Below are 54,579 nucleotides of genomic sequence, written 5' to 3' on the forward strand. Positions count from 1 at the left end.
CGCTGGCCGGCAGCTATGACACGATCCTCTCGGCTGCGACGTCGGTCGGCAAGAATGTGCTGCCGCGCGTCGCTGCCCTGCTCGATGTCGCCCAGCTCTCCGAGATCATCGAGGTGATCTCTGCCGATACCTTCAAGCGGCCGATCTATGCCGGCAATGCCATCCAGACGGTGCAGGCAACCGATGCCAAGAAGGTCATCACCGTACGCACCGCCTCCTTCGCCTCTGCAGCCGAAGGCGGCTCCGCGCCGATCGAGACGGTTGCAGCGGTTTCCGATCCCGCTCTGTCGCGCTTCGTCGCCGATGCGCTGTCGGCCTCCGATCGTCCGGAACTGACCTCTGCGAAGATCATCATCTCCGGCGGCCGGGCGCTCGGTTCGGCGGAAAAATTCCGGGAGGTCATCCTGCCGCTTGCCGACAAGCTCGGGGCTGCCGTCGGGGCAAGCCGTGCGGCCGTCGATGCCGGTTATGCGCCGAACGACTGGCAGGTCGGCCAGACCGGCAAGGTGGTGGCGCCGCAGCTCTATATCGCCTGCGGTATATCGGGCGCCATCCAGCATCTGGCCGGGATGAAGGATAGTAAGGTGATCGTCGCCATCAACAAGGACGAGGAGGCGCCGATCTTCCAGGTCGCCGACTACGGACTGGTCGCCGATCTCTTCGACGTCCTGCCGGAATTGCAAAAGGCGCTCTGAGCGCGTCAAATGCTTTTCTTTCGCACGTGCGAATGACTGGAAAATTATCTTTTATCGGTCTACTACTGCTGCCGGGCGATCCTTCGTCCGGCAGTATTGCTAGAAAAATGCGGCAGCGCGGGGGCGGATGCCGTGCGGGGGTTTGGAGATGAATGCGGTGTTGAAGAATATTGGTATCATCGGTGCCGGCCAGATGGGCTGTGGCATCGCGCATGTTTCGGCCGCCGCAGGTTACAGGGTTCACATCTACGACCTCTCCCAGGACCGCATCGAATCCGGCCTCGCCACCATTAACGGCAACCTCGCCCGCCTGGTGACCAACGGCAAGATGACCGAAGAGGAACGCAAGTCGACCTTGTCGTTGATATCCGGCTCGTCCGACGTCAATGATCTCGCCCCGTCCGATCTCGTCATCGAAGCCGCCACCGAGGATGAAACCGTCAAGCGCAAGATCTATGCGCAGGTCTGTCCGGTCCTGAAGCCGGAAGCGCTGCTTGCCACCAACACCTCTTCCCTTTCCATCACCCGGCTTGCCGCCGCCACCGACCGGCCCGAACGCTTCATGGGCATACATTTCATGAACCCGGTGCCGGTGATGAAGCTGGTCGAACTGGTGCGCGGCATCGCAACCGATGAAAAGACCTTCTCCGCCGCCAAGGAATTCGTCGGCACGCTGGAAAAGACCATCACCGTTGCCGAGGATTTTCCGGCCTTCATCGTCAACCGCATCCTGCTGCCGATGATCAACGAGGCGATCTACACGCTCTATGAAGGCGTCGGTACGGTCGACGCCATCGATACGGCGATGAAGCTCGGCGCCAACCATCCGATGGGGCCGCTGCAGCTTGCCGATTTCATCGGTCTCGACACCTGCCTGTCGATCATGCAGGTGCTGCATGACGGTCTGGCGGACTCGAAATATCGTCCCTGCCCGTTGCTGGTGAAATATGTCGAGGCCGGCTGGCTCGGACGCAAATCCGGCCGCGGCTTCTATGACTATCGCGGCGAAGTGCCGGTCCCGACGCGTTAAGCGGCCATCACCAGAAAGGGCGAATAGACCGAGCGCCCGCTAAATGCTTTCCTTGCCGGGAACGGGAGGAAACGCCATGTCGACCGAAACACCCATGTTCCTGCTGCAATGCTGCGTACTTATCGGAATCGCCGGCGTCTTTCTCATGAGAGGAGATGGGGACTCCTGATCAACGTCGTTACGACCCGATCGCACCCTTGATTAGCGCCTTCGCGTCTTCGCTATCCCACGCGGCCGGGCCGTTCATGGCGGAGATCAGGCAGCCCTTGTCGTTGAGCAGCAGCGTCACCGGAAGGCCGAAGGCAAGCCCTTCCTTCTTCAGGCTGTTGAAGACGCCGATCGTATTGTCGCGGTAGAGCTGCAGCGCATCGACGCCGGTTTCAGTCAGGAAGGTCTTCGGCTTCTCATCGTCGCCGGTGTCGATATTGACCGGCACGACTTGGAATTTGTCGCTGCCCATCTCCTTTTCGAGTGCGTTCAGCGCCGGCATTTCCTCGCGGCAGGGCACGCACCAGGTGGCCCAGAGATTGAGAAGCACGGTCTTGCCGGCGAAATGATCGAGCGTCAGCGGCTTGCCATCCGGCCCGTTGAAGGAAACCGCCGTCAGCTTGCGCGGCTCGGTGGCGGCAACCATGGCGGCCACCTGCCCCTTCATCAGCGGTGTGAGGCTGGCTGCGCGTTCCCTGGCAGACTTGCATTCCGCAGAAGCGGTTTCACCACCGCCATTGCCAATCCCCGTCTCCTTCACGTATACCGCTGCCGCACCGGCAACGACACCCGCAACGGCGGCCATCGCGATCCATTTCAGGGATGGCAGCCCGAGGGGTTTTCTTGTCGTCATTTCATTCTCCTGGACATGCATCCTCAAGGCGGACACCTCATGGCCGACGACACCACGGACACCAAATCCTCCAACCAGATGTGGGGCGGTCGCTTCGCCTCCGGCCCGGACGCGATCATGGAGGAGATAAATGCCTCGATCGGTTTCGACAAGAAGCTATTCGCGCAGGATATCCGCGGTTCGATCGCCCACGCGACGATGCTCGCCCATCAGGGGATTATTTCATCAGACGATAAGGACAAGATCGTTCACGGGCTAAACACGATCCTGTCAGAAATCGAAAGCGGCAATTTCGAATTCTCGCGCCAGCTCGAAGACATCCATATGAATGTCGAGGCACGCCTGGCGACGCTGATCGGACCGGCGGCCGGCCGGCTGCACACCGCCCGCTCGCGCAACGATCAGGTGGCGCTCGACTTCCGTCTCTGGGTGAAGGAAGAGCTTGAGAAGACCGAGAAGATGTTGACCGGCCTGATCGCCGCCTTCCTCGACCGCGCCGAAGAGCATGCCGAAAGCGTCATGCCCGGCTTCACCCACTTGCAGACCGCCCAGCCCGTTACCTTCGGCCATCACTGCATGGCCTATGTCGAAATGTTCGGCCGCGATCGCTCCCGCGTGCGCCACGCCATCGAGCATCTGGACGAAAGCCCGATCGGTGCTGCCGCCCTTGCCGGCACCGGCTATCCGATCGACCGCCACATGACGGCCCGGGCGCTCGGTTTCCGCGAGCCGACCCGCAACTCCATCGATACGGTCTCCGACCGCGATTTCGCCATCGAATTCCTGTCGATCGCAGCGATAACAGGCATGCACCTGTCGCGTCTGGCGGAGGAGATCGTCATCTGGTCGACCCCGCAATTCGGTTTTGTCCGTCTCTCCGACGCGTTTTCGACCGGCTCGTCGATCATGCCGCAGAAAAAGAACCCCGATGCAGCCGAACTGGTGCGCGCCAAGACCGGCCGCATCAACGGCTCGCTGGTGGCGCTGCTGACGATCATGAAGGGCCTGCCGCTCGCCTATTCCAAGGACATGCAGGAAGACAAGGAACAGGTCTTCGACGCAGCCGAGAGCCTGGAACTGGCAATCGCGGCCATGACCGGCATGGTGCGCGACCTGACCGTCAACACTGCGCGCATGAAGGCAGCGGCCGGCTCCGGCTATTCGACGGCGACCGATCTTGCCGACTGGCTGGTGCGAGAAGCGGGCCTGCCCTTCCGCGACGCCCATCATGTCACCGGCCGCGCCGTGGCGCTTGCCGAAAGCAAGGGCTGCGATCTTGCCGAACTGCCGCTCGCCGATCTGCAGGCGATCCATTCCGCGATCACCGACAAGGTCTATGACGTGCTGACCGTCGAGGCCTCGGTCGCCAGCCGCAAGAGCTTCGGCGGCACTGCGCCGTCTGAAGTGCGCAGGCAGATCGCCTTCTGGCGCGCCCGCAACTGAAGAGCAAAGGGCGGGCCGAAAAGCCGCCACGCCCCTCCTTCAGGCGCGGAAAGACCTCCAACAATCAGGGTGCACAAGGCGGATAAACTTCGCTATGAAGATGTCCATCATTCGAGATGAATGACGCCAGCACATGCCGCAGAAGAGGATATCCATGCAGAAGAGCTTGCCGCACCTCGTCCGCCTGACGGTGGTTCTCGCCGTCATCGGCCTTGCCGTTGCCGGATGCGGGCGCAAGGGCGACCTCGATCCGCCGAGCGCTGCGGCAACCAAGGAAGGCGACGTTTCCAAGCCGACGAAAAAGCCGGGAACCGTTGATAAGCCCTTCCTTCTCGACCCCCTTCTTTAAGGCATAAGCTCGTGAACCATTTCGAATACCGTGACGGCGTCCTTCATGCCGAGAATGTCTCCGTTCCCGAGATCGCCAAGGCGGTCGGCACGCCGTTTTACATCTATTCCACCGCGACGCTCGAGCGCCATTACCGCGTCTTTTCGGAAGCCTTCGCCGACATGGACTCCATGGTCTGTTATGCGATGAAGGCGAATTCGAACCAGGCGGTGCTGAAGACGCTGGGCCGTCTCGGCGCCGGCATCGACGTCGTCTCCGAGGGCGAGCTGCGCCGCGCGCTTGCCGCCGACATTCCGGCAAACCGCATCATGTTCTCAGGGGTCGGCAAGACTCCGTCCGAGATGGATTTCGCGCTTGAGGCCGGCATCTACTGCTTCAACGTCGAATCCGAGCCTGAGCTCGAAATCCTCAACCAGCGCGCCGTCAGCGCAGGCAAGAAAGCGCCGGTTTCCTTCCGCATCAACCCGGATGTCGATGCGAAGACGCATTCCAAGATCTCGACCGGCAAGAAGGAAAACAAGTTCGGCATCTCCTGGGAGCGCGCCCGCGCCATCTATGCCCATGCCGCCAGGCTGCCGGGCATCGAGGTCACCGGCATCGACATGCATATCGGCAGCCAGATCACCGAGCTCCAGCCCTTCGACGACGCCTTCAAGCTGCTGCACGACCTTGTCGCGACGCTGCGCGCCGACGGCCACACGATCCACCACGTCGATATCGGCGGCGGTCTCGGCATCCCGTATAAGGACGACAACAATCCGCCGCCGCTGCCGGATGCCTATGCGGCAATCGTCAAGAACCAGCTGCGCGGCCTGGACTGCAAGATCATCACCGAACCCGGCCGGCTGATCGTCGGCAATGCCGGTATCCTGGTGACCGAAGTCCTCTATGTGAAGGATGGCGGCGAGAAGACCTTCGTCATCGTCGACGGCGCCATGAACGATCTCATCCGCCCGACACTCTACGAAGCCTATCACGAGATCCGCCCGGTGACGATTTCGGCAGCCAACGCTCCGCGCATTCGCGCCGACGTCGTCGGTCCGGTCTGCGAGACCGGCGACTATCTGGCGCTCGACCGCGAAATGGCGATGCCGAAGCCCGGCGACCTGATGGCCGTCAGCACTGCCGGCGCCTATGGCGCAGTCCAGGCCGGCACCTATAACAGCCGCCTGCTGGTGCCCGAAGTTCTGGTCAAGGGCAGCGATTTCCATACGATTCGCCCGCGCCGAACCTACGCCGAGCTGATCGGCCTCGACTCCGTCCCGGCCTGGCTGGATTAACGCATCGGCCCGAAAATCGGAATCGATTTTCGGAAAGCACGAAGCGTAGATTCAAAATGCTAGAGCGTCCTTTGTGCGTCCGAAAGGACGCACGGCGCTCTAAAGCATGTCGCGCAAAAGTGCGCAGCGGTTTGCGATCACGACATGCGTGAAACAAAGACTTAAAGCGCCAGGAGCGATCTGAAAGATCGCGACGCGCTTTAAGCAGCCATCACTTTTTGGCGAATAAACGTGAAAAGCCGGTATTACCGGCCGTTCGCCCTCGCCTTCGCCACAAAGAGTGTTATCCTTTCGTTCATGAGCGTATTGCCCCGCAATCGCCGGAAGCGCCCTCTGTTTCAGAACGCCAGATCGCGGAGACCGGACCGATGACAAGCCCCTCAAGGCAGAAGAAAGGTGCGTTTGCGCTCCGTCCTTCGCTTGCCCGACTGGTGACGACCAAACGTCTGCTGGCGCGCGTGGTGCTGTTTTTCGAGCAGTTGCTGCCGCCTTTGATGCCGGTCCTGGCGGTCGTTGCCTTTTATCTCTGCGCCTCCTGGTTCGGCGTTTTCCGCAGCGTGCCGGACTGGCTGCGCATCCTGCTGCTGATTGCCTTTGCCGCCGCCTTTCTCGCCTCGCTCATCCCCTTCCGCAGCCTGCGCTGGCCGAAGGTCGCCGAAGCCGATCGCCTGCTGGAGGAACGCAACGGCCTGCCGCACCAGCCGGTCACCGTCCAGGAAGACGAGCCCGCCTTCGATACGCCCTTCGCCCGGGCGCTCTGGCGCGAGCACCAGACGCGCATGGCCGAAAAGATCGCAGCGCTCAATGCCGGCCTGCCGCGACCTGATATCGCCGCGCATGACCGTTTCGCCCTGCGCGCCATCCCGGCGCTGCTGCTGGTCACTGCCTTCGGTTATTCGCTGTCGATCAACGGCGGCTCGATCAGCGACGCATTGCAGGCGGCACCCGAGCAGGTGGTCAGCGATCCGGCGGTGCGCATCGACGCCTGGGTGACGCCGCCGTCTTATACCGGCCGTGCGCCGATCTATCTGACGGCCGATGGCAGCGAGCAGGCGCCGATCGGCATTCCGCAGTTTTCAGGCCTCACCGTCCGCGTCAGCGGCGGAAAGACGGCCGAAAAAGTGGTGTTCCGCAAGGCGAACGGCGAGGCGCGGGATATATCAGTGCAGGCGGATAGCAAGCCGCAGCAAGCGGCGGCAGCAGGCGGCGAGCAGCCGAATGCCGCACCCGCCAGCCAGGCCCCAGCCAGCCAGGCACTCGTCGCGCAGACGCATGTGATGAAGCTCGAGGAGAATGGCGCACTCGAAGTCAACGGCCGCCGCTGGAGCTTCGACGTGCTTCCCGACAAGGCCCCGGAAATCGCCTTCGACGGCTTGCCGAAGCCCAGCGTCAATGGCGCGCTTGAAATCGGTTTCACCGTCAAGGACGATTACGGCGTCCAGGAAGCGCATGCGGAAATCGTTCCCGTCGACACCGATCCGACGGCGACGCCGCTCTATCCGCTGCCGGAATACCGGCTGGATATCCCCCGCCGCAACGCCCGCGACGCCAAGGGCGTGACCAGCCGGAACCTGAGCGAACATCCGCTTGCCGGCAAACGCGTGCGCATCACGCTCGTCGCCAAGGATGCCGCCGGCCAGACCGGCCGCAGCCCGCCGCATGAGATGATAATGCCGTCGCGGCGCTTTAACGAGCCGCTCGCCGCCGCCGTCGCCGAAGAACGGCAGGTTTTCGCCCTCGACACCCGCAAGATGCCGCAGGCGATCGCGCTGAACGAGGCGCTGACCATCCGTCCCGAGGAGACCATCCCCAAGCTTACCAACTACCTGCTGCTCGAATCCGCCTTGACGCGCATGAAGCTCGCAAAGGGCGAGGATGCGCTGAAGGATACCGCCCAATATCTCTGGGAGATTGCGCTGGGCATGGAGGACGGCGATCTTTCGCTTGCCGAGCGCAAGCTGCGCGAAGCCCAGCAGAACCTCGCCGACGCGTTGGACCGCAACGCCCCGGATGCCGAGATCAAGAAGCTGATGGACGAGCTGCGCAAGGCGATGCAGGACTATATGAGTGAGCTCGCCCAACGCATGCAGAACGCGCCGATGCAGCCGAACCAGAATACGCAGAACATCCTGCGCCAGCAGGATCTGGAACGGATGATGGATCAGATCGAGAATCTCGCCCGCTCCGGCAATCGTGACGCTGCCCAGCAGATGCTGTCGGAATTGCAGCGGATGATGAACAACCTGCAGGCGGGCCGACCGCAGCGCGGCCAGCAGAGCCAGGAAAACAGCGAAGCCCGCAAGCAGATCGACAAGCTCGGCGAGATCCTGCGCGACCAGCAGAAGCTGATGGAACAGACCTTCCGGCTCGACCAGCAGCTCAGGGACCGCATGCAGCGCGGCGAGCCTGACATGGGCGAGAGCGATCCGCTGCTCGACGAGATGAACCCCGGAGACAACGGCGAGCCGCAGGATCAGCAGCAGGGCCAGCAAGGTAAGGAAGGCCAGCAGCCCTCCGACCAGATGACGGCCGAACAGCTACGCGAGGCGCTGAAGCAGCTGCGCGCCCACCAGGATGCACTGGGCAGGCAGCTCGGCGAATTGCAGAAAAGACTCGGCGAGATGGGCATGAAGCCCGGCCCCGGCTTCGGCCAGGCGCAGCGCGAAATGGAAGGCGCCGGCCGTGAACTCGGCCAGGGCCGCGGCCAGCCGGCCATCGAGGGCCAGGGCCGCGCGCTGGAAGCGCTTCGCCAGGGCGCCCGCGACATGATGAACCAGATGATGCAGGCGCAGCAGGGCCAGCAGGGTCAGGGTCCGAATGGCCAGGTGGGCCAGGGCGATCAGAATGGCCGCGACCCGCTCGGCCGGCCGCGCCGGCCCCAGGGACCGGAATTCGGCGATAACAGCGTGAAGGTGCCCGACGAAATCGACGTTCAGCGGGCGCGAGAAATCCTCGACGCAATTCGCGAAAAGCTTGGCAACAATCCGCCGCAGGAAATGGAACGGCGGTACCTCGAACGGCTGCTGGATATCCAGTAGGCCTGACGCCACCGGATCTTGGATAGGATGATTTTAGGCCGGACCGGCCTAAAATCTGAATCCGGATCTATCAACAAATAGAGCGGGATACCGTTCGAAAACCGCTCACGCCTTCCAGCATCGTCCTCTACGCGACGAGCGCCCGGGCGACCGCCTTGCGGATATCGGGAAGCGCGAACGGTTTGGCGACGACATCGATGATCTTTTCGGCAAGATCGTCGGCCCGTTCGCGCTGTTCGGCATAACCGGTCATCAGCAGGATCTTCAGGCTGGGAAAAGCGTCTTTCGCCTGATGGGCGAGTTCAATACCGTCCATCACAGGCATGCGGATATCTGAAAGCAGCAGATCGTAGACCCCATCCTTGAGCTTTTCCAGGCCCTCGGCCCCGTCGGCCGCCTCATCGGTCTCGTGGCCATCAAGCCGCAGGGCCCGGGCTACAAAAGACCGCAGGGAATCCTCGTCTTCCGTGATCAGAATTCTTGCCATATGTGCATCGCTCCGTGTCAGCCCCGCGACGGAAATCACCAGACTTTCCTTTTCGATCGGTAAAGATGACGAAGCGATGGACGAGATGGTTAACAACCCGTCTCGAACAGTAAGATAGCACCACGGGGCGCGCAAAAGCGCTGCAACATTTAGAGCCTTTCCGGGTTAGCTTGCAGCATTCTGCCGGAGCAGGTTTTTGTCAGGGCAGAGGCGATTGGCGACGGGCATACCCCAAGGTACGTCCGAGCCGATCGCCTCTGATCCTGGCGCAAAGATGCCCGGCCCTTCGGGTTGGCTGAAGCGGGCCGGCTGATCGACCGGCCATCCGACTCCGCTTGAGCCAACAGAATGCTGCAATCTAACTCGGAAAGGCTCTAGCTGTCGCTCAGGCGTCCCCGGTGACCACGCCGACGAAGGGCAGTTCGCGAAAGGCATAGGCGACATCCATGCCATAGCCGACGACAAAATAGTCAGGGCATTCGAAGCCGACATAATCGGCCTCCAGCTTTTCCTTGCGCTTCACGCGCTTGTCGAGCAGCACGGCGATGGTGACGTTGCGCGCCCCGCGCTCGAAGAGCAATTCCTTGGCAAAGAGCAACGTCCGGCCGGATTCGAGGATATCGTCGATCAGCAGGACATCGCGGCCATGCACGTCGCTGTCGATATCCTTGACGATGCGCACGCCCTGCGAAACCGTACCGATGCCGTAACTCGACAGCGTGATGAACTCGACCTCCGGGGCAAGCCCGGTGTCATGCAGGGCGCGGATCAGGTCGGCGGCAAAGATGAAGGACCCCTTGAGCACGGCGATGACCAGCAGGTCCTTGGTCGGGCCGTCGGCGATCTCGCGCGCCATCGAATGATTGCGCTCGGCGATCTGCTCGGCGGTGAAAAGCGGCTCGATGTTTTTTCCGCGCACGACAGGCATAAGGGCTTGCTCCATGAAAAGAAGGGTAAGCCGTTAGCACATATGCGAGCCTGAAACAGCCTCGCCAGCCATGAAATTAACGGGATTGGCGCGACCCGTGGCAAGAAAACCGGCCATTCCATGCCCGGCGCGCTCTATGGCAGGAAGGACAGCCGGACCTCCGGCATCTTTCCGCCGGCATGCTGGACGCGCGCCGAGAAGCCCCGGCTTTGGCCGCTATAGATGACATCGGCCGGCGGGTTGATGACAACGCTTGCGGTCAGCCGCTCGTCGGTCACGAGGTCGGCACGGATCGGCTGCACCGTCTGCGTCGTGCCGCTGTCGTTTTCGATGATGCCGTTGATGACGAGCACCCGCATGCCGTTCGCATCACGCGGCGTCACCGTGACATGGCTGAAATGCAGCGGCACGCCGGAATAGGCTCGCTCGCCGGAAAGGCCGGAAAAACCGCCCGCGAGCCCGAAGACGAGCACGATGAGCCCCAGCACCAGTGCTGCGAAGCTGCGCATCGACGCGCGCTGCAGCCAGGATTCCACTGTCTGCAGAATGGAAGCGGCCATCGCCGGCAGGAGCGGCGGCTGTGCGGCCTGTGCCGCAGCCATGCGTTTGCGGTTGTCGTTAGGGGTCCTGGCAGTGTATTCCCGAGGCCGCACTTTGCCGAGGGTGACGAATTCGGCGTCGGAGATATCGGCAGCACGCGCCGAGCGGTACTGGCGGCTGGCGGGTTCGGGCGGCAGGAAATCATAGGCCTGGCTCGGTGTCCGGCGGCTGAAGGAGGATGCTTCCATGGTGGCTGCCTCGCAGATGTCCACATGGTTTCGATGCCAGGGGAAATCTTGGCATTGAAACGAATCCCGCTCAGTCGTAAATTTTAATGGTTAATGCTTCGCAAAGATTGCCATCAAACGGGCGTCTTTCCGGCAAAATTTACCGGCTGTTAACGGTGTTGGTTAACAAGTCACGCGGTGAAACCCACAACAGACTGAGCTGCCCGTTGATCCACTTCGAGAATGTCGGTTTGCGCTATGGCATGGGCCCGGAAATCCTCCGGGACCTGACCTTCGACATTCCGAAGAAATCCTTCCAGTTTCTGACGGGGCCATCGGGCGCCGGCAAGACCTCGCTGCTGCGGCTGCTCTTCATGTCGCTGCAGCCGACACGCGGCCTGATCCGCATGTTCGGGCGCGACATTTCCGAAATCCCCCGGCCCGAGCTGCCGTTGTTGCGCCGTCGCGTCGGCATCGTCTTCCAGGATTTCCGCCTCCTCGATCATCTCACCACCTATGAGAATGTCGCTTTGCCCTTACGGGTGCGCGGCAAGGATGAGAGTTCCTACAAGACCGACGTCCTGGAACTGTTGAAATGGGTCGGTCTTGGCGAACGCATCAACGTGCTGCCGCCCGTGCTCTCCGGCGGCGAGAAGCAGCGCGCCGCCATCGCCCGGGCGCTGATGGACCGGCCGGAGGTGCTGCTTGCCGACGAACCCACCGGCAATGTCGACCCGCCCATGGCCAAGCGCCTGCTCAATCTTTTCCTCGAGCTGAACCGCCTCGGCACCGCGGTCGTTATAGCCACCCATGACCTGGCGCTGATGGAGCAGGTGGAGGCCCGCCGCATGATCCTCTCGGGGGGGCATCTCGATATCTATGACTGAGCCCCCATCCGGAAACCGAGACAAGGCGCCTGGTAAGGCGGAGCAGAAGCGACCGGAAATGCGCGTGCGCCCGACCGCGCCGATCCTGCCGCCATCCAACATCCAGGGCAGCGCGTTGATGGTGGTGATATCGATCATGGCCTTTCTCGCCTGCCTGACGCTCGGCGGCGTCAGCATGGTGCGCTCGACGGCGGCAAGCTGGGAGAGCCAGATCTCCCGCGAGATCACCATCCAGATCAAGCCGGACGACAATCTCGACATGGAAAAGGCGCTGACCCAGGCGCGCGACCTGGCGCTGACTTTCGTCGGCACCAAGAGCGGCCAGATCGTCGACGAGGCGGCGACCGCCCGCCTGCTCGAGCCCTGGCTCGGCCCCGGCCTCGATCTCAAGGATCTGCCCGTCCCTCGCCTCGTCATCATCACCATCGACGAGAGCAATCCACCGGATTTCGATTCGATGCGGTCGCTGCTGAAGGACAGTATCCCGCAGGCCACCCTCGACGACCACCGCACCTGGGTCGACCGGCTGGTGTCCATGGCCCACACAACTGTCATGATCGGCACCGGTATCCTGCTCCTGGTCTTCACGGCGATGGTGCTCACCGTCGTCTTCGCCACGCGTGGCGCGCTGTCGGGTAACCGTCACGTCGTCGAAGTGCTGCATTTCGTCGGCGCCGAAAGCTCCTTCGTCGCCACTGAATTCCAGAAGCATTTCCTGAAGATCAGCCTCAAGGGCTCGGCAATCGGCAGCGCGCTTGCCGCGCTGTTCTTTGCCAGCGCCGGGTTCTGGCAGAGCCGCACCCTCGCCACCCCCGAAACCGACCAGGCGACCGCGCTCTTCGGCACCTTCTCGGTCGGTGTGCTTGGTTATGCCGGCATCTTCGCGACGATGATCGTCATCGCGCTCCTGACCACCTTCACCGCTCGCCTGACCGTCATGCGGACGATCTACGAAATCGATACACTGCGCTCGGACCCGACACGCACCGACGGCATCGCAAGTTGATCGTGACCATGCCGTTTTACCACGAAAGCGTCTGTTCTGCGCCGCAATCAGCGTATAATCACGATTCATGACCATGGGACATACGACACCCAACCCGACTCAGCAGGACCCGGAGCTTGACCGCCCGGCGGGTGTGCCGCCGCGGCGCGGGCCGATCCGCCGCCTGCTGCGCTGGGGCGGCTTTGCCTGCGTGCTGGCAATGGCCCTGGTGTTCGGCGGTTTCCTGCGTTTTGCCGATTCCGTGACGACGCTGAAGCCGCCGGCCGAGCCGAAGGCGGATGCGATCGTCGTCCTGACCGGTGGCTACCAGCGTATCGACCAGGCCGTGGAACTGCTGCAGAAGGGTGCCGGCAAGCGCTTGCTCATTTCCGGCGTTCACCCGACGACGACGCCGGCGCAGATCCGCAGGATGACCCAGGGCTCGGCCGATCTCTTCTCCTGCTGCGTCGATATCGGCTATGATGCGATCGACACGATCGGCAATGCCGAGGAAGCTTCGAACTGGATCCATGCCAAGGGATACCGGAGCGTTTTGATCGTCACCAACAACTACCACATGCCGCGAAGCCTCGCGGAGCTCTCCTATGTCGATCCCGACATCGACTTCATCGCTTATCCCGTGGTCAATTCGGATTTGAAGAGCCGCAACTGGTTCACCGACCCGAATGCGATGCGCGTCATGCTTGCCGAATATGTGAAAGTGCTGCTGACCGGCGCCCGCAACATCACCGGCTTCGGCCGTCACACCGGGCTGCGCTCGGCAAATGCGTCCGGCCCGCAATAGACGCGCCGCGCGTCGAGCCGAATTCGCGCGACGCGCTTTAAGCCTTGTTTTATGCAAGTCGTTGTCCCAAAACCGCTGCGCAGTTTTGGGCGACATGCACGAGCCTTTTGCGTCAGGGCGTCATCAAACGCTTTTTATGACGGACAATATCGTGTAGGCCGGTCGCGTGAGCATGCCTCGGGAAAGTTTCATGATCGCCCTGCGTTCCGTTCTCTTCAATACGATCTTCTACGCCAACCTCATCATCCGGATGATCGTGCTCTCGCCATATTATTTCGTGGTGCCGCGCAAGATCGCCTATGCGATCCCGAAGAACTGGGCCCGCTCCAACCACTGGCTGATGCGGGTGATCGTCGGCACGACCTTCGAGATCGAGGGGCTGGAGAACCTGCCGGGTGACAGTTACATCCTGGCGCCGAAGCACCAGTCCTTCTGGGATACCTACGCGCTGCTGCCCTGGCTCAAGGACCCGGTCTATATCCTGAAGCGCGAACTGATGTGGATTCCGCTCTTCGGCTGGTATGCGAAGAAACAGCGCATGATCCCGGTCGATCGCGGCGCCCGCGGCAAGGTGATGGTGGAAGTGCTGAAACGCACCAAGGACGAGCTTTCCACCGGCCGGCAGCTGATCATCTATCCCGAGGGCACTCGCCGCCCGCCGGGCGCCGAGCCGGTCTACAAATATGGCATTGCCCGCATGTACCGCGATCTCGGCATCCCGGTCGTTCCGGTCGCCATGCACCCTGGTCTCTTCTGGCCGCGGCGCAGCATTCGCCGTTATCCCGGCCATTTCAAGGTGAGGATCCTGCCGCCGATCATGCCGGGAATGGACCCGGACGCCTTTTTCGCCCAGCTGATCGAGGTGTCGGAGCGGGCAAGCGACGAGCTTCTGCTCGAAACCGTCGAACGAAACCCGCATCTGCCGCTGCCGCCGACGGCGATCGAGAGGCTGGCGGAGCTGCGCAAACTGAACGCCGCGACCGTCTAGATTAAGATCAGGCGGCGCGCAGCCGTTCCACCTCGTGGACGACCTGCTCCAGCCAATGGTCGCGAATGCCCATCTGCTTCAGATGCGTCAGCGTGTTGAAGACATAGGCATCATTCGGACCGGACTGGCCTTTTGCTTCGTTCACCACCCGTGCCGCGGCACGCGCATCGAGGGCGCCGGCATATTGCTCATGGTCGCGGTCGATGATGTAGGCGACCGCTTCCACCCGGCGCCGGCCGGCAAGCTGCAGCCGCACCCGGCGCTCCAGGTAGACATTGGTGACCAGCTCGCGGGCGCGGAGATAATCGATCACCTCATCCCATTTTTCCGCGGAAATGCGGAAAGCCATGCCGCGGCAGGCGCCACCCCTGTCGAGGCCGAGAACCAGGCCAGGATTGTCGCGTGTGCCGCGATGGACAAAGGAACGGACACAGAGTGAACGCCTGTAGCCATAGACCAGAGCCTCTGCCCGCTCCATGAACTCGAAGCCCGGATTCCACATCAGTGAACCGTAGCCAAATACCCAAAATTCGTCCATATCGCACGCCAAGACCGGGAATCACATTCGCGATTCACCATTGGAGAACATCATGGCAGCGTCAAGCCGATCCGGCAGCAGCCAATCCGGCAGCGGCAAGAAATTCTGGTTGCTGGGTGGAGGCGTCCTCCTGGCGATCGCGCTTTATACCGGCGGCTGGTTCTATGCAGCGTCGGCGCTGAAGACCACGGTGTTGAAGGCGATCGCGCCGCGCGGAGAGGCTGGCGTCAGCGGCGAATGCTCCGATATCGAATTCCGCGGTTATCCCTTCCGCATCGGCCTGTTCTGCTCCAGGATCGACGTCGACGACAACGTCAACGGTGTCTCCGCCACCTTCGGCGCGCTGCGCTCGGCAGCCCAGGTCTATGCGCCCGGCAATATCGTGTGGGAGCTCGATTCGCCGGCCGAGATCCGCACCGGCAACGGCCTTTCGATCTCGGCCCAATGGACGAACCTGCAATCGAGCCTTGCGACCAGGCTCAGGGGCATCGACCGCAGCTCGACCGTCATCGAGGGGCTGAAGGCGATGGCGGTCTCCTCTTTCACCGGCCAGACCATCAGCTTTGATGCGGCCCGCACCGAAATCCATCTGCGTCAGAACGGCGCCGATCTCGACGGCGCGATCTCCGTGCAGGATGCGAACACGGCGATCAAGGATTGGCCGCAGATCTTCCCGAAACTGTCGGCCAGCATTGACCTGACCGTCGCCGGCAAGGCCGGACTGATCGACGGCAGCGACCCGAATGGCCTCAATGGCGCCACCGGTGAACTGCGCCGCATCGTCGCCGACATCGGCGACGGCAAGGTGATGACGCTCACCGGCCCCTTCTCCTTCGACGAGCAGGGCTTCCTTTCGGGAAAATTCAAGCTGGAGATCGAACAGCTCGGTCCCTGGAGCGACAGCCTGAAGCAGGCCTTTCCCGACCTCGCCTCGACCGTCAACACGGCGACGAAGCTCTTGAAGGCGCTTGCCGCCGGCAGCGACAAGGTCTCGGTCGATCTCGTCGTCGATCGTGGCAACGCCACGGTCAGCGGCTTCATCCCGCTCGGCCGGATTCCGCCGATCTGACCTATCTCGCCTTTCAGGCTATCGGCTTGATGAAGAAGACCTCCGGCACCGATTGCAGGCCTGGCATCTCGATCGCACCGGTTTCAGTAAATCCGTTGCGGCGATGCCAGTCCTGGGGCCTGCTTTCATCGCATTCGCTCGACGTCATCAGCAGACGGGCGCCTTCGCCACGCATCGCCTCTTCCCAGGCGAGAAACAGCGCGGTGCCGACGCCCGACCGGCGATGGCCGGGCAGGACGCGGATCATTTCCATATAGGGAACCCTGCCCCAGAAGCGGGAGAAGCGCAGAAAGCCGACGATCTCGCTGCCCTCCTTGGCAACGAGGTATTCGCCGAGCGTCACGCAGCGCGATACCCATGCTTCACCGGAACTGGCATCTTCGCGAACCAGCCAATCGGTATCCGCGTGGCTCGCGTTCGCCACTTCCACCATCGCGGGGCTACTTCTTATCAAGCGCGTGGGGGCGGCCGAAATCAGGCGCGTCGACATCCTGGCCGGCCTGGACGATCGAGCGGCGGATGGCGCGCGTGCGGGTGAAGAGTTCGAAAATCTTGTCGCCCTCGCCCCAGCGGATGGCGCGCTGCAAATAGGCGAGATCCTCCGAGAAACGCGCCAGCATTTCGAGGATCGCATCGCGATTGTGCAGGCAGACGTCGCGCCACATGGTCGGATCGGAGGCGGCAAGGCGGGTGAAATCACGAAAACCCGAGGCGGAATATTTGATGACCTCGGACTCCGTCACCGTCTCCAGATCGTCGGCAGTGCCGACGATATTATAGGCGATGATATGCGGCAGGTGCGAAACGATGGCGAGCACCTTGTCGTGATGCTCGGCATCCATCTCATCGACCTTCGAGCCCAGCGCTTCCCAGAAGCTGCGCAGCCGCTTCAGCGCCACCTCGTCGGTACCGGCGACCGGCGTGAAGATGCACCAGCGGCCTTCGAAGAGGCCGGGAAAGCCGGCATCCGGGCCGGATTTTTCGGTACCGGCCAGCGGATGGCCGGGGATGAAATGCACATTATCAGGCATATGCGGCAGCATCTGTGCGATGACCGAGGCCTTGGTGGAGCCGACATCGGTGACGACAGCCCCGGGCTTCAGGCTTCCCGCGATCTCCTTCGCCACGCTTTCCGAAGCGCCGACCGGCACCGAGACGATCACCAGATCGGCATCCTTGACGGCATCCTGCGACGACGTCGTGTAGCGGTCGCCAAGGCCGAGTTCTTCCGCACGCTTCAGCGTATCGGCGCTGCGGGTGGCGACGACGATCTCCCTTGCAAGGCCGAGCCGTCTGATATCGTAGGCAAGCGAAGAGCCGATCAGGCCGATGCCGATCAGCGCGATCCGATCGAACTGCACGCTCATGACTGATGTCCCATAAATTCGCTGAGCGCGGCAATGACGCCGCGGTTGGCCTCTTCGGGACCGATGCTCATGCGCAACGCATTGGCGAAGCCATAGCCGCGGACGGCACGCAGGATGTAGCCGCGGCTCGTCAGGAACTCGTCGGCATCGGCGGCGCGCTTGCCGTCGATCTCGGGGAAATGGATGAGGACGAAATTGGCGACCGAAGGCGTCACCTTCAGCCCGATCGCTTCGAGCGCCCGGGTGAGCGTCTCCACCCACATCTGATTGAAGGAGACGGCCTGCTGGACGAAGGCTTGGTCGCGGATGGCCGCAGCGCCGGCGGCGATTGCCGGCGCGTTCAAATTGAACGGCCCGCGCACGCGGTTCAGCGCGTCGACGATCTCGGCGGGCGCATACATCCAGCCGACACGCAGCGCCGCAAGACCATAGGCCTTCGAGAAGGTGCGGGTCATCACCACGTTGGCATTGGAGGACACGACCTCGATGCCGGCTTCATAATCGTTGCGGCGCACATATTCGGCATAGGCAGCATCGAGCACGAGGACGACATGTTTCGGCAGCCCGGCCTGCAGGCGGCGGATCTCGCTGACGGGAACATAGGTGCCTGTGGGATTGCCGGGATTGGCGATGAAGACGATCTTCGTCTTCTCCGTCACCGCGGCAAGGATCGCATCGACATCGACGGCACAGTCCTTTTCCCTGACGACGACAGGCACGGCACCCGCGCCCAGGATCTGAATCTTGTAGACGAGGAACCCGTGCTCGGTGATGATGCCCTCGTCGCCGGCGCCGAGATAGACATGGCAGAGCAGGCCGAGCAATTCGTCCGAACCGTTGCCGCAAAGGATGTTTGCCGGATTGAGACCATGCACGGCGGCGATCGCCTCGCGCAGCTCGACCGCCTGCCCGTCGGGATAACGCGCCAGAGTGTCGGCGGCCGCCTTGAACGCCTCGATTGCCTTCGGGCTGGCGCCGAGCGGCGTTTCGTTGGACGAAAGCTTGTAGACGCGGGCAACGCCCGGCGCATGTTCCTTACCCGGCACATAGGCTGCGATATCGAGAATACCGGGACGCGGAACGGGCTTGCTCATCTCAACGCTCATGGGTCGACCTTGGAATTGCCGGAAATCCGGGCTGAAAAACACCAAGTGGCATTAAAGCGGAATGCGATTGTTGTCGAGAGGTATGGGCGTGACGCAAGCAGCCTGAGAAGGCTGAGAGCGGCGTCAGCGGTTGCGTGTGGTCGGCACGCCATGCGGTGCGAGAACCGGCACGAAGACGCGGCGGGAAGCCCGCGCTGCAACCGGCAGCCCCTGATAAAGCCGCTTCTGCGCCTCGACGATGATGACGCCCGAGAAAGCCGGCCACAGCGTTCGGCCGATCCGCTCGAAGGCACGGCGAAGGCGCAGAATGGTCCTGAGCTTCGAAGGCGGGAAGAACAGCGCTTCGGCCGTCGCGCCCGGCGTGAAATTCGTCTCGCGCAGCAGATGCGTCAGCTGGCCGCGCGAATAGGGCCGGCCCGAACCGAAGGGTGTGTGCTCCATGCGCGCCCAGACGCCGCGCCGGTTCGGCACGACGATAACAAGCCGTCCGCCTGGCGCCAGCACCCGCCAGAGCTCCTTCAGCGTCTCGCGCGGACTTTCGGCGAATTCCAGCGAATGCACCATCAGCACCCGGTCGATCGAGGAATCCGGCAGCGGCAACTCCTCGTCGAAGACAAGCGTCGTCGACGAGAGCGAGCCCATCGGCCAGTTCACCGCGCCCTGCCCGGCCGGCATGAAGGCGAAGGTGCGCTCGGTATCGGCCTGGAAACGGTCGAGGAAGGGCACGGCATAGCCGAGACCGACCAGACGCTCCTGCGGCAGCCGCACCCAGAGCGAGGATAGCGCCATGGCGATCGACTGCTCGGCAAGACGTCCGAGCTCGGAATGATAGAACTGGCGTAGGTCGACGATATCGGCGTGCATTGCGACAAATGTTATCAGCGGGCGGTTGGACTTCAAGGCCGGAACCTCTACATTCCCGCGAGACTCCTGAGACAAGGGATTATTGAACGATGAAACCTTTGGAATTAGACGTTTTTCTCTGCCGCACCGACAATTTCGGCGTTCTCGTGCACGATCCGGAGACAGGCTTGACCGCGGCGATCGATGCGCCGGAGGAGGCGCCGATCCTGGAAGCGGCGACTCGCCGCGGCTGGAAAATCAGCCATATCTTCACCACCCACCACCACACCGACCATGTTAGTGCCAACCTGGCGCTGAAGGAGCAGTTCGGCTGCGAGATCATCGGCCCGATCAACGAGGCCGTCGCCATTCCCGGCCTCGACCGGACGATGGCCGATGGCGACAGCTTCCTTTTCGGCGATCACACGGTCAAGGTCATCGAGACTCCCGGCCACACCGCCGGCCATATCTGCTATCACTTCGTCGACGACAAGCTGCTCTTTGCCGCCGACACGTTGTTTGCGCTCGGCTGCGGCCGGCTGTTCGAACGCCCGGCCGCCGACATGTGGCATTCCCTGCAGAAGCTCGCCGTGCTGCCCGATGAGACCGCCGTCTATTTCGGCCATGAATACACCTTGTCCAATGCCCGCTTCGCGCTGACGGTCGATCCGGACAACGAGCGCCTGAAGAGCCGCGCCGCCGAGGTCGAGGCCCTTCGTGCCGACGACAAATTCACCATTCCGACGACGCTGGGACTGGAAAAAGAGACCAACCCGTTCCTGCGCGCCGCCGATCCGGCGATCCGCCGCAATCTGATCATGGAAGGCAAGACCAACGAGGAGGTCTTTGCCGAGATCCGCAAGCGCAAGGACAATTTCTGATGTCGCCTCAGGACATCATCCGCGAACTCGGCATGCAGCCGCATCCCGAGGGTGGCTGGTATGTGCAGACGTTCCGCGATACGGCGGGCGGAGAACGCGGCCACTCGACGGCGATCTATTACCTGCTGACCAGGGGACAGCGCTCGCACTGGCATCGCGTCCATGACGCGGTTGAGGTCTGGCATTATTACGCCGGCGCGCCGCTCTTCCTGCATCGTTCAGAAGACGGAACTGAAAGCGAGACCCTGACGCTCGGAACGAACCTGTCCGCCGGCGAGCGGCCGCAGGCGATCGTTCCCGGCAATTGCTGGCAATCGGCCGAAACCCTCGGCGATTTCACCCTGGTCGGCTGCACCGTCTCGCCCGGCTTCGAATTTTCGAGCTTCGAGATAGCGCCACCCGATTGGAAGCCCGGCGCTAGAGCATGATGCCGAAACGTGTGAGCGGTTTTCGAACGACATCATGCTCTAACGATATAATTTAGAACAGGATTCAGATTTTAGGCCAACCGGGCGTAAAATCTGGATCCTGTTTTAAGGCCTACTCTGCCGCAGACTGCGCCGGAACCTTGCGGCGGAACATGTCCTGGGCGGCCAGCACCGCCCCGCCGGTAACGAGCAGGCAGGCAAGAGCAATGCGCCAGCTTGGCTCGGCAAATCCGAACAGCACCAGGATCAACGTCGAAAGCAGAGGCGCGGCATAACTTGCTGCGCCGAGGATCTGGATGTCGCCGTTCTTGACGCCGTGATCCCATGCATAGAAGGCAGCACCGACCGGAAAGAGCCCGAGCCCGGCGACGGCGACCCATTCGAAACCCGTTGCCGGCCAGACGGTCGTCTCCAGGCCGAGATGGCAGAAGAACGACAGGATGGATGTCGCAAGGCAAAAGCCGGTGACGACATCCGTGGAGACGGCATCGAAACGCCGCGTCAGCAGCGAATAGCCGGACCATGTGAAGGCGCAGAGAAAGGCGGCCCCGTAGCCGACGGCATAGGCGCCGTCGAAATCGATGCCGTTGCGGCCGACGATCAGGAAGGTGCCGCAAAGCCCGGCAAGCGCACCCGCCAGATGATACCAGCGCAGCCGTTCGCCCGGCAGCAGCGCCGAACCGACGACGATCAACAGCGGCCAGAGATAGGCGACCAGCCCCGCCTCCACCGCCGGCGCGTTGCGGAGCGCGGTGAAATAGAGGAAATGATAACCGAACAGCCCTGCAATACCCGTTATCCAGACCTTGGCCGGCTGCTTCAGCAGCGCCAGCCGCGCGGGGTTGAGGACAAGCACCACGAGGCCAGGGATGCTGCCGATCGCAAAGCAGATGGCCGCAAGCTGGAACGGCGGCATCTTGCCGGAGGCGGCCGTGAACAACGCCAGGAACGACCACATCAGGATGGCCGTAAAACCGATCAACGTCGCGCGAAGCCTCACCCGTCCCCCTTCACGGAGACTGAAGCTCCGTCAGCTGTCGCTGCCGTATTTGACGGCAGTGATCGTCACCATTCCATATTCGGTTGGAATACGCACATAGACGGGAGCGTATACATTTGCCGCGTCCGACTTGGCAAACCAGATTTCCATGCGGTTGCTCTTGCTGAGATAGTCGATGTCCTTGCGGCCCTTCTTGTAGCCGGAGCGCGGCACGAAGCGCACGCCGCAGACAACCGCCTTGCCCTTGAAGCCGTTGGTCGAAAAATCCTCGTCGCCCTTCTGCGAAAGCACCAGATCCATGCGCGTCTCGCCGTCGAAGATCGGCAGCGTCTGCGAGCAGACCTTGGTATCGCCGGTGAAGACCAGGCCGGAGATCGGATCGAGCACCGATCGCATGTCGCGTGGTGTGACATCGATCCAGTTCTTCGGACGCTTCGGCGCCGGTGTTGTCGTCGCCGAGACGATGTTGCCGTCGCGGTAACTGACCTCGTAGACGCGGGCCTTCTTGCCGCTCTTGTAGTAGAGCGAATATTTCTGCGCCTGCAATCTATCATTGCGCACGACACCGCTCACGCTGGTCTTGGCCGAAATCGTCGTGACGAGATCGGCAAGGCCGGCGGAATTGATGCTGCCGGCGATCTTGTAGCTGTGATCGTCCTCGATCTGCGTCAGGAAGGCGGCGCGCGCGATCGGCAAGCCGGCGAGCGTCACCCGGTATTCCGTCCGATGTTGGATTTCGGCCGCCGATGCCGGTATGGCAAGCAGCGCGGCGATGGCCGAAATGAAAATCCGTCTGCCCGAATGAGCCATGAATCAAGCCTTGTCTTGGCGCGCGCTGGCAGCCCTTGTTAAGCGCTCTATACTCCTGCCGTGAAGGGAAGAAAACAGCAGCTTTTTGACAGAATTGCGGGAAAGGCCAAGGTTTGGCTTGACGCAAGCAGCCTGTCTGACTATAGAACCGCAACTTTCCAATCATGCCTGTTGGATTGCGCGCCTGGTTTTGCCGGGAATGTCAATTCGATGGCCCGACAAAAACAAGAATAGGTGTTCCATGTCCCGCGTGTGCGAATTGACCGGCAAGGCCGTCCTGACTGGTAACAATGTCAGCCATGCCAACAACAAGACCAAGCGCCGGTTCCTGCCGAACCTGTGCCAGGTCACGCTGATATCCGACGCTCTCAACCAGCGTTATCGTCTTCGCGTTTCGGCTGCTGCTCTTCGCTCCGTCGAGCATCGTGGCGGCCTCGATGCCTTCCTGCTGAAGGCCGGCGAAAACGAACTCTCGATGCGCGCGCGCCTGCTGCGCCGTCAGATCGTCAAGAAGACCGCCGAAGCCGCTGCTGCGTAAGCTTCTGCCTTTCTTTCATACGGCTTCAAAAGGCTTGAACGGATAATACCGGACAAGCCTTTTGCTTTGTCGGTTTACTCCTCCAACTGGTGGCATCACCCAGGATAAAAAAATGCTGAAGACCCGCTATACCATCGCCTATGTCGCGCTGATGACGCTCGTCGTCGTCGCCTCCAACTTCCTCGTCCAGTTTCCGCTGAACGCCGAAGTCGCCGGCATCAACCTTGCCGACATCCTGACCTGGGGCGCCTTCTCCTATCCGATCGCCTTCCTGATCACCGATCTGACCAACCGCCAGTTCGGCCCACAGGCCGCCCGCAAGGTCGTCTTTGCCGGCTTCGTCGTTGGCGTGACACTCTCCTTCTTCACCTCGGTTCCGCGCATCGCCATCGCCTCCGGCTCGGCCTATCTCGCCGGCCAGTTGCTCGATATCGCCGTCTTCAACCGCCTTCGCCGCCAGGCCTGGTGGCGCGCGCCGCTGGTCGGCTCGCTGATCGGCTCGGCGCTCGATACGGTGATGTTCTTCTCGCTGTCCTTCGCCGCGTTCTTCGTCCTCCTCGGCCCGAACGATCCTTTCGCGCTGGAAGCAGCTCCCGTCCTGGGCGTCTTCGCCACGGAGGCTCCACGCTGGATTTCCTGGGCGATCGGCGATTTCGCCGTGAAGATGATCGTCGGCCTCGTCATGCTGCTGCCCTATGGCGCGCTGATGAACGTGCTGCGGCCGATGCAGGCCGCCCGCGCCAGCTAAACCGACGACCGTGTCAACGCCGCCGCCGGACCGCACCGGCGGCGATCGCCGGATGCAGCAGAGCCTCTGCAACCAGATCGTCGATATCTCGTGACGAATCGAGCCGCAACACCGGCGCTGTCTGCGTTTCCAGCCATTGCTCATGCGCTGCAAGACTGCGGCGTTCCGGACCGGCTGTGTCGTAACTCGCCGCCCACTGCAGGAATTCCCCGCTTTTAACTTCCATGTCGCCACCGGGCCCGATCCTGTTTCCATACCGGGCAATCTCCCGCGCATGGATTCGCGCTATCCGCAGTTCCGGCTCGATCCTGAGAAATACGATCAGCTCGTAAAGCGGCTCCAGTGGCCCGCCCCATTTCAGCGCCGATCCGGAGAGAACCCAGCCGTCATGCCGTGCGGTTTCATCAAGGAGCAGCCGGCTACACTCGTCGGCATTCCTCGGCGTCGTGAACGGCGGATCGGTCGGCATCCAGAAGAAATCGTCGGTGTCGAGATGGGCGATATCGAGCCTTTCGGCAAGCGCACGGCCGAGCGATGTCGTACCGGAACCGGACGCGCCCATGACATGAATATGCACCATGAATCTCCCTCCGAAGACGGATTCCCGATTGCGCGGGATAGCCGAGGCATATGACATCAGTCTGACGCTCTAGCATTTTCAATCCTCGCATCGCGCTTTCCGAAAATCGATTCCGATTTCGGGCCGGTGGCTAGGATCAATTCCGCTTCTGGGAACTCGGCGCTACCCACGCGGCTTCTTCCGAAAGCCGGAATTCCAGCATCAGGTTGCGCTGCAGGATCGAATGATTGTCGTCCGACACCAGGATGATATGGGTCGTGCCGTCGGCCGCCTGAAAGGCATCGAGCCCTTCCATATTGTCGATCTGCGAGTTGAAATTGCCTTCCAGCAGCAAGTCGCCGCTGACGACGGCGCCGGGCTTGATATCGGCGCCCTTGATGCGCCGAAGGCGCATGCCGATGCCTTCGGCCATGTTGAAGCGGCGTTCCAGCAGCAGCAGGTCGCCGTTCGGCAGGAAGGCGCCGTCGGTGACGTCGAAGCTGCCATCCCGCTCGACCGAGAAACGCCCTTTCAGCGGCCCGCTGAGAATGGCCGCCAGCCGGTTGCCGTCGCTGTCGAGACCGCGCTCGGAGACGATGACCACGCCGCCCTTCAGCGGGCTCGATGCCGGCGCCACCGTGATGGTCTCGATGCCGCGATTGTCGCTCAACATCTTCCGCGGGATAAGGATCGGCAAAGTGGCGATCGCGCTCGAATCGGCGAAGCCGGGGTCGGGATAGACATCGACGCGATGGCGCTGCTCGAAGGAGACCAGAATCCGGTCACCGTCCAGCGCCAGGCCCTCGGCATCCATATATCCCTTGCCCTCGAAGCTCAGCCCGGCGCTGTTCTTCATCGGCGTGATCTCGACATCCAAAAGGCCGGAAAGCCTGCCCTTGACGTCGCGCTCGATGCTGCCGGTCAGCCATTGGCCGGTATCGAGCACGACGACGAAATGTTTTTGGTCCGGCCGGAAACGGATGGAGGAGAGCGAACCGAACAGCGCTCGGCTGGACACCATCTCCAGCCCGCCGAGAAATTCCATCGATCCGAATTTCGTCTCTGAAGAGCCGATCCTGAAGTCCGATATTTGCCGGCTAATGACCGGCACCTCGTCAGCAGCCCAGGACGGGAAGGCGCCTGTGGCGATACAGAGGGCAATCGACGCCGCACCGCAGAGACGCTTGATCGTCATGCCGGGTATTTCCTTTGAGCGACATCAGCCGGCACGGCGCAGCCGGCCGCCACGCGGCTGGACGGATTGATCTTCGAATAGCGAGGCAAGCTGCTCGGTCATTGCACCGGCAAGCTCGTCCGCATCGACGATCGTCACGGCGCGGCGATAGTAGCGCGTCACGTCGTGACCGATGCCGATCGCCAGCAATTCCACAGGCGAGCGCGTCTCGATCCGTTCGATGACGGCGCGCAGGTGCCGCTCCAGATAATTGCCCGGATTGACCGACAGCGTCGAATCGTCCACCGGCGCCCCGTCCGAGATCATCATCAGGATGCGGCGCTGCTCGCGGCGTGCGAGCAGGCGATTGTGTGCCCAGATCAGCGCCTCGCCGTCGATATTTTCCTTGAGCAGACCCTCGCGCATCATCAGCCCGAGATTGGCGCGGGCGCGCCGCCACGGCGCGTCGGCCGACTTGTAGATGATGTGGCGCAGGTCGTTGAGGCGGCCCGGCGTCTGCGGCTTGCCGCCGGCAAGCCAGCTTTCACGCGCCTGCCCGCCCTTCCAGGCCTTCGTCGTAAAGCCCAGGATCTCGACCTTGACGCCGCAGCGCTCCAGCGTGCGGGCAAGAATATCGGCGCAAGTGGCGGCAACCGTGATCGGCCGGCCGCGCATCGAGCCTGAATTGTCGATGAGCAGGGTGACGACGGTGTCGCGGAACTGCGTGTCGCGCTCCATCTTGAAGGAAAGCGCTTGCATCGGGTCGATGATGATGCGCTGCAGCCGGGCCGGATCGAGATAGCCCTCTTCCAGATCGAAATCCCAGGAACGGTTCTGCTGCGCCATCAGCCGGCGCTGCAGCCGGTTGGCAAGCCGCCCGACCGCGCCCTGCAGATGCGCCAGTTGCTTGTCGAGGAAAGCGCGCAGGCGCTCCAGCTCGGCGGCATCGCAGAGCTCCTCGGCGGTGATGATCTCGTCGAACTCTTCGGTATAGACGTGATAATCGACCTTCTCGTTGAAATCGGCAAAAGGCGTGTTCGGACGGCGGGTTTCGCCCGGCGTTTCCGAATCGTCCTCGCCCTCTTCCATCATGTCGTCGTCGGAAATCTCGGCGCCTTCGGTCTCGCCGTCCTCCATCTGCTCGTCGGCGACTTCGCTGTCCTCGACGGGGGCGGCATCGGTGCCGGCATCCTCGTCGACCTCGTCCTGATCCTGCTCGTCGCCGTTCGGCTGGTCTTCCTGCTCCGACTGGTCGTCATTGTCGGCTTCGCTGTCGTCGTCGCCATACTCCTCGGCCATTTCCATGGCCGACAGCATGTTGCGGATGACCTTGGCGAAGGCCTGCTGGTCGTTGATCGAGTTCGACAGGTTGTCGAGCTCGGTCCCTGCCTTGTCCTCGATGAAGCCGCGCCAGAGATCGAGCACCTTGCCGGCAGAGGCCGGCGGGCGCTGGCCGGTCAGCTTCTCGCGCACCATCATCGCCACGGCTTCGCCGACCGGTGCGTCTTCCTGACGCTCGATGCCGGTAAAATTCGCCTTGGAATATTTCTCCTCGGTCATCGAGCGTAGGTTCGACGCCACGCCCTCCATGCGCAGCGCGCCGATCGATTCGACGCGCGCCTGCTCGACCGCATCGAAGATCGCCCGGGCGTCCGAGCCCTGCGGCGCCATCGTCGCATGCACCTTCTCGTCATGGCAGGCGAGGCGCAGCGCCATGGAATCGCCGAGCCCGCGGGTGACCGCCAGCTCATGCGCCGTCGGCCGCTTGGAAAGCTCCGGCAGCCGGATTCGCTCGCCGGTCATCCCCGGCCGTTCGTTGGCGAAGGTCACCTCGACATCGCCGTCGCCGGCGATCGAGCGCACGCAGCCGGTTATCGCCCGGCGCAATGGCTCGACGTCGACAGGCGCGCCGGGTTTTGCTTTCGAATTGTCACCGCGAGCTGCCATGATCGGTCGATCTCAAGCTCCGAGAACGATATTGGCGGCACTTTCCTTCAGCTCGACGCCGAAGGCGCGCTGATAGTGCTCGGCGACCAGCGGCCGCTCCAGCTCGTCGCACTTGTTGAGGAAGGTGACGCGGAAGGCGAAGGCGAGATCGCCGAAGATCTCGGCGTTTTCAGCCCAGGTGATGACCGTGCGCGGGCTCATGACGGTGGAGAGATCGCCGTTCATGAAGGCGGCGCGCGTCAGATCGGCAACCCGAACCATCTTCGAAACCGTCTCGCGGCCGTTCTTGTCCTTGCCGAAGCTCTTCACCTTGGCCGCAACGATATTCACTTCGTGATCATGCGGCAGGTAGTTCAGCGTCGTCACGATCGACCAGCGGTCCATCTGCGCCTGGTTGATCTGCTGCGTGCCGTGATAGAGGCCGGTCGTGTCGCCAAGGCCGATCGTGTTCGCCGTCGCAAACAGGCGGAAGGCAGGGTGCGGCCGAATGACGCGGCTCTGGTCGAGCAGCGTCAGGCGGCCGGAGGATTCGAGCACGCGCTGGATGACGAACATCACGTCGGGACGGCCGGCATCATATTCGTCGAAGACGAGTGCGACATTGTGCTGATAGGCCCAGGGCAGGATGCCGTCCTTGAATTCGGTGACCTGCAGCCCGTCCTTGACGACGATCGCATCCTTGCCGACGAGATCGATACGGCTGACATGGCTGTCGAGATTGATGCGCACGCAGGGCCAGTTGAGGCGCGCCGCCACCTGCTCGATATGCGAGGACTTGCCCGTGCCGTGATAGCCGGAGATCATCACGCGGCGGTTATGCGCGAAGCCTGCGAGAATGGCGAGCGTCGTGTCGCGGTCGAACAGGTAGTCGGGGTCGAGGTCCGGCACATAGGCGTCGCCCTTGCTGTAGGCGGGAACGCGGATGTCGGAATCGATACCGTAGGCCTCGCGGACCGAAACGGTGGTATCGGGCAGTTCTGATATATCCAGGTCGATCTTGCTCATCATGTCTCCAAGGCGGGTGATGCCACCCGGCCATACTGTCTCAGGCCATGTCGCAACCCGGACGCCGCGATTTTATTCCACGCCCGTCCAGGTCGGAACGTCGGCGATACTTCTCCGGGACTGAAACGAAACCTCGGCGGGATGATGACCGCGTGCGAGCATTCTTGAAAGAGTCCCGGACAAGAAACGCCGCGTCCGGAAGGTCGGCGGAGGCGATGTCGGGAAAACGCACAAATATGAGCCGCGTTTGCCTGCGGCCTCAGCCGATTTGGACCATACCCGATTGAAGCCCAAGAGCAAGGATGGGAATTAACAAAAACCGTTCTGCTTCAACAATTGATAGGCCTGGATGACGGCGCGGAAACGCTCCTCCGAGCCGCGGTCGCCGCCATTGGCATCCGGATGGTGTTTCTTGACCAGTTCCTTGTAGCGGCTCTTGATCTCCGCCGACGTCGCATTGGCGTCGAGGCCCATCGTTTCGAAGGCTTTGCTTTCCAGCGATTTCAGTTTGCGGGCCTGGGGAAAACGCGGTCCGCTGCCCTTGCCGCCGCCTTCCTTGACGAAGCCAAAGGGATCGCGAACACGGGTATAGGCGCCGGAGCGGACCTCCGAATGCAGCGGACTGTCCTTCGCCGCCTTGTTGACGCCGACGGTCCATGTCGGCCGGTGGCCGGTGATCGCCTCTTTCTGATATCGCGCGATCTCACCGTCGGAAAGACCGGAGAAATAATTGTAGCCTTTGTTGTAGTCCTTGACGTGCTCGAAGCAGAACAAAAAGAACTGGCCTTCCGCATTGCGTCCGACAGGAGCGCGATGCGTGCCTTTCTTGTCGCAGCCGTCCCACTGACAGGTAGGCGGTGCCTGCTCTGGCTCCGGCTCCCGTTTGCGGCGTGTTCGGATGCGATCGAAATATTTGGAATCAAGTCTCATGACGGCGCTAATTATGGTCCTGCCGCGAAGCGACAACAAGAATTGACAAATGGGAATGTTACTGGCTTGGTGGGAACCCTTTTCGCGAAGCTGCAAGACCGGATGATGACCCTGCGAACCCGCATTGAAGAAAAACTAGTCGAAGCCTTCGCGCCCGAACGCCTGAGCGTCATCGACGAAAGCCATCTGCATGCCGGCCATCAGCCTGATATCACGGGCACCGGCGAAACCCATATGCGGGTGAGAATCGTTTCGGCCAAATTTACCGGCATGTCGCGGCTGGCGCGCCACCGGGCAATCACCGACCTGTTGAAACCGGAGCTGGATGCCGGACTGCACGCGCTGGCCGTAGAACCGGCAGCACCTGACGAACCGACCCGCTGGTAGCGGCAGCAAAGCTTATATAGGCATTGGCGGCCGGCAATCCTACAGCGCCGCGCATCTTTTCAGATGCGCAAGGGATACTGTAGCAATTTGAATGGATCAGGCTGGCTTTGCGCCGTCTTCCCCGGCCGGGCGGATACGCAGCTTGGTGATGCGGTTCTTCTCCCGCTTCATGACGATGAAACGCTTGCCATGAAAGGTGAAGGCCTGGCGCTCTTCCGGGATGGTCATCGATTCGTGGATGACGAGGCCGGCGATCGTCGTTGCCTCCTCGTCGGGCAGGTTCCAGTCGAGCGCGCGGTTCAAGTCGCGAATCGGTACGCCGCCGTCGACGACGACGGAACCGTCGGCCTCCTGACGCACGCCCTGTATTTCGATATCGTGCTCATCGGAAATGTCGCCGACGATTTCCTCGAGAATATCCTCCAGCGTGACGATGCCCTGCACCTCGCCATATTCGTCGACGACGACGGCGAAATGCTGCTTGCGGCGCAGGAAAGCGTTGAGCTGATCCTCGAGGTTGGTGCTGTCGGGCACGAACCACGGCTTCTGCGCGATTTTCACGATATCGAGGTTCTGCGGCTCCATATTCGGCTCGGCAAGCGCCCGCAGCAGATCCTTGGCGTGCACGACACCGATGATGTTGTCGATCGTGCCGCGCCACAACGGCATGCGCGTATAGGGGCTTTCGAGAATGGCGCGCACCACCGCTTCCGGCGGATCGTCGGCATTGATCGCCCGCATCGCCGTGCGGTGGACCATGATGTCGGACAGTTCGAGCTCGCTGAGATCGAGCACGCCACCGAGGCGGTCACGGTCGGCCTTCACCACCGATCCCTCGCGGTGCAACAGGTCGACGGCGCCGCGCAGTTCCTCATGGGCCGTCAGCATCGAGGTCTCTCGTGACAGATTGATACCGAACAGCGAAAGAATCCGGCGAACGATCGCATTGACGAAGGAGGAAGCCGGGCCGACGACGATGACGAAGAGCCTGGCCGGGATAGCGATGGCGAGTGCGAAGCGGTCGGGCGTCGAAATCGCCCAGCTCTTCGGCAGCACTTCGGCGAAGATGACCAGGATAACGGTCATCGCCAGCGTCGCCAGCGCCACGCCGGAACTGCCGAACAGCCCGAGAAAGAGGCTGGTGGCGATCGAGGATGACAGGATGTTGGCGAGATTGTTGCCGATGAGCAGCGCCCCGATCAGCCGGTCGCGCCGCTCGATCAGCTGCCGGACAAGGCCGGCGCGTTCGTCGCCATTGACTTCAAGCGTATGGATACGGCTGCGCGAAACGGCGGTCAGCGCGGTCTCCGAGCCGGAAAAGAAGGCGGACATGAGCACGAGCGCCGTGATCGAAAGGATCTCCGGCCAATATGTCGCGAGAAATGCCAGAGCGCCTTCGACCGACATCAGGGATGCTTTTCCCGGAGAAAGCTGATCACTTCGGACGCCGGAACATCGTCGGCGACGAAGGACTGGCCGATGCCCCGTGTCAGGATGAAGGTGAGCTTGCCGCTTTTGACTTTCTTGTCCTGCGCAATCGCATCCATCAGCGATTCCGCCGGCGGCAGGTCGCCCGGAATATCGGACATGCGGGTCGGCAAGCCGACCTCCTTCAGATGCCGTTCGACGCGCCGGGCGTCGTCCGGGCTTGCAAGGTTCATGCGTGCGGAGAATTCGTGCGCCAGCACCATGCCGATCGAAACACCCTCGCCGTGCACGAGGCGCGAGCTGTCATAGGCGGTCGCCGCTTCGAGCGCATGGCCGAAAGTATGGCCGAGATTGAGCAGCGCCCGTTGACCGTTCTCGCGCTCGTCGGCAACGACGACATCGGCCTTCGCCTGGCAGCTCTTGGCAATCGCCTCGATACGCGCGGGGCCGCCTGTAAAAACCGACGTCCAGTTCGCTTCCAGCCAGGCGAAGAAATCCGGCTTGTCGATCAGCCCGTATTTCGCCACTTCGGCGTAACCTGCGCGGAATTCGCGCTCGCTCAGCGTATCCAGCACATCGGTATCGGCCAGCACCAGATCCGGCTGGTGGAAGACCCCGATCAGATTTTTGCCATGGCGGGAATTGATGCCGGTCTTGCCGCCGACCGAGGAATCGACCTGCGACAGCAGCGAGGTCGGCACCTGGACGAAACGCACGCCGCGCCGGACGATGCCGGCGGCAAATCCCGAGAGATCGCCGATGACGCCTCCGCCGAGCGCGATGACGCAATCATTACGTTCGACGCGAGCCTCCAGCACCTTGTCGCAGGCCGTGATGAGATGTTCGAAGCTCTTGGTCTTCTCGCCCGCTGGCAGGACGACCTCAGCCGACACGATGCCCGCTTGATTCAGGCTTGCGACGAGAGCCTCGAGATAGAGCGGAGCGACATTTTCGTCAGTGACGACAGCCGCCTTGCGGCCCTTGAGGCGAGAGGCGATCTCGGCGCCTGCCCGTGCAATCAGCCCCGGCCCGATCAGGATGTCGTAGGCGCGCTCGCCGAGCGGCACATGCACCGTTCGGATCGTGGAGGCGGAGGGTATCGCATTCATGACGCTGCACTTTCCTTCTGAGCTTCGATCATGGCCTTCAGCACCTCGTCGGCCATGATTTCCTTGCGCACGTCGCGGGAAAGCACGGTGATATCTGCCTGCGCGTAGATCGGATAACGCGCGTTCATCAGGTTTTCGAGCGTCTGCTTGGGATTTTCGGTCTTCAGCAGCGGCCGCGTGTCGCGTTTGTTGACCCGCTCCCACAACACGTCGAGATCCGCCTTCAGCCAGACCGATAGGCCGCCCTTCTTGATATGTTTGCGCGTCCGCTCGTTGATGAAGGCGCCGCCGCCGGTAGAGACGACACGCGGCCCGCTTTTCAGCAGCCGCTTCATCACCCGCGTTTCCAGCGCCCGGAACTCTTCCTCGCCATAGGCGGCGAAAAGTTCGGGGATCGTCATCCGCGACACACGCTCGATCTCGAGGTCGCTGTCGACGAAGGGAATGGCCAGCTGGCTGGCGACGATGCGCCCGACGGCGGATTTGCCAGCGCCCATCAGCCCGACAAGGATCAGATTACGTGAACCGAGCGCGGCGCGAGCTCTGTCTTTCAGGCTGTCAGCAACGGTCAGCAGTGGTTCACTCATCGGTCCATTCACACTTTGTTTGCAAACGGTATCGACAAATGCAGATGGAGCGTCAAGTCGCGGACAAGGGAATCATGGCTTGAATACCGCTTCTTGCACTTGCAGACAGGCTTCCTATAACAGAAGCAGAGCATGAAGGAGTTGCCGGATGCCGACCCTGTTCCGTTTCCTGTTCGTCTGCGCGATCCTCGCCGGGACGGTCTACGGAGCGATGCTGGCGCTTGTGACCTTCGTGGAGCCGCAGCAGCGCGACGTGACGATCCGCATTCCGTCCGAGCGGGTCAATCCGCCCGCCACGGGCGCCATCGACACGACCAGGAAGTGACCGACATGGTGGATTTCGGCCGCGTCCACGTGGAATCCTTCCTGGAGATGATGAGCGCCGAGCGGGGTGCCGCCGCCAATACGCTGCAATCCTATGAGCGCGACCTCGATGACGTCAGCTCCTTCCTGAACGGCCGCAGCGTGCGGCTGACCGAAGCCGCCTCCGCCGATCTCGCCGCCTATCTCTCCTCGCTCGCCCAAAAGGGCTTCAAACCCTCTTCCCAGGCGCGCCGGCTTGCCGCCATGCGGCAATTCTACAAGTTCCTCTATGCCGAGGGCCTGAGGACCGACGACCCCACCGGCATTCTCGACGCGCCGAAGAAAGGCCGTCCGCTGCCTAAGACGATGGGCGTCGAGGAGGTCGGCAGGCTGCTTTCCCAAGCTGAGACCGAGGCGGAAGATCCGGCTCCGGGCCAGCTGCAGCGCCTGCGCATGCTGGCGCTGCTGGAGCTTCTCTATGCCACCGGCATGCGCGTCAGCGAACTCGTTTCGCTTCCTGCCCGCGTGCTCGATCAGGAAGGCCGGTTCCTGATGATCCGCGGCAAGGGCAACAAGGAGCGGCTGGTGCCACTGTCGCAATCGGCAATCACAGCCTTGAAATCCTATGGGCGCCTGCTGGCGACCGAAAACGCCGCGGCAAACGAGCCGCAGGAAAGCGCCTGGCTGTTTCCCGCCGCCTCGAAGGAGGGATACCTGCCGCGCCAGGTTTTCGCCCGCGACCTCAAGAACCTGGCGATCCGCGCCGGCCTGACGCCGTCGCTGATCTCGCCGCATGTCATGCGCCACGCCTTTGCCAGCCACCTGCTGGCCAACGGCGCCGATCTGCGCGTCGTGCAGGAACTGCTCGGCCATTCGGACATTTCGACTACGCAGATCTACACACATGTCCTGGAAGAGAGGCTGCAGCAGCTCGTCCAGACGCATCACCCCCTTGCCAAACAGGCGAAAAAGCACGAATAGGACCGGCGACATGGGGCGGAGCCAGGAAAACGCCCCGGGCACAAGGAACGGAAACGCACCTCATGCACAATTATCTCGACTTCGAAAAGCCGATCTCCGACCTCGAAGGCAAGATCATCGAGCTGAAGAAGCTCGCAACGGAAGACGAGAGCATCGACACCACCGATGAAATCGGCAGGCTGGAGGTTCGCGTCCGTGAGGCGATCGTCGAAATCTACTCCAAGCTCAACGCCTGGCAGAAGACACAGGTTGCCCGCCATCCGCAGCGCCCGCATTTCGTCGATTATGCCAAGACGCTGTTCCAGGAATTCACACCGCTTGCCGGCGACCGCAAGTTTTCCGAAGATGCCGCGATCCAGGCGGGCCTTGCCCGTTTCCGCGGCCAGCCGGTCGCCGTCATCGGCCAGGAAAAGGGCAACGACACCAAGAGCCGCATCAAGCACAATTTCGGCAGCCCCCGTCCGGAAGGCTACCGCAAGGCGATCCGCATCCTTGAAATGGCCGATCGTTTCGGCCTGCCGGTGATTTCGCTGGTGGATACGGCAGGCGCCTATCCCGGCGTCGGCGCCGAAGAACGCGGCCAGGCCGAGGCGATCGCCCGCTCGACGGAAATGTGCCTCGGCGTCAAGGTTCCGCTCGTTTCCGTCGTCATCGGCGAAGGCGGCTCGGGCGGCGCGATTGCCATCGCCACCGGCAACCGCGTCTATATGCTCGAGCATTCGATCTACAGCGTCATCTCGCCGGAAGGCGCCGCCTCGATCCTCTGGCGCGATTCCACCCGCGCCCGGGAAGCGGCGACCAACATGAAGATCACCGCCGAAGACCTGAAATCGCTCGGCGTCATCGACGGCATCATTTCCGAGCCGCTCGGCGGCGCGCATCGTGATCCCGACAGCGTCATTGCCGCGACCGGCGATGTGATCGCCAATGCTCTGGCCGAAATGGCGTCGCGCTCCGGCGAGCAGTTGCGCAACGATCGTCGCCAGAAATTCCTCGCCATGGGCCGCAATCTCTAACTCAACTTCGGCTCTTCACCGATTGGGGCCAAATCTTGGCCACATTGATGTTATCTGTAACTTTCGCGCTTGCGGGGATGTTCGTGGCAAGTCATAGGCTGGTAGGGATTTATAAAGTATAAGCCGCCTATGATTCCTTCCAATGCCCGGACTCCATAGGCGGGACCGGATCGCACTATCTTTATGGGCTAGTTTGGATGCGCATACGTCATTTTGCCTATATTTCCCTCATGGCGCTGGCTCTGTCCGGCTGCAATGACGCGTTGGAAACCGCGCAGGTCGATCTTTCCAAGGTCAAGAACAAGGTGGAGCAGCCGCTTCCCCCACATATCCTCACCGCCATGGCCGCCAAGGGCATGGACCGCAATTCGCCGATCATGATCCGCATCTTCAAGGAAGAAGGTGCCATGGAGATCTGGAAGGCGAAGACCGACAACCGTTTCGACAAGGTCGCCGATTACAAGATCTGCGCCTGGTCCGGCCGTCTCGGCCCGAAGGTAAAGACCGGCGACCGGCAGGCGCCGGAAGGTTTCTACGAGCTGACGCGCGCCAACCTGAACCCCAATTCGAAATATTATCTGGCGATCAACACCGGCTTCCCGAACCGCTACGACGCGGCGAACGGCCGCAGCGGCTCCGATCTGATGATCCACGGCGCCTGCTCGTCCTCCGGCTGCTATTCGATGACCGACCAGCAGGTGCTGGAGATCTACGCCTTCGCCCGCGACGCCTTCAAGGGCGGCCAGGCAACGGTGCAACTGCAGGCCTTCCCCTTCCGCATGACCGCGGAAAACATGGTCAAGCATCGCCTCGACAGCAATTACGACTTCTGGAAGATGCTGAAGGTCGGCTACGACAATTTCGAAGTCACCAAGCGCCCGCCTGAGGTGAACGTCTGCGAGAAGAAATACGTCTTCAATCAGCAGGCAACCGACGGCAGCGCCTTCAATGCCGCCGGCAAGTGCCCTGCTATGTCGACACCGCCGGCGCTGACGGCGGCCCTTGCCTCCTACGGCAAGACCTATGATGCCGACTATGCCAAGGCGATGAGCAAATATGACGGCATGGCCTGGTACGATCCCACGGAAGCCGAGCGCAAGGCCGTGGTCGCCAAGCTGCGTAAGGGCCGCGAACTCGCTTACGCCCCGACCGGCACCTCGCTGGAAGCCGGCCGCATGGTCAAGGTGGCCGAACTCGAAGACCTGATGGCCAAGCGCACCGCGCAGGGCCTTGCCGCCAAGAGCGCGCCGGGCGCCACGCCGGCAGCGCCTGCCGGGCCGCAGGCAATCTCCGCCCAGCCGCAGGAAACGGCCGTCGCTGCCGCCACACCGGCGGTCGTGCCGGTGCCGATGCAGAATCCGTTGGCCTTTACCGCGCCCGAACCGCAAGAAACGGCAGACGCCGCGGCAAAGAAGCCGTTCTGGAAATTCTGGGCGAGGAACTGAACGGCTTGAACCCCGTTCTCTACGATCTTCGCGGCCTGAAATGCCCATTCCCCGTGATCAAGACACGCAAGAAGCTTGCCGCCATGGCAAGCGGTGCACTCATTCGCGTCGACACGACAGATCCGCTGGCTGTGATCGACATGCCGCATTTCTGCAATGAGGACGGCCACGAGCTGGTCGAGACCGAAAAAACCGAAACCGGCCATCGCTTCCTGATCCGCAAGCGCTAAAACGCGTCGTTATCGCAACACCGCTGCCGAGTTTTTCGCGACATGCTCTAAATTCGCATGCCGGGGATAGCGAGCGGATTGTCGGACAGCGCCGCGCGGTCGGGCATGTCGATGCGCGGCTTGCCGAGGAAGGCGTCGAAGAGGTCCTTCACGAAGGCTTCCGGCAGATCCCGGGTGATCAGCACCATGCGCGTGCGCCGGTCTTCTCCCGGCCAGGCAGGCAGCCGCACCGGCGGATGGAAGATGCTCTGCACCCCATGCAGCACCAGCGGCCGATCCGGCCGGTCGGAGACCGACACGATCGCCTTCATCCTCAAAAGCTTCTCGCCATGGGCCGAACGCAGGAGATCGATGAACATGTCGAGCGCCATCGGATCGATCGGCTTCTCCTCGATGATCGAGAAAGAGCGGATCGAGGCATCGTGACGATTGACGTCGTGCGGGTCCTGATCCGCATGCCCGTGATGATGATGGTGGTGGTGCCCATGGTGATCGCCATCATGATCCTGATCGCGATCACGATTGTCATCGTGATTGTGATGATGATGCGCCTCATGCGCATCCTCGTCCTGCAGCCAGCGGCCGACATCGGCGATCTTCGTCGCCGGATCGTAAAGCCCGTTCACCAGCACTGCGGCACTGCCCGCCTCGGCACTGTCGGCATCCATCATCGCCGCCCGAGGATTGAGCGCCCGCAGGCGCTTTTCCAGCCCGGCGGTTGCCTCGGCCATCGCCTTTTTCGAGACGATCAGCCGGTCGGCGACCGCTGCCTGCTTGCGCGCTTCCTCATGATTGTCGAGCGTCTGCGGGCCATTCACGGCATCCACGACGGTGACGACGCCATCGAGTTCGAAATTTGTAGCGATGACCGGATTTCCCATGATCGCCTGCATGACGGGTGCGGGATCGGCAAGGCCCGTCGTCTCGATGACGACGCGTTTCACCGGCTTGACGCGGCCCGTCTGCACGGCATCCATCAGGTTCGCCAGCGTATCCACCAGCTCGCCGCGCACGGTGCAGCACAGGCAGCCATCGGACAGTTCGATGATCGAATCGCCGGAGCTTTCGACCAGGAGATGGTCGATACCGACATCGCCGAATTCGTTGATGATGACGGCCGCATCCTTCATCACCGGGTCTTTGAGGATACGGTTGAGCAGCGTCGATTTGCCGGCGCCGAGAAAGCCGGTCAGGATGGTGACCGGAATCCTGTCGTTGAGCGCGCTCATGTCATTTTACCTTGAAGCTTAAAAGGATGTCGGGCGCGGCATCGGCACCGGCACGTTGGCGATCGCGCTTGCGGTATCGCCCCGCGCCATCTTTTCCGGCTGCGCGGCCGGCTGAGGGTCCTGGCCCGGAATGAGGCCGGCGAAGACGAATCGCGGATCGTGGTCCATTTCCAGGATATAGGGCGACTGCACCCTCATCCGGCCGACCTCGTCGCGCGTTTCGCTGCGCACCTTGGCGCCCTTGGCGCTGCAGATATCGGCTGTGATGTCGGTTACCTGATCCTGTCCCGGGCCGTAGGGCCGCAGCGAACCCAGCGTGTCATTGCCGGGAAACTGCGCGGTGAATCCCTTCTGCAAAAGGTTCGCCGTCGCATCGGCGCGCGCCGCAAGACTGTCGGTGCCGAGCACGACGGAGACGAGAGTGCGGCCGTTACGCGTCGCCGAACCGATCTGGTTGAAGCCCGAGGCGCAGATGAAGCCGGTCTTCATGCCATCGGCGCCGGCGAAGCGGCCGATCAGCATGTTGAGGCTCGGTACATTCTGCTGGCCGGTGGTGAAGCCCTCCAGCGAGAAATAACCGGCATATTGCGGAAAATCGCGGCGCAACGCCACGGTCAGCACCGCGAGGTCGCGCGCCGTCGTATATTGGCCCTTGCCGGGCAGGCCGTTCGGATTGACGAAATGCGAATCCGTCATGCCGAGCTTCAGCGCCTCGCCGTTCATCCGCGTCACGAAGCCTTCCTGCGTACCGCCGATGGCTTCCGCGACCGCGACGGCGATGTCGTTGGCCGATTTCACCATCAGGATCTTCAGCGCGCTGTCGAGCGTCAGCTTCTGGCCCGGCTTGAAATACATCTTGGCAGCCGGCTGCGCGGCGGCGCGCTTGCTCATGACGATCGGCGTATCGAGGCTGATCTGACCGGCACGGATCGCGTCGAACACGGTATAGACGGTCATCAGCTTGGTCAACGAGGCCGGATACCACTTGCGGAAGGCTTCTTCATGCTCGAGCACGCGGCCGGTCTGCACGTCGACGAGAATATGCGGATTGGCCTGGGCAAGCGGAACGAAGGCAAGAAAACTAGTTGTCGCAGCGACGATGAAGCTCAACGGTCGCAGCGCTGCAAACAAACGGAAGTGGCTCGTCGACACAGTTCGTCCTTCGGATATCAGGAAAATCTCGAAACCTTCCCCTATTTAGCCTATATGGCTATGACATGGCAAAGGTCATTGACTAAGTAATTTCCAAAAGCCTCACACCCCAGCTTCACACCGTTGTGATGCGGTGAAAGATTGTCGGGATTTCATAACAGGAACGCGAATATGCCGATTTTGAACAGAGCCGCGGAGTTGCAGGACGAAGTCGCCGAATGGCGCCGCCACATCCACGCCCGGCCCGAACTCCTCTTCGCGGTGGAAAACACGGCCGCCTTCGTCGCCGAAAAGCTCAAGGAATTCGGCGTCGACGAGATCGTCACCGGCATCGGCCGCACCGGCGTCGTCGGCCTGATCAAGGGCAAGGGTGAAGGCCGCCGCACGGTCGGCCTGCGCGCCGACATGGACGCCTTGCCGCTGACCGAGATCACCGGAAAACCCTGGGCCTCGAAGACGCCGGGCAAGATGCATGCCTGCGGCCATGACGGCCACACCGCCATGCTGCTCGGCGCTGCGAAATACCTGGCCGAGACCCGCAACTTCAACGGTAATGTCGCCGTCATCTTTCAGCCCGCCGAAGAAGGCGGCGGCGGCGGCAATCTGATGGTCAAGGACGGCATGATGGAGCGCTTCGCGATTGAGGAGGTCTATGGCATGCACAATCTGCCGGGCCTGCCGGTCGGCCAGTTCGCCATCCGCAAGGGCGCGATCATGGCGGCGACCGACGAATTCACCGTCACCATCAAGGGCCGCGGCGGCCACGCCGCCCAGCCGCACCGGACGATCGACCCGATCGCCATCGGCGCCCAGATCGTCGCCAACCTGCAGATGATCGCCTCACGCAGCGCCGATCCGCTGCGCTCGGTGGTCGTCTCGGTGACCAAGTTCAACGCCGGTTTTGCCCATAACGTCATTCCGAACGATGCCACCTTCGCCGGGACGGTCCGCACCCTCGACCCCGAGGTGCGCACACTCGCCGAGACACGGTTCCGGCAGATCGTCGAGGGCCTGGTCGCAGCCCACGGCGCCGAGGCCGACATCAGCTTCCACCGCAATTATCCGGTTACTGTCAATCATCCCGACGAGACCGAGCATGCGGTCGCCACCGCCAGTGCCATCGCCGGTGAAGGCAATGTCAACGCCGAGATCGATCCGATGATGGGCGGCGAGGATTTCTCCTATATGCTGAACGCCCGCCCCGGCGCCTTCATCTTCATCGGCAATGGCGACAGCGCCGGCCTCCACAACCCGGCCTACGACTTCAACGACGAAGCCATCGCCCACGGCATCTCCTATTGGGTCCGCCTCGCCGAACAACGCCTCGGCGCCTAGCAACAATTAAGGCTTGGCTTCCCGCCAAGCCTTTTGTATGCATGGCGTGCAAGTGGTCCCGTAGCTCAGCAGGATAGAGCACCAGATTCCTAATCTGGGGGTCGCGCGTTCGAATCGCGCCGGGATCACCATAAAATTCAATCACTTAGATATCCGGAATTCGAATTCTATGTTGCATTGATGTTGCATGGGCTTCCCTTGATTTCCAAGCATTTCAAATGAGTAGCGGCGAATCCATGCAACATGAAATGCAACATGCGACATGACCTTGCAGGAGGTTGAGTATGGCCTTGAAAGACTTGCCGCCCGAAGGACAGGAAGCTGTATTGAACTTCATCCGAGCTCTCGCGCGTTGGAGCGCCCGGCGGGACTATGATGCTGCGGCGGCGGAAGCCAGGCGCCAGCGAGAGCTGAAGCCCGAATAGCACCGCCTAGTCCAGCCAACACTTCGGCAAGTCAAAAGACCGATCGCCGAGACGCTTGACTTCGCGGTTGGCGATGGTCATCTGCTCGTTCGGTGGAAGGCGCTTGCCGCCTCAGTGCCCATTCGACTGCTGTCGTTGGTTTCACTTCATACCGGACTTATTCTCGCCATCGCACCGCCAGTTCGCCATCTAGAAGCTCGATCGCTTTCACCAAACGATTATAGTTCGGTCTAGCGTAACGCCATCTCTGCTTTCGAAAATATTGCTTTGTCCGAAGCTCCCTATCAAGTTCGGGGAACGAAAAATTGGCTTCAAATAGCTTCGCCAGCATTTCGTCGATCGGCTGATTGCCTGTCAGCTTGAATGGCTTCCTGTTCCGGCGAAATCCATGATACCGGGCGGCTTGGCGGATGTTTACCCACGTCGAATGCGGGAAAGTCTCGCAAATCTCTTCGATGCTCGCCCCGGGATACAGCTTGCGAAGCTTCGATATCTCGGCCGCCGACCAAAGATGCTGCGGCTTTTTCCTCAAACCCATCTTTCTGCACTGCGCGCAGATAGCAATCCTCGAACGGTGCGGAAGCGCCTTTTGGATATCGTCGAAATCAGGCCATCGTTCCACAACGATTTTTCGCTCATCCTCGGTCCAGAGCTTGTCACCACGCATGGTGCATCCCTCCTTCTTCATCCGATTTCTGATGCCAACTGCAGAAGCTGCATTTCGGGCATGGTAGGCAAGTGACATGGCGCGACCTCCCCCGACAATTCAGGAGGAGTTCCAGGTGAATTTCCAATCACAATCTCTGGTTTTCCCCTCTATCCACAGTGCAGCGGGATAGTCGCGGATCCATCGCGTGGCCACAAAACGACTGCGCCAATGTGATTGACATACAGGCGGGCAATGAGACTCTATCGTCGAACGCGAATTGGAGCCTGCCATGACCCCCGCTCGTTTCACCGAATGCCTCCTACACATCCGCTGGACGCCAATAAACTTGGCGAGCGCACTGCAATGCGACCTTTCATGGGTCGAAGCAATGGAAGCCGGGAACGCTGAAGTGCCGGCGGGCTTGGCTGCATGGCTGGAGACGCTTGCTCAGTGCCATGAGGCTGCAGGAATCCCCACGACCTACCGCGGAAAGGGACACGAGTGACTGATCCGTTCGCGCGATACCTGAGGCTGGCATGCCATGGAGAAGATAATGATTGAGGAACCACGCTACGGCGCGCGTAAAGAGCCAGACCAGACTTGGACCATATTCGACCGGCGTACCGGCGAAACAGCCGAGCGGTCGGGCCTCATCATGGCTCGCCTGAACAAGAACATGGTTTTGGGGCTGATTCAAATCCTTGAGCAGATCGAGGATGCACCGAAGCGAATCCACTGATGACCTCGCCCGACACCGCCACCCTCCTCGAAGAGGCGGCCGATCGGATCGCAGATATGTCGCGAGCGGATCTCCAGATTATGCTTCGCCGGGCAGCGCTGCGGCTGCGCAACGCCGCGGCCGTCTCGATGGACGAAGACGTGGAAGAGGTTCTGCGCGACCTAGCCGGCGAGTTCGAGGTGACGCGCAACGACATGATCAGATACATCGTGCGGGAATGGCTGGAGACGAACACCTATCTGCGGGTGCATGAGCTGGACGAAGATTGGGACGTCGATGGCAACGCTTGATGCGGTAGCCAGATAAATCACCGAGGGGACCATGACCAATCGTATCGACCTTATCGATCACGCAAATCTTCTGCGAGACCAGATCCGCTTAGTGGAAATGGCGGCGCACGCCGTCGATGACCGCGATCAAAGAAGCGCGCTAATAGGGGGCTGCGAGCAAGCCAGAGAACACATGGAAAAGCTGCTCGATATGATGCGAAAAATTCCACGGGGCGAAGCAATCACGGCTGCTGAAGGAACTTCTGGCTGAGGTGGCGATTGCGCGTGACGACTGGTGTGACTGATCCGCAGACCGAACCTCCAGCGCTTGAAGGAACGTCGTTCCGCCCTATCCTGATTCCAGGGGTGATGAGGGCGATCATGATCCGATCCAAAATTGCCGACATGCAAAACGTGCTGAGCGACGAAGAAATTGCCCTCTGCCAAAGGGTGTACGATCACGTCAGATCGGTGCGACATGTCACAACAGATGACGATTGTGATGAACTGGCCAGACGGATCATCCAGTCCTTTCAGCACGGGGTTAGGGACGAGGATGCCCTGACGCGGCTTGTGATTTAGAAGCCCTCGCTTGATATCACCCCGCAAGGCGGCACGATCAGCAGCTTGGAAGGCCACCAGATCCTGCTCGCCTCCGCGGTTGCCACTCACGAAGCATCTTGAAGAGACGCGTCGAGAACCTATCTGAATCCATAGGCGATTAATCTTGACGGAGGAGCAGGTTATGTCGCTGCTGGGTCTCCTTTATCTCGACGATCATGGTGTTGAACTGGTCACCAATGCCGTTAAACATTGGTGCCGAGCCCGTCATGTTCCAATGCAAAGCATTCAAGGCCAAAAGGCCATGGGTATTGCTATCGATAAGGTCCTCGCCGGTGAATCGTCGCCCGCGGCGCTTATTGAGGCAATTGATAGCCATATACCCGGCGAGGTACACAAAGACCCTCACGGGTAAATCGGGCTTATTAGCCTCGGTCACTATGCGCGCCGCGTTAACGTCGGCAGCGTAACTATCCGACAATTGTGCGATTAGCGAGCAAATCTAGATCAGCCCCGGAACTTTTGAGATTGTCTATTGTTAGACGAAAAGGATCGCACAGGTGGCCCCATACCGGGGCTGTCCGCTTCCCTTCCTTCCTGTGCGGTCCGTCCTTTCCAGCAATGGCCCCGTCTCGGCTGGGCTTCTTTTTGATCCACAGCGAGCAATGACGGGCATCGCCGCACCGGCACGCTTGCACCATCTCTCAATGAATTGGACGAATTGGGGAGTGCGCATTCGATCACATGAGATTGGGCGGCCGCTCAGCGTACAGGAGTTTCAATGCTTGGGGTTAAGCAAGTGATCGCTGAGCGGCCCTCCGAATGATACAAACTATTACTCGAAATACTGAAGTCAATTTCTATTTCGAGCAAAACAGAGACAATAAGCTCTGTAGATGAGAACAAATCGGCGGGCGAATAAGCTCTATAAAGTAATATTAATTGCAAATCCATGTAAGTTGTGCGAAGTAAGTTATTGCAGCGCAATACACGCTTGCCTAGAAAACACCCCCCTTCCTGATCCCCGCAGTCGCGGGGTTTTCTTTTTCTGGGCTAGCGTAAAATTCAATGAATCTCTCAACCGATCGGTAACCAGATTTAGCCCCAGATGTGGCTGGGCAGGTTGAAAACAGGTATATGTCGCTCTCGTTTAACTTGTGTCGGCGTAGCCTGAGTAAAAGATGCTAATCAATTCGACCGCCATTCCTATCACGGTTCATAGCTGGCTCCCCGGCACCGCGAACAAGGAGTTCATCTCTCTGCAAGCAGCTATTGAATACGCGGGGGAGCACATCGACGAGCTCCCGGCGATCGAGATCCTCATTCGCACTGGCAACCATCGTTACGCGATCATTGAGGGCAATCAACTTGCCGCTTTGATAGTGCGGCTTTGCTGTTCTCACTGAGCCAGTGCCCGAAGGCCGCCACCTCACCGGCCCGTCACCCACGCCATTGCCGCCGTGCCGAACTTTGTGAGAATGAAGGTAAGCGCCGACGCCCCTATTCCGACGATCCCCAGCGCTCCCAGCCCCATCAGCTTCCACCGGCGGACGTCGTCGGTCACCGGCCGCATTTCCGAGATATCCTCCTGCACTGCGGCAACGGTCCCTTCGACCTTGCCTACCCGGTCGACCAGAAGGTCAAGCCGGCCGTGCATCTGCGATCGGCTGGTGTCCGATTTGATTTCGGACTGCCGGAAGGCATCCCGAAGATTGCGGACCTCTGCAAGCAGTTCGCCGAGCTGCTGATGCAGGCGCGGGTCGAAGTCGGATGTGTTCATGCTGATTGCCTCAAACTACGAATTTGGACTTGTCGGATTGCGCGATCCCGGCCACGATGCGGTCGATCATAGCCCCCCAGGGATGGACACCATCCGTGCTGATGCCGGGGCGAACCACGGAACCGACCGGGAGGACAACAGCCGTGGAGCCCTGGTAGGTGATTGTATTGCCGGAAATGCTGGCAATCGTCTGGGTGCTGAGACGGGCTATTCCATCGGGGCCAGAATAGATGTTGAGGCTCTGCTCAGGCCGGAAGAGGCTCGCATCCGCAACGACGATCTGGTTGTAGGTCGCGACGCCGTCGGTCCCCGCCTGCTGCGTCAGTGTGGTGCTCGACAGTTCCAGCATGCCAGGCCAGACGCCGCCGCGCGATGGCGATACCCACGCCGAGTAGGTGTCGATCGCGTCGTCGCAGCATGAAGAGGTTTTCGCCAGAATATCGTCACGCAGGCGCCATTTGCCCGAGGCGTCCGTTCCGTCGGACGGCCAGGTGTTGTTGGCCGAGAAGCTCTGATATTCCGCCCGGAGATAGAGATCACCGGCCGTTATCGTTCCTGTCGCCGGCGACGTTCCAGAGCCTGCGAAATTATAGGTGAACGTCGTTGGCCCAGTGACGGTGATGACCACGTTGCCGTTATATTCCGTCTGCGTAGCGCCGGCGATCGAAACGGTCTGACCGGTCACCAGCCCGTTGATGCCAGAAGCAATGGTGGCCGTCACCACGGTCCCGACCGACGTGAGGGTAACGGTTCGCGCCGATGTGGTGCGCCCGAGCGGCGGGAAGGCGACAATCTTGACGCCGGAATACTCGGCGCGGATGCGGGTCACCAGAGACCTGTAGTTGGTGTTGAACCACGTAGTGTAGGACGTCGACGTGTCGTTCTGGCCCAGTTGGTTTGCAACGACGGTAAAGGGCCATTTGTTGTTGTTGAAGGCGATGATTTCCCGGATGATATCCCGTCGCCTCGTGGCGATAGAAGAGCCGGAACCGGTATATTCTCGGACAGATCCCGCTCCCGGAACGCCGACCATCAGATAGGGGATTCGACCGATACCGCCGGCCCTATCGAGCCAACGCCGGAACCAGCCGAGATTACCGCGGGTATCGGCGGCGGCGCTGAACTCCTGTCTCGCCTCGCCCAGACTATCGACGAAGGCGAGCGCAACGGGCCTTCCATCCCAATCGCCCTTGGCGACCATCATGTCCGGGCCATAATATTGCGGCTGCGCCTGCTGCCCGTAGCTTGTATCGAGCGCTGCGGTGCTGTCCGCAAGCGGAGTGTCCTTGAAAGCGAGCAGTGTGGAAAGGTCGCTGGCGCCCCATACGCGTTCGCCCCGCTCCTTTTGGATGCGGTAGACAGGCCAGATCTTCTCGCCGACGGCGGTATGATAGAACAGCCACAACTCGATCGCGCTCTCGGCAGCCACATCGGGGACTGTCAGTTCATCCGTCCATGCGCCGTTGGTCTGGTCAGCGACCGTGACCGTATTCGATGCACTGAACTGCAACTGGTAGAAGACGCCGCCGACCCGCATGAACATCGCGTCTACAGATACCGAGTTGCCAGGCGTGCCGATCGTGCCGGTGACAACGGTCTCCTGGGGTGAGTTGCCGCCTTCAGTCGAAGCGAAGCCGGAGAGGTGAAAGCGGAAGGTCCGCGTCTTATATTGCGGCGTGTTGACGATGATCTTGCTGCACACATAATTCGTGCCACTCGCTGCCGTCAGCGTGGCAGAACCAGACGGCATGCGGTTGCGGGTCGCAAAGAACATATAGCGGTCGGGGTCGACAGGGCCACCGCCGCCGCTCGGTACCGTGTTCATGCTCGACCAGTTTGTCGCGCCAGCAGATGCGGCATAGGCCGCCATGGCTCCGTTGATCTCGGTATAGCTTGTGCCCAGCGCAGCGTTGATCCAGGCGAGCAGCCGACCATTGAAGCCACCATCGGCAGGAATAGCCGCTTGATCAAAAAGCGCGGACCAATCACCTTCATAGTTCAACGCTGTGTCCGTGTAGCCGCGGACCGCCGCCTGCCGGTCTCCTTGTGCACTCGTCATTGTCGGGTTGCCTCGTATTTCGTTCTGATATCGTCGTAAAAATCAGCGGCGCGCCTCTGGCGGGCGTTGGCCCGGTCGAGCGCCTGCCGTTCGCGGGCGAGGATGGCGATGACTGGTTCGCCTTCCACGACGGGCGCATGCGCCTCCTGTCTGCGGAGATCATCGGGCAAAGGTGGCAGCGCCACGCCGGCCGCCGCCTGCCCCTTCGTCACCGCTGCCCTGTTCAGGCGCTCAGTGGCGGAGCAGCCACTGACGATCAGCAGCAGTGACAGCGCAAGCGCGGTTCTTTTCCCGCTGAAGCTCATAGGATTGGATCTCGGTTTCGAGTGTGTCTCTGGCGGCCCGCTCGGAGACCTCGGCGGCCGCCAGGCGTTTGCGGTGCTCATCGCTGGCCTGGGCGGCGGCGTTGCGCTGGCGCTCCATCTCGGTCGCCTGTGCCTCGGCCGCAGTCTTCTCGGCCAGCAGGACAAAGCCGGCGCGCGCCTCGCGGGCTGCCGATGGATAGCCGATCGAAACGGCATAGAGGTGATAGAGCAGCAGACCGGCAGCGACGCCGGCGCCCATCTTGAGCGCATCGAGAAAACCGAACATCAGATGCCCTCAAGACAGAACTGACGCTCTTTCTGCCGGCGCCGGGTCAGTCCCGGGAAGACGATGCCTGCAGCACGGTTCCACTTCAAAAGCGCTTCGCAGCCTTCAGCGGTCTTGCCTTGGTTGATGAGCTTGACGGCAGTGGAACCGCATGCAGCCCGAATGCCGACGTTGTAGGCGAATGATGTGAGGGCTACAAAGCGTGCATCCGGCAAAGGAACGCGGGTGCATTTCTCAATGCCGGCGGCGTAGGTTTGCAACTCCAGCGCCAGGAGCGCCCTGCACTGCTCCACCGTCTTGTGATCCCCAGGTTTGACGCCATTGGTGCTGCCATAGCAGATCGTCCAGGGCTTCCCTTGCATGGCCGGATCCGGATAGGCATTCTGCCGAAGCCCCTCGAAACTGCCGACGAGCGCCACGGCCATTGCAGCCACCGCGCTGCCCTTCTTCATTCTACTTGTCATCGTCGTTTTCCTTGAGGGCTGGCTGGTGAATGAGGCGCGCGATCGGAGAGGCCGCCAGAAAGAGGATGGACAGCCATTTCGGTATCCAGTCGTCGAGGTAGGGCACGATGTACGGCACGAGCTCGAGAAGGCCGGCAGCGTAGACGCACCACATCGATAGCGACCACGTGAGTACGCGGCGCTTGTGCTTCACAAGGCGCATGGAAGTCTCCGGATTGTAGGTGGGAAATCTTCAGATTGCCGGCCCGATAGTGCCGCGCAGAGGCTTACGTCGGCGGAAAACTATTCGCCGGGATCTGGACGAACGACGTAGCCCGAATAGGGCCATAGCAGGTGATCAGCGGCTTGTTGTTGGCGTCCAGCTCGAGGCGCATCGCCACGGTTCTGTCAAGGATAAGGTGGACGGCACGGACGCCGGCGCCGTTCCATGCGCGAGACCCCACTTCTACAACACCATCTTTGACGCCAAGCCTGAGGGAGTGGCTCGGAGCACCTTCGGGCTCCTGAGTGCTGCGGTTCATCACGTCCACCCAGGCCCAGCCGTTATCTGGATGCTCCGCGGCGTTAGGCCCGGGGGATATATCTAGAGCCATCACCATATCATCGGCCGTGGGGCGCAGCTCGGCCACCACGATCTTTGCGGGCCATGTTGCCGGACGATCGCGGAAACCGAAGGCCGTGTATGCCCACCGGAGACTTGCCCCTATAGTTTCAAGAAAAGTCGTCATAGCTGCGCCGCCGCCACGAAGAAATCGTTGATCTGTTCCGAGGTGAAACCCATAGCGGCGAAGCCCGTGGTCATCATCGTGCTATCCTTTTCGAAGGTCCCGCTATACTCATAAGCGATCTGAATATCGCGCGGCTGCCGCGCAACCCAGGCATCAACAGCGTCGAGCAAGCCCACGACAAGAAGCTGAAGCTTGAATTGACGTGCCGAGACCGCTTCGGGGATCGATGGCGTCACCATGGCCGCGCGAGACACATCGAACGCCGCCTCCTCTTCGGCTGTCATTTCGACGGAAATTCCGTTCACAAGCTTTGAGGTCATCCGCGTATCCCTTCAATGATCACGTGGCCGGTCATCGTTCCGGAGCTGCACAAAATACGGATTGCATTTCGCGCAGTGGTGCTGGCTCGGTGGCCACCGACCTCTGAAAGCACAACAGCGCCGGCTGAAACATAGGTCGAGGAGGACTTAAACTTGGCGAACTTTGTCTTATTGAAATTCGCCATTTCGACGTTTTCGAGAAACACGCCATTGTTAGCGCCACTATCGACGCCTCCTCCGATGAGCATGGAAGTCGAGTTTTGCCGATTGCCTGAGATGCTCGTATTGTTGGCGAATATCGACTGCCATGCATAGTCGTTCGCGGCACCATCGAATGACGATCCGTTGTTGGTGCTGGTCTGCAGGCCGACAGTCCCCGCGACAGAAACCTCAAGATAACCCCGGAACCGAATGAATTCGAAGGCACCAAGATTGGTAACGTCGATAGCCCCCTGGGCTGTGATCTGATCGTTTCTGATCGGCTCCCATTCATTTGTGCTGAGCGTAAAGAATGCGGTGCCATCGCAGATGATAACTGCCGTAGCGCCGATCGGGATCGTAAGCGTTGCTGCACCGTTGATGGTCTCGGAACCATTGGGATCAACAGTGACGGTCCCACCTTCGGCAAAGACGTCAATTGACCAACCCGCCGCCAATGTCGCAGCAGCAGTAAGCGTTAGATTAGCTGTCGCGGTGAAGCGAAGAGTAGACCCGGCATCTGCCGCAACCGCGAGGTAATTTCCGCTTTTCTCGGCGTAGTCGATACGCCCCTTGAGGACGCCAGATGTCGAGAAGTTGCCCGCAACACTGACACCGGACCCTGACCAATTCAGAACCTCGGAGCCGCCGGCAACCAGAGCGGCGACCCCGGCCGCCTTGAGATACATGCCGGTCGCGGGTTCGGAGGAGAACGTGACCGACGGCTGCGCCTGGCTACCATCGGCGTTCTTGAGCGGTGCCGTCATCGGAGCCGACCCGTCGCGCGGCAGCGAGTTGGTGATTTCGTTGCCGAGGTCGGTGGTCAGCGCATTCCACGGCACGGGGTCGATGACCTGGCCGACGGAAGGTGTTGTTCCGGCTGGCTTTGAATAGACGCCTGAGGAATTTCTGGGCATTCACCTTCTCCAAGAAGAGAAGGCCCCGCGAATTGCGAGGCCTTCAATGGTGTAGTATTGGTTGCGCATGCAGATCGATCACGACCCAAATGAACCGAAGCTCGACCGCGGACCTGGTCCGTGGAAATCGACATTTGCCGTAGTGCTCGGCGTTTTCTTACTGAACCTGTTCACCCGTCAAATAGACTGGGTCTCGCTAGCACTTGGTGCCGGGATCGGCGGCTGCATCGTAGCCTGGGCGATCGAAATCACCGGCAATAAGATTCCAGATTCATGGCGCGGTAAGCCTCGGAACTCCGGCCGCTCCTGATTCAACCAGCGCCGACACGAGCCGCGCCCTTAGCTGATCGTTTCGCGATAGCTGCTGTGTCCCTGCCCGCAACACGTCCAGCGCAACATCCGGATTCGTCTCCATCAGCACGCGAGATAGTCGCTCCACAACGGACGGCGGCTGTCCGGTCACGGTTCCGAGGACCTTCGAAAGACCTGTCGTAATCGCGCCAATCGGGTCGCCGCGCACCAGGCGCCCGATCACCGCCGGGTCGAACTGATTCATGTCTGCGGCATCTGCAAGGTTGTCGGCCGTCTTCGAATTGCCTAGCCCTGCGTTTGCTGTCCGGAACATCGTCTGCTCGCGGGCGATGCGGTCTGCAAGCTGCCCTCCGCGCTCCGGCGCCGCGAATGCTGGGAGTTCGGCTTCGAATTTCGGCGTCTGCAGCATCCGCGCCTTGTTTGTGGTCGGCGAAGAAGACGCACCCTCCAGGCGGGCGATCAGCGGGTCGATATAGCCGGCGCGGAAATCCACCTGTTCGCCGGGTGGCATCGCTTCGAACTCCGGAATCGTGTCCTGGGCCCTGCGGGAAATGCGGCTTGCTGCGCTGCCCGCGTCAACGGCCTCGATCCGGCGTGAGGCACGGGCAAATGCGTCCCGGGCACCTACATATCCCTCGGAAGCATCGGCGAGCGCTTGGTCGACCAGCCCCTGAACGCGCGACAGGTAGTGCGCGCGATTGCCGGCACCCTGTCCTTCTGCCCGTTGGATCATGTCGTCCAGGTCCAACTTTGCCCTGAACAAGGTGTCGAAATCGGTCACTTGGGAATTGCCATCCGACAACATGGAACGAACCCGCGTCAAAGCGCCTTCGATCGAGTCGTTTGCAATTCGATCACGGGGGTTGACCATCTGGTTGACGCCCGGGCTGATCGTCCTGTCGATCTCTTCGAGGACGGGCGTGACGTTGACCGGGCCGGCATTTGCGCGGGCGGCTGGGTAGAGTTCGTTTGCCTCCGCGGCGCGCTGCGCCGTGCGGTCAGCGATACGACGCCCGGCCGTATCAAAGGTATCAAAGCCCTCAGCGAGATTATTCGCCAGCCGCTCGCCCTGTCCTGCCTGTCGCACCATCAAAGCTTCAGCAAGCGCCTGCCGGTTATCATGCGGAACGCGCGTAGCCGTCGACATCAGCCGCTCGCCAGTATAGCCCAAGGCATCGGCGACATTGAACATGTCCTGGCCATCATCCGCTGCAGCGCGCATGTTATTGGCGATACCCTCCGGAGTTTGGCCGGAGCGGCGCAGTGCCGTGGCGAGCGCTTCCCGCACATATCCATTCGGTGCAAACGGCGCTATCAACGGCGCAGCAGCGGATTTGACGACCTGTGAGACGCCGGCAACAGCAGCCGGGGCGACGGCTCCGATACCGAGACCCAGGCCGCCGCCAACGCCTGCATTGACCAACCTGTTTACTAAACCGTCTTCACCACTGCCGAATCCTGAGATGGTGCCGAGGATCGCGCCTTCCTTTGCAGAGGCTGCCGTTACTTTCCCAAGCCCTGCCCCACTCTTGATCGCGTTGGCAGTTGGAGACAAGCCAGCTTTGGCGAGCTGGCCGGCGCCCCATAACGCGCCCGTCACCTTGCCAGCAGTGTTCGCAGCTGGAAACTCGTCGTAGGCCTTGTCCTGCTCGCCGCGCGTGTCCGCCAAGGCTTGATCGTAGGTCTTCGCATCGCGCCACGGCAAGATATGTGAGCCGGCATAGTCAATACCTGCACCGATCTCATCGGCATAGCCCATCCCGACCATATCGACGATGCCTTGACCGAACGAGTTGATGTTGCCTGTCATCTTCTCAAACGTCGATTTCTCGGGCTGTGGAGGTGCGCTCAGCGGCTGTGATGGCGTTGGTGCGGCTGGCTGGTCGCCCTGGAGCTGGCGCACGGCGGCGCGCACAGCCTCATCGTTCGGAGCGTCGATATCGAAGCTCTCACCATTCACCTCGACAGTGTATGTGGGCATTTACTGTTTCCTTCGAATGGTGACGCCCGGGATATCAGTCGGGACAACCGCCGGGTCGCCAGGCGACGATGGCGACGCCACCTTTGCCCGCTCCTTCATTTTGGCAACGCCCTGCTCGACAGCATCGCGGAAGTCTTTCAGCGCGGCCCGGAAGTGAGGCTCATCAAGCGAGCGATCCATTCGCGCCATGGCATCCTGAGCCTTGCCGCCCTCGACTTCGGTGATCTGGCCACCACCCTTAAGAAGCCCATAGGCTTGCAGGAATGCGCCACCCTGAAGCTGCTTGAGGCGTGTCAGCGCGTCGCGCCCGTCCGCACCCATCGTCCAGGAAGGCCGGAACTGATCTACCGAACCGACAATCGAATCCAGCCCCTTGCTGGTTAGCAGCTGGTCGATGTTCTTGATCGTCTGATCCGCCTGCATCAGATCTGCCGGGAGCGACGAGACGGCTTCACCAGCAGCCTTGCCTTCTGTGCTGCCTTGCGAGGTGTCTTTCGCCGCCTCGTAGTTTTGCTTAGTGGTCCGCTTCACTTCCTGACCACCGGGGCCGAGTGTGATCAGTTCCGTTCCTGTGTCGACGGTGCGCGTCGTCGGCGCCGCCGTTGATCCCGGCCCGAAATCCAGATCCTTGCCGCCGCCCTTGTCGCTCAACTGGCGATATCGCAGGTTCCCATCCTTGTCATAGTAAGGGACGGTCGCGCCGTAATATTTCTCTCCGCCGGCTCCTCCAGGAGCTTGCCTGAATTCACCGGTGCTCTTGTTGTAGAGCGTTCCATCGCTCAGACGCTCCCACTGGCCATTGCTGAAATCGGCGATAACCTTGCCGTCAGCGCCTACGAGGCGACCGTTCACCTCTGTCGGCTTTGGTGTGCTCTGATAGATCGGCTGCACGGTCCCGGTGCGTGGGTCGCTGCGCAAAACGGTTCCATCCGGCAATGTCTGGAAACCGTACTCCGGTGGCCGGGTGAGGATCTGCAGTTGCTGCGCGGCCATAGCTTTGATCTGCGGCGATGCATTCGGATCCGTCATGGCTTTCACCAGCGCTTGGGCGCGCGGGTTCGCCATCGGGTTTTGTGCCTGCGGAGGATTGGCGCTGTCCAACGCCTGGGCAAGACGCGCCGGCCCCGATTGATTGCCGATGGCTTGCGCCTGAGCAATCTGCTGCTGGGATGCGGGTTGACCGCCGCCTGTTGGCGCTGGCGGGAAGGAACCAGGCCCCGGAACATCGCCACCCATGCCGACGCCTGAGCGGTCCCCATTCCTGAGAGCTTGAGCCAACTGAGGATCGACGCCCGAAGGCATACCAGCGACGTTCGGCATCGGGCCAACGTTGGTGACCGGCAACGGCGGCAACGCAGCCTGCGGGCCTGCCTGAGGAGACATGGTCTGCGCTGGGTCTGATGCACGCATTTGGCCAGTCGCGCCTGGCATGGGAATGCCGATGGACGGATCGAGGCTTGCAACCTCGCCGGGGGCGGACAGTGGCGGCACGGGAGGCGCAGCCGGGTTGACCGGTGGCGGCTGGATCGGCGATGCAGGAGGCGCAACGACGGCAGGGCCTGCGCTTGCGATTTGAGGGCCACCGGGGGTGGCCATAGCGCCGGATTGAAGATCGGCTACGATCTGCGCCATTTCGGCATCGGGAACGTTCTTGAACCCCTGCCATTCCGCCCGCAGCGCCTGGATCTTCCCCGGCAGTGTATCGGCCGATGCAATGCGCTGGCGAGCGAGATAGGATGCGACCCGATCTTGAGTGGCTCGGTCATACGGCGCATTCGGGTCAAGGCCAAGGGCACCCACTGCGCTACGCAACGTCGTGCCGACTGTCTGATATTTCCCGACTGGAGTTGCTACACGACCGACCTTGCCCTTGACATACTGAGCATAGGGGCCACTCGGATCGGTGAACGCCAAGACG

General features: G+C 61.5%; 62 protein-coding genes and 1 tRNA gene (1 of these 63 only partly in view). 30 read left to right on the forward strand and 33 right to left on the reverse strand.

The window, feature by feature from the left end:
* Positions 1 to 695, forward strand: a 695-nt coding sequence (locus FHX10_RS21935; protein WP_183845245.1) for an electron transfer flavoprotein subunit alpha/FixB family protein, incomplete at its 5' end; no start/stop codon positions are given.
* A 148-nt stretch (positions 696 to 843) separates the two neighbouring features.
* Positions 844 to 1,725 (forward strand): 3-hydroxybutyryl-CoA dehydrogenase, encoded by an 882-nt coding sequence (locus FHX10_RS21940; RefSeq protein ID WP_028756415.1) that lies wholly within the window; start codon positions 844 to 846, stop codon positions 1,723 to 1,725.
* Positions 1,726 to 1,903: 178 nt separating this feature from the next.
* On the opposite strand, the gene tlpA is transcribed toward FHX10_RS21940, so the two are convergent.
* Positions 1,904 to 2,566, reverse strand: coding sequence for a thiol:disulfide interchange protein TlpA (tlpA, locus tag FHX10_RS21945; RefSeq protein WP_063476296.1), 663 nt, complete (start codon positions 2,564 to 2,566; stop codon positions 1,904 to 1,906).
* A 39-nt stretch (positions 2,567 to 2,605) separates the two neighbouring features.
* Between tlpA and argH the strand changes: the two genes are divergently transcribed.
* The 4 genes from argH to FHX10_RS21965 all read left to right on the forward strand — a co-directional run bounded on the left by argH (position 2,606) and on the right by FHX10_RS21965 (position 8,676).
* Positions 2,606 to 4,009 carry an argininosuccinate lyase gene (gene argH / locus FHX10_RS21950; RefSeq protein WP_028756417.1) on the forward strand — a complete coding sequence of 468 codons (1,404 nt, stop codon included), beginning with the start codon at positions 2,606 to 2,608 and terminating at the stop codon, positions 4,007 to 4,009.
* 154 nt (positions 4,010 to 4,163) lie between these two features.
* The gene (gene lptM / locus FHX10_RS21955) at positions 4,164 to 4,358 is read left to right on the forward strand and encodes an LPS translocon maturation chaperone LptM (protein WP_028756418.1); all 195 of its coding nucleotides are present in this window, start codon (positions 4,164 to 4,166) and stop codon (positions 4,356 to 4,358) included.
* 11 nt (positions 4,359 to 4,369) lie between these two features.
* Positions 4,370 to 5,638 carry a diaminopimelate decarboxylase gene (gene lysA, locus FHX10_RS21960; protein ID WP_028756419.1) on the forward strand — a complete coding sequence of 423 codons (1,269 nt, stop codon included), beginning with the start codon at positions 4,370 to 4,372 and terminating at the stop codon, positions 5,636 to 5,638.
* A gap of 368 nt (positions 5,639 to 6,006) precedes the next feature.
* Positions 6,007 to 8,676, forward strand: a complete 2,670-nt coding sequence (locus FHX10_RS21965) for a TIGR02302 family protein (RefSeq protein ID WP_184390243.1) — start codon at positions 6,007 to 6,009, stop codon at positions 8,674 to 8,676.
* Between the two features lie 127 nt (positions 8,677 to 8,803).
* Here the strand turns inward: FHX10_RS21965 and FHX10_RS21970 are convergent, their stop codons facing one another.
* From FHX10_RS21970 to FHX10_RS21980, 3 genes are all read right to left on the reverse strand, one after another.
* Entirely contained in the window at positions 8,804 to 9,163 is a 360-nt protein-coding gene (locus tag FHX10_RS21970; protein ID WP_018495840.1) for a response regulator, read from the reverse strand.
* 385 nt (positions 9,164 to 9,548) lie between these two features.
* The gene (gene hpt / locus FHX10_RS21975) at positions 9,549 to 10,091 is read right to left on the reverse strand and encodes a hypoxanthine phosphoribosyltransferase (protein WP_028756421.1); all 543 of its coding nucleotides are present in this window, start codon (positions 10,089 to 10,091) and stop codon (positions 9,549 to 9,551) included.
* 134 nt (positions 10,092 to 10,225) lie between these two features.
* A complete protein-coding gene (locus FHX10_RS21980) occupies positions 10,226 to 10,879 on the reverse strand; it encodes a membrane protein (protein ID WP_047616119.1) in 654 nt (217 codons plus the stop codon).
* 206 nt (positions 10,880 to 11,085) lie between these two features.
* Here FHX10_RS21980 and ftsE point away from each other — a divergent pair, with 206 nt between their 5' ends.
* The 4 genes from ftsE (at position 11,086) to FHX10_RS22000 (ending at position 14,523) form a co-directional block, all read left to right on the forward strand.
* The gene (gene ftsE, locus FHX10_RS21985) at positions 11,086 to 11,745 is read left to right on the forward strand and encodes a cell division ATP-binding protein FtsE (protein ID WP_003567051.1); all 660 of its coding nucleotides are present in this window, start codon (positions 11,086 to 11,088) and stop codon (positions 11,743 to 11,745) included.
* Positions 11,738 to 12,751, forward strand: coding sequence for a cell division protein FtsX (locus tag FHX10_RS21990; RefSeq protein WP_028756423.1), 1,014 nt, complete (start codon positions 11,738 to 11,740; stop codon positions 12,749 to 12,751). Before ftsE ends, FHX10_RS21990 begins: the two co-directional genes overlap by 8 nt.
* Positions 12,752 to 12,818: 67 nt before the next feature.
* Complete coding sequence (locus FHX10_RS21995) at positions 12,819 to 13,535, forward strand: YdcF family protein (protein ID WP_028756424.1); 717 nt, start codon at positions 12,819 to 12,821, stop codon at positions 13,533 to 13,535.
* 190 nt (positions 13,536 to 13,725) lie between these two features.
* Positions 13,726 to 14,523, forward strand: coding sequence for a lysophospholipid acyltransferase family protein (locus tag FHX10_RS22000; protein ID WP_047615877.1), 798 nt, complete (start codon positions 13,726 to 13,728; stop codon positions 14,521 to 14,523).
* Positions 14,524 to 14,530: 7 nt separating this feature from the next.
* On the opposite strand, the gene FHX10_RS22005 is transcribed toward FHX10_RS22000, so the two are convergent.
* Complete coding sequence (locus FHX10_RS22005) at positions 14,531 to 15,061, reverse strand: gamma-glutamylcyclotransferase (RefSeq protein ID WP_047615472.1); 531 nt, start codon at positions 15,059 to 15,061, stop codon at positions 14,531 to 14,533.
* A 52-nt stretch (positions 15,062 to 15,113) separates the two neighbouring features.
* Here FHX10_RS22005 and FHX10_RS22010 point away from each other — a divergent pair, with 52 nt between their 5' ends.
* Positions 15,114 to 16,130: a DUF2125 domain-containing protein gene (locus tag FHX10_RS22010; protein WP_028756427.1), complete on the forward strand. Its 1,017-nt coding sequence runs from the start codon at positions 15,114 to 15,116 to the stop codon at positions 16,128 to 16,130.
* A 13-nt stretch (positions 16,131 to 16,143) separates the two neighbouring features.
* Here the strand turns inward: FHX10_RS22010 and FHX10_RS22015 are convergent, their stop codons facing one another.
* The 4 genes from FHX10_RS22015 to FHX10_RS22030 all read right to left on the reverse strand — a co-directional run bounded on the left by FHX10_RS22015 (position 16,144) and on the right by FHX10_RS22030 (position 19,503).
* Positions 16,144 to 16,563 carry a GNAT family N-acetyltransferase gene (locus FHX10_RS22015; RefSeq protein ID WP_132574239.1) on the reverse strand — a complete coding sequence of 140 codons (420 nt, stop codon included), beginning with the start codon at positions 16,561 to 16,563 and terminating at the stop codon, positions 16,144 to 16,146.
* 7 nt (positions 16,564 to 16,570) lie between these two features.
* The gene (locus tag FHX10_RS22020) at positions 16,571 to 17,497 is read right to left on the reverse strand and encodes a prephenate/arogenate dehydrogenase family protein (RefSeq protein ID WP_028756429.1); all 927 of its coding nucleotides are present in this window, start codon (positions 17,495 to 17,497) and stop codon (positions 16,571 to 16,573) included.
* Positions 17,494 to 18,591: a histidinol-phosphate transaminase gene (hisC, locus tag FHX10_RS22025; protein ID WP_183845243.1), complete on the reverse strand. Its 1,098-nt coding sequence runs from the start codon at positions 18,589 to 18,591 to the stop codon at positions 17,494 to 17,496. Before hisC ends, FHX10_RS22020 begins: the two co-directional genes overlap by 4 nt.
* Before the next feature lie 135 nt (positions 18,592 to 18,726).
* Positions 18,727 to 19,503 carry a class I SAM-dependent methyltransferase gene (locus FHX10_RS22030; protein WP_028756431.1) on the reverse strand — a complete coding sequence of 259 codons (777 nt, stop codon included), beginning with the start codon at positions 19,501 to 19,503 and terminating at the stop codon, positions 18,727 to 18,729.
* Positions 19,504 to 19,556: 53 nt separating this feature from the next.
* Here FHX10_RS22030 and gloB point away from each other — a divergent pair, with 53 nt between their 5' ends.
* Together gloB and FHX10_RS22040 are read left to right on the forward strand one after the other, a co-directional pair.
* Positions 19,557 to 20,327, forward strand: coding sequence for a hydroxyacylglutathione hydrolase (gene gloB / locus FHX10_RS22035; protein ID WP_183845242.1), 771 nt, complete (start codon positions 19,557 to 19,559; stop codon positions 20,325 to 20,327).
* Entirely contained in the window at positions 20,327 to 20,755 is a 429-nt protein-coding gene (locus FHX10_RS22040; RefSeq protein ID WP_028756433.1) for a cupin domain-containing protein, read from the forward strand. Before gloB ends, FHX10_RS22040 begins: the two co-directional genes overlap by 1 nt.
* A 112-nt stretch (positions 20,756 to 20,867) precedes the next feature.
* On the opposite strand, the gene FHX10_RS22045 is transcribed toward FHX10_RS22040, so the two are convergent.
* A complete protein-coding gene (locus FHX10_RS22045; protein ID WP_028756434.1) occupies positions 20,868 to 21,755 on the reverse strand; it encodes a DMT family transporter in 888 nt (295 codons plus the stop codon).
* 30 nt (positions 21,756 to 21,785) lie between these two features.
* Positions 21,786 to 22,565 (reverse strand): DUF3108 domain-containing protein, encoded by a 780-nt coding sequence (locus tag FHX10_RS22050; RefSeq protein ID WP_183845241.1) that lies wholly within the window; start codon positions 22,563 to 22,565, stop codon positions 21,786 to 21,788.
* A gap of 241 nt (positions 22,566 to 22,806) precedes the next feature.
* On the opposite strand from FHX10_RS22050, the gene rpmB reads away from it, so the two are divergent.
* Positions 22,807 to 23,103, forward strand: a complete 297-nt coding sequence (gene rpmB, locus FHX10_RS22055) for a 50S ribosomal protein L28 (RefSeq protein WP_028756436.1) — start codon at positions 22,807 to 22,809, stop codon at positions 23,101 to 23,103.
* 112 nt (positions 23,104 to 23,215) lie between these two features.
* Positions 23,216 to 23,851 (forward strand): VUT family protein, encoded by a 636-nt coding sequence (locus tag FHX10_RS22060; RefSeq protein ID WP_028756437.1) that lies wholly within the window; start codon positions 23,216 to 23,218, stop codon positions 23,849 to 23,851.
* Between the two features lie 13 nt (positions 23,852 to 23,864).
* On the opposite strand, the gene FHX10_RS22065 is transcribed toward FHX10_RS22060, so the two are convergent.
* From FHX10_RS22065 to FHX10_RS22085, 5 genes are all read right to left on the reverse strand, one after another.
* A complete protein-coding gene (locus tag FHX10_RS22065; protein WP_183845240.1) occupies positions 23,865 to 24,431 on the reverse strand; it encodes an adenylate kinase in 567 nt (188 codons plus the stop codon).
* Between the two features lie 136 nt (positions 24,432 to 24,567).
* Positions 24,568 to 25,605 (reverse strand): esterase-like activity of phytase family protein, encoded by a 1,038-nt coding sequence (locus FHX10_RS22070; protein ID WP_028756439.1) that lies wholly within the window; start codon positions 25,603 to 25,605, stop codon positions 24,568 to 24,570.
* A 24-nt stretch (positions 25,606 to 25,629) separates the two neighbouring features.
* A complete protein-coding gene (cobT, locus tag FHX10_RS22075; protein ID WP_047615893.1) occupies positions 25,630 to 27,531 on the reverse strand; it encodes a cobaltochelatase subunit CobT in 1,902 nt (633 codons plus the stop codon).
* A 12-nt stretch (positions 27,532 to 27,543) separates the two neighbouring features.
* Complete coding sequence (gene cobS, locus FHX10_RS22080; protein WP_047615895.1) at positions 27,544 to 28,536, reverse strand: cobaltochelatase subunit CobS; 993 nt, start codon at positions 28,534 to 28,536, stop codon at positions 27,544 to 27,546.
* 309 nt (positions 28,537 to 28,845) lie between these two features.
* Entirely contained in the window at positions 28,846 to 29,466 is a 621-nt protein-coding gene (locus FHX10_RS22085; protein WP_028756442.1) for a J domain-containing protein, read from the reverse strand.
* A 102-nt stretch (positions 29,467 to 29,568) separates the two neighbouring features.
* Here FHX10_RS22085 and FHX10_RS22090 point away from each other — a divergent pair, with 102 nt between their 5' ends.
* A complete protein-coding gene (locus FHX10_RS22090) occupies positions 29,569 to 29,853 on the forward strand; it encodes a BolA family protein (RefSeq protein WP_028756443.1) in 285 nt (94 codons plus the stop codon).
* 96 nt (positions 29,854 to 29,949) lie between these two features.
* On the opposite strand, the gene FHX10_RS22095 is transcribed toward FHX10_RS22090, so the two are convergent.
* The 3 genes from FHX10_RS22095 to FHX10_RS22105 are packed head-to-tail and all read right to left on the reverse strand — an operon-like array spanning position 29,950 to position 32,977.
* Positions 29,950 to 31,260, reverse strand: a complete 1,311-nt coding sequence (locus tag FHX10_RS22095; protein WP_028756444.1) for an HlyC/CorC family transporter — start codon at positions 31,258 to 31,260, stop codon at positions 29,950 to 29,952.
* On the reverse strand, positions 31,260 to 32,390 hold the full coding sequence (aroB, locus tag FHX10_RS22100) for a 3-dehydroquinate synthase (protein WP_183845239.1): 1,131 nt from the start codon (positions 32,388 to 32,390) through the stop codon (positions 31,260 to 31,262). Before aroB ends, FHX10_RS22095 begins: the two co-directional genes overlap by 1 nt.
* A complete protein-coding gene (locus FHX10_RS22105) occupies positions 32,387 to 32,977 on the reverse strand; it encodes a shikimate kinase (protein ID WP_028756446.1) in 591 nt (196 codons plus the stop codon). Before FHX10_RS22105 ends, aroB begins: the two co-directional genes overlap by 4 nt.
* Before the next feature lie 148 nt (positions 32,978 to 33,125).
* On the opposite strand from FHX10_RS22105, the gene FHX10_RS22110 reads away from it, so the two are divergent.
* The 5 genes from FHX10_RS22110 (at position 33,126) to FHX10_RS22130 (ending at position 36,952) form a co-directional block, all read left to right on the forward strand.
* Complete coding sequence (locus FHX10_RS22110) at positions 33,126 to 33,302, forward strand: hypothetical protein (protein WP_012759201.1); 177 nt, start codon at positions 33,126 to 33,128, stop codon at positions 33,300 to 33,302.
* Positions 33,303 to 33,307: 5 nt separating this feature from the next.
* Positions 33,308 to 34,261 (forward strand): site-specific tyrosine recombinase XerD, encoded by a 954-nt coding sequence (xerD, locus tag FHX10_RS22115; RefSeq protein ID WP_127431854.1) that lies wholly within the window; start codon positions 33,308 to 33,310, stop codon positions 34,259 to 34,261.
* Positions 34,262 to 34,323: 62 nt separating this feature from the next.
* Positions 34,324 to 35,277, forward strand: coding sequence for an acetyl-CoA carboxylase carboxyltransferase subunit alpha (locus tag FHX10_RS22120; RefSeq protein ID WP_028756449.1), 954 nt, complete (start codon positions 34,324 to 34,326; stop codon positions 35,275 to 35,277).
* Positions 35,278 to 35,474: 197 nt separating this feature from the next.
* Positions 35,475 to 36,722 carry a murein L,D-transpeptidase family protein gene (locus FHX10_RS22125; RefSeq protein ID WP_097596288.1) on the forward strand — a complete coding sequence of 416 codons (1,248 nt, stop codon included), beginning with the start codon at positions 35,475 to 35,477 and terminating at the stop codon, positions 36,720 to 36,722.
* A gap of 5 nt (positions 36,723 to 36,727) precedes the next feature.
* Positions 36,728 to 36,952, forward strand: coding sequence for a sulfurtransferase TusA family protein (locus tag FHX10_RS22130; protein WP_183845238.1), 225 nt, complete (start codon positions 36,728 to 36,730; stop codon positions 36,950 to 36,952).
* Positions 36,953 to 36,999: 47 nt separating this feature from the next.
* On the opposite strand, the gene FHX10_RS22135 is transcribed toward FHX10_RS22130, so the two are convergent.
* Both FHX10_RS22135 and FHX10_RS22140 read right to left on the reverse strand, forming a co-directional pair.
* Positions 37,000 to 38,181 (reverse strand): CobW family GTP-binding protein, encoded by a 1,182-nt coding sequence (locus FHX10_RS22135; protein WP_063476281.1) that lies wholly within the window; start codon positions 38,179 to 38,181, stop codon positions 37,000 to 37,002.
* A gap of 18 nt (positions 38,182 to 38,199) precedes the next feature.
* Positions 38,200 to 39,333: a D-alanyl-D-alanine carboxypeptidase family protein gene (locus FHX10_RS22140; RefSeq protein WP_028756453.1), complete on the reverse strand. Its 1,134-nt coding sequence runs from the start codon at positions 39,331 to 39,333 to the stop codon at positions 38,200 to 38,202.
* Positions 39,334 to 39,504: 171 nt separating this feature from the next.
* Here FHX10_RS22140 and FHX10_RS22145 point away from each other — a divergent pair, with 171 nt between their 5' ends.
* Both FHX10_RS22145 and FHX10_RS22150 read left to right on the forward strand, forming a co-directional pair.
* A complete protein-coding gene (locus tag FHX10_RS22145; protein WP_028756454.1) occupies positions 39,505 to 40,668 on the forward strand; it encodes a M20 aminoacylase family protein in 1,164 nt (387 codons plus the stop codon).
* A 54-nt stretch (positions 40,669 to 40,722) separates the two neighbouring features.
* Positions 40,723 to 40,799, forward strand: a tRNA-Arg gene (locus FHX10_RS22150).
* A 451-nt stretch (positions 40,800 to 41,250) separates the two neighbouring features.
* Here FHX10_RS22150 and FHX10_RS22155 read toward each other — a convergent pair.
* Positions 41,251 to 41,838 carry a hypothetical protein gene (locus tag FHX10_RS22155; protein WP_184390245.1) on the reverse strand — a complete coding sequence of 196 codons (588 nt, stop codon included), beginning with the start codon at positions 41,836 to 41,838 and terminating at the stop codon, positions 41,251 to 41,253.
* A gap of 193 nt (positions 41,839 to 42,031) precedes the next feature.
* Between FHX10_RS22155 and FHX10_RS35220 the strand changes: the two genes are divergently transcribed.
* The 7 genes from FHX10_RS35220 (at position 42,032) to FHX10_RS22185 (ending at position 44,717) form a co-directional block, all read left to right on the forward strand.
* Complete coding sequence (locus FHX10_RS35220; RefSeq protein WP_246781250.1) at positions 42,032 to 42,247, forward strand: hypothetical protein; 216 nt, start codon at positions 42,032 to 42,034, stop codon at positions 42,245 to 42,247.
* A gap of 48 nt (positions 42,248 to 42,295) precedes the next feature.
* On the forward strand, positions 42,296 to 42,481 hold the full coding sequence (locus FHX10_RS22160; protein ID WP_184390247.1) for a hypothetical protein: 186 nt from the start codon (positions 42,296 to 42,298) through the stop codon (positions 42,479 to 42,481).
* Positions 42,481 to 42,771: a CopG family transcriptional regulator gene (locus tag FHX10_RS22165; RefSeq protein WP_184390249.1), complete on the forward strand. Its 291-nt coding sequence runs from the start codon at positions 42,481 to 42,483 to the stop codon at positions 42,769 to 42,771. Before FHX10_RS22160 ends, FHX10_RS22165 begins: the two co-directional genes overlap by 1 nt.
* Before the next feature lie 31 nt (positions 42,772 to 42,802).
* A complete protein-coding gene (locus FHX10_RS22170) occupies positions 42,803 to 43,021 on the forward strand; it encodes a hypothetical protein (RefSeq protein ID WP_183903446.1) in 219 nt (72 codons plus the stop codon).
* Positions 43,022 to 43,131: 110 nt separating this feature from the next.
* On the forward strand, positions 43,132 to 43,332 hold the full coding sequence (locus FHX10_RS22175) for a hypothetical protein (RefSeq protein WP_184390404.1): 201 nt from the start codon (positions 43,132 to 43,134) through the stop codon (positions 43,330 to 43,332).
* Between the two features lie 163 nt (positions 43,333 to 43,495).
* A complete protein-coding gene (locus tag FHX10_RS22180) occupies positions 43,496 to 43,726 on the forward strand; it encodes a hypothetical protein (RefSeq protein WP_184390251.1) in 231 nt (76 codons plus the stop codon).
* A 766-nt stretch (positions 43,727 to 44,492) separates the two neighbouring features.
* Positions 44,493 to 44,717 (forward strand): hypothetical protein, encoded by a 225-nt coding sequence (locus FHX10_RS22185; RefSeq protein ID WP_184390254.1) that lies wholly within the window; start codon positions 44,493 to 44,495, stop codon positions 44,715 to 44,717.
* Positions 44,718 to 44,740: 23 nt separating this feature from the next.
* On the opposite strand, the gene FHX10_RS22190 is transcribed toward FHX10_RS22185, so the two are convergent.
* The 11 genes from FHX10_RS22190 to FHX10_RS22240 all read right to left on the reverse strand — a co-directional run.
* Positions 44,741 to 45,091: a DUF1515 family protein gene (locus FHX10_RS22190; protein WP_047615911.1), complete on the reverse strand. Its 351-nt coding sequence runs from the start codon at positions 45,089 to 45,091 to the stop codon at positions 44,741 to 44,743.
* Positions 45,092 to 45,101: 10 nt separating this feature from the next.
* Positions 45,102 to 46,916, reverse strand: coding sequence for a hypothetical protein (locus FHX10_RS22195; protein ID WP_184390407.1), 1,815 nt, complete (start codon positions 46,914 to 46,916; stop codon positions 45,102 to 45,104).
* A 230-nt stretch (positions 46,917 to 47,146) separates the two neighbouring features.
* Positions 47,147 to 47,362 (reverse strand): hypothetical protein, encoded by a 216-nt coding sequence (locus FHX10_RS22200; RefSeq protein ID WP_184390255.1) that lies wholly within the window; start codon positions 47,360 to 47,362, stop codon positions 47,147 to 47,149.
* 19 nt (positions 47,363 to 47,381) lie between these two features.
* On the reverse strand, positions 47,382 to 47,741 hold the full coding sequence (locus FHX10_RS22205; RefSeq protein ID WP_184390257.1) for a hypothetical protein: 360 nt from the start codon (positions 47,739 to 47,741) through the stop codon (positions 47,382 to 47,384).
* Complete coding sequence (locus FHX10_RS22210) at positions 47,741 to 48,205, reverse strand: lysozyme (protein ID WP_184390259.1); 465 nt, start codon at positions 48,203 to 48,205, stop codon at positions 47,741 to 47,743. Before FHX10_RS22210 ends, FHX10_RS22205 begins: the two co-directional genes overlap by 1 nt.
* Positions 48,195 to 48,407 (reverse strand): hypothetical protein, encoded by a 213-nt coding sequence (locus FHX10_RS22215; protein WP_184390261.1) that lies wholly within the window; start codon positions 48,405 to 48,407, stop codon positions 48,195 to 48,197. Before FHX10_RS22215 ends, FHX10_RS22210 begins: the two co-directional genes overlap by 11 nt.
* Positions 48,408 to 48,471: 64 nt before the next feature.
* The gene (locus FHX10_RS22220) at positions 48,472 to 48,933 is read right to left on the reverse strand and encodes a hypothetical protein (RefSeq protein ID WP_184390263.1); all 462 of its coding nucleotides are present in this window, start codon (positions 48,931 to 48,933) and stop codon (positions 48,472 to 48,474) included.
* Positions 48,930 to 49,217: a hypothetical protein gene (locus tag FHX10_RS22225; protein ID WP_184390265.1), complete on the reverse strand. Its 288-nt coding sequence runs from the start codon at positions 49,215 to 49,217 to the stop codon at positions 48,930 to 48,932. Before FHX10_RS22225 ends, FHX10_RS22220 begins: the two co-directional genes overlap by 4 nt.
* A 32-nt stretch (positions 49,218 to 49,249) precedes the next feature.
* Positions 49,250 to 50,368 carry a hypothetical protein gene (locus FHX10_RS22230; protein WP_184390267.1) on the reverse strand — a complete coding sequence of 373 codons (1,119 nt, stop codon included), beginning with the start codon at positions 50,366 to 50,368 and terminating at the stop codon, positions 49,250 to 49,252.
* 271 nt (positions 50,369 to 50,639) lie between these two features.
* Positions 50,640 to 52,661 carry a hypothetical protein gene (locus FHX10_RS22235; protein WP_184390271.1) on the reverse strand — a complete coding sequence of 674 codons (2,022 nt, stop codon included), beginning with the start codon at positions 52,659 to 52,661 and terminating at the stop codon, positions 50,640 to 50,642.
* Positions 52,662 to 54,579, reverse strand: the 3' portion of a protein-coding gene (locus FHX10_RS22240) for a lytic murein transglycosylase (protein ID WP_184390274.1). 500 nt of this gene lie beyond the right edge of the window; 1,918 of the gene's 2,418 nt are visible here — the last part of the coding sequence; its start codon lies off the right edge, out of view — the gene reads right to left on this strand; it ends in the stop codon at positions 52,662 to 52,664.

The organism is Rhizobium sp. BK591, from assembly GCF_014195045.1.
GTDB lineage: Bacteria > Pseudomonadota > Alphaproteobacteria > Rhizobiales > Rhizobiaceae > Rhizobium > Rhizobium anhuiense.

Coding starts and splice junctions, on each gene's coding strand:
- FHX10_RS21990 (WP_028756423.1), top strand. CDS start 11,738: ATGACTGAGCCCCCATCCGGAAACCGAGACAAGGCGCCTGGTAAGGCG.
- FHX10_RS22040 (WP_028756433.1), top strand. CDS start 20,327: ATGTCGCCTCAGGACATCATCCGCGAACTCGGCATGCAGCCGCATCCC.
- FHX10_RS22220 (WP_184390263.1), bottom strand. CDS start 48,933: ATGACGACTTTTCTTGAAACTATAGGGGCAAGTCTCCGGTGGGCATAC.
- FHX10_RS22215 (WP_184390261.1), bottom strand. CDS start 48,407: ATGCGCCTTGTGAAGCACAAGCGCCGCGTACTCACGTGGTCGCTATCG.
- rpmB (WP_028756436.1), top strand. CDS start 22,807: ATGTCCCGCGTGTGCGAATTGACCGGCAAGGCCGTCCTGACTGGTAAC.
- hisC (WP_183845243.1), bottom strand. CDS start 18,591: ATGAGCAAGCCCGTTCCGCGTCCCGGTATTCTCGATATCGCAGCCTAT.
- argH (WP_028756417.1), top strand. CDS start 2,606: ATGGCCGACGACACCACGGACACCAAATCCTCCAACCAGATGTGGGGC.
- FHX10_RS22095 (WP_028756444.1), bottom strand. CDS start 31,260: ATGTCGGTCGAAGGCGCTCTGGCATTTCTCGCGACATATTGGCCGGAG.
- FHX10_RS22060 (WP_028756437.1), top strand. CDS start 23,216: ATGCTGAAGACCCGCTATACCATCGCCTATGTCGCGCTGATGACGCTC.
- cobS (WP_047615895.1), bottom strand. CDS start 28,536: ATGAGCAAGATCGACCTGGATATATCAGAACTGCCCGATACCACCGTT.
- FHX10_RS22205 (WP_184390257.1), bottom strand. CDS start 47,741: ATGTTCGGTTTTCTCGATGCGCTCAAGATGGGCGCCGGCGTCGCTGCC.
- FHX10_RS22170 (WP_183903446.1), top strand. CDS start 42,803: ATGACCAATCGTATCGACCTTATCGATCACGCAAATCTTCTGCGAGAC.
- aroB (WP_183845239.1), bottom strand. CDS start 32,390: ATGAATGCGATACCCTCCGCCTCCACGATCCGAACGGTGCATGTGCCG.
- FHX10_RS22235 (WP_184390271.1), bottom strand. CDS start 52,661: ATGCCCACATACACTGTCGAGGTGAATGGTGAGAGCTTCGATATCGAC.
- FHX10_RS22160 (WP_184390247.1), top strand. CDS start 42,296: ATGATTGAGGAACCACGCTACGGCGCGCGTAAAGAGCCAGACCAGACT.
- lptM (WP_028756418.1), top strand. CDS start 4,164: ATGCAGAAGAGCTTGCCGCACCTCGTCCGCCTGACGGTGGTTCTCGCC.
- FHX10_RS22165 (WP_184390249.1), top strand. CDS start 42,481: ATGACCTCGCCCGACACCGCCACCCTCCTCGAAGAGGCGGCCGATCGG.
- FHX10_RS22050 (WP_183845241.1), bottom strand. CDS start 22,565: ATGGCTCATTCGGGCAGACGGATTTTCATTTCGGCCATCGCCGCGCTG.
- FHX10_RS22185 (WP_184390254.1), top strand. CDS start 44,493: ATGCTAATCAATTCGACCGCCATTCCTATCACGGTTCATAGCTGGCTC.
- FHX10_RS22190 (WP_047615911.1), bottom strand. CDS start 45,091: ATGAACACATCCGACTTCGACCCGCGCCTGCATCAGCAGCTCGGCGAA.
- FHX10_RS22180 (WP_184390251.1), top strand. CDS start 43,496: ATGTCGCTGCTGGGTCTCCTTTATCTCGACGATCATGGTGTTGAACTG.
- xerD (WP_127431854.1), top strand. CDS start 33,308: ATGGTGGATTTCGGCCGCGTCCACGTGGAATCCTTCCTGGAGATGATG.
- FHX10_RS22110 (WP_012759201.1), top strand. CDS start 33,126: ATGCCGACCCTGTTCCGTTTCCTGTTCGTCTGCGCGATCCTCGCCGGG.
- FHX10_RS22225 (WP_184390265.1), bottom strand. CDS start 49,217: ATGACAGCCGAAGAGGAGGCGGCGTTCGATGTGTCTCGCGCGGCCATG.
- FHX10_RS22120 (WP_028756449.1), top strand. CDS start 34,324: ATGCACAATTATCTCGACTTCGAAAAGCCGATCTCCGACCTCGAAGGC.
- FHX10_RS22010 (WP_028756427.1), top strand. CDS start 15,114: ATGGCAGCGTCAAGCCGATCCGGCAGCAGCCAATCCGGCAGCGGCAAG.
- FHX10_RS22210 (WP_184390259.1), bottom strand. CDS start 48,205: ATGACAAGTAGAATGAAGAAGGGCAGCGCGGTGGCTGCAATGGCCGTG.
- FHX10_RS22125 (WP_097596288.1), top strand. CDS start 35,475: ATGCGCATACGTCATTTTGCCTATATTTCCCTCATGGCGCTGGCTCTG.
- FHX10_RS22230 (WP_184390267.1), bottom strand. CDS start 50,368: ATGCCCAGAAATTCCTCAGGCGTCTATTCAAAGCCAGCCGGAACAACA.
- FHX10_RS22090 (WP_028756443.1), top strand. CDS start 29,569: ATGATGACCCTGCGAACCCGCATTGAAGAAAAACTAGTCGAAGCCTTC.
- FHX10_RS22105 (WP_028756446.1), bottom strand. CDS start 32,977: ATGAGTGAACCACTGCTGACCGTTGCTGACAGCCTGAAAGACAGAGCT.
- FHX10_RS35220 (WP_246781250.1), top strand. CDS start 42,032: ATGACCCCCGCTCGTTTCACCGAATGCCTCCTACACATCCGCTGGACG.
- FHX10_RS21970 (WP_018495840.1), bottom strand. CDS start 9,163: ATGGCAAGAATTCTGATCACGGAAGACGAGGATTCCCTGCGGTCTTTT.
- FHX10_RS22135 (WP_063476281.1), bottom strand. CDS start 38,181: ATGAGCGCGCTCAACGACAGGATTCCGGTCACCATCCTGACCGGCTTT.
- hpt (WP_028756421.1), bottom strand. CDS start 10,091: ATGCCTGTCGTGCGCGGAAAAAACATCGAGCCGCTTTTCACCGCCGAG.
- FHX10_RS21995 (WP_028756424.1), top strand. CDS start 12,819: ATGACCATGGGACATACGACACCCAACCCGACTCAGCAGGACCCGGAG.
- FHX10_RS22085 (WP_028756442.1), bottom strand. CDS start 29,466: ATGAGACTTGATTCCAAATATTTCGATCGCATCCGAACACGCCGCAAA.
- FHX10_RS22005 (WP_047615472.1), bottom strand. CDS start 15,061: ATGGACGAATTTTGGGTATTTGGCTACGGTTCACTGATGTGGAATCCG.
- cobT (WP_047615893.1), bottom strand. CDS start 27,531: ATGGCAGCTCGCGGTGACAATTCGAAAGCAAAACCCGGCGCGCCTGTC.
- FHX10_RS22195 (WP_184390407.1), bottom strand. CDS start 46,916: ATGAACACGGTACCGAGCGGCGGCGGTGGCCCTGTCGACCCCGACCGC.
- FHX10_RS22015 (WP_132574239.1), bottom strand. CDS start 16,563: ATGGTGGAAGTGGCGAACGCGAGCCACGCGGATACCGATTGGCTGGTT.
- FHX10_RS21980 (WP_047616119.1), bottom strand. CDS start 10,879: ATGGAAGCATCCTCCTTCAGCCGCCGGACACCGAGCCAGGCCTATGAT.
- FHX10_RS22070 (WP_028756439.1), bottom strand. CDS start 25,605: ATGACGATCAAGCGTCTCTGCGGTGCGGCGTCGATTGCCCTCTGTATC.
- FHX10_RS22175 (WP_184390404.1), top strand. CDS start 43,132: ATGATCCGATCCAAAATTGCCGACATGCAAAACGTGCTGAGCGACGAA.
- FHX10_RS22145 (WP_028756454.1), top strand. CDS start 39,505: ATGCCGATTTTGAACAGAGCCGCGGAGTTGCAGGACGAAGTCGCCGAA.
- FHX10_RS22000 (WP_047615877.1), top strand. CDS start 13,726: ATGATCGCCCTGCGTTCCGTTCTCTTCAATACGATCTTCTACGCCAAC.
- FHX10_RS21940 (WP_028756415.1), top strand. CDS start 844: ATGAATGCGGTGTTGAAGAATATTGGTATCATCGGTGCCGGCCAGATG.
- FHX10_RS22020 (WP_028756429.1), bottom strand. CDS start 17,497: ATGAGCGTGCAGTTCGATCGGATCGCGCTGATCGGCATCGGCCTGATC.
- FHX10_RS22065 (WP_183845240.1), bottom strand. CDS start 24,431: ATGGTGCATATTCATGTCATGGGCGCGTCCGGTTCCGGTACGACATCG.
- FHX10_RS21965 (WP_184390243.1), top strand. CDS start 6,007: ATGACAAGCCCCTCAAGGCAGAAGAAAGGTGCGTTTGCGCTCCGTCCT.
- FHX10_RS22155 (WP_184390245.1), bottom strand. CDS start 41,838: ATGTCACTTGCCTACCATGCCCGAAATGCAGCTTCTGCAGTTGGCATC.
- gloB (WP_183845242.1), top strand. CDS start 19,557: ATGAAACCTTTGGAATTAGACGTTTTTCTCTGCCGCACCGACAATTTC.
- tlpA (WP_063476296.1), bottom strand. CDS start 2,566: ATGACGACAAGAAAACCCCTCGGGCTGCCATCCCTGAAATGGATCGCG.